Source organism: Affinirhizobium helianthi (assembly GCF_042680945.1).
GTDB lineage: Bacteria > Pseudomonadota > Alphaproteobacteria > Rhizobiales > Rhizobiaceae > Neorhizobium > Neorhizobium helianthi.
This window is the reverse complement of record NZ_JBHUEQ010000025.1, coordinates 57,672-110,460: the sequence shown is the minus strand read 5'-3', so window position 1 is coordinate 110,460 and position 52,789 is coordinate 57,672. Positions and strand designations below refer to the sequence as shown.

Here is a 52,789-nt window from a genome sequence, read left to right as displayed (position 1 = left end):
GCCAGATCAGATGGCGGGCATAGGCGGCGTGCGACAGAATGAGGCGGCCCGGCTCATGCGGCACCACATCCGTCCAGTTCTCCTTGCCCGGTGCATTCACCGGAGCCGATACGATCTTGAAATCCTTGGCCCCGCCGTCATTGGTGAGAATGTAGAAAATGTCGCCGCCCTCGGTCATCGAATATTCGATGCCTTCCTCACGGGCCGCCACCAGCATGGGTTCGGCGGTCAGATCCTGCGTGGAGAGAAGGCGATATTCCGAAGTCTCATGGTCGTGGATGTCGATATAGATGAAATCGTCGAGCAGCGACCCGCCGACACCCATGAAGAAGCCGGGGTCCTTCTCCTCGAAGACAAGCCGGTCGGAGGATTGCGGCTGGCCGATGATGTGGTGAAACACCTTTGAGGGGCGGTGGTTCTCATCCTGAAGCGTATAGAAAAAGCTCTTTCCATCGGGGGCCCAGACGCCGCCGCCGGAGGTGTTTTCAATCACGTCGTCAAGGTCCTGGCCGGTGGCCAGATTGCGCACCCGCAGCGTGAAATATTCGGAACCCTTGTCGTCATAGCCCCAGATGCCGTGGCTGTGGTCGCTGCAATGGTCGATCCCGGCCAGACGGAAGTAATCCTTGCCCTCCGCTTCCTTGTCGCCATCCAGCAGTTCCTGTCTGTCGCCGCCATCGCGCGGCGTGCGGAAGTAATGCGCCTGTTCGCCGCCTTTCACGAAAAAGGTGCCATAAGCAAACTGGCCATCCTTCATCGGCACGGAGGAATCGTCTTCCTTGATGCGGCCCTTCATCTCGGCAAACAGTGCCTTTTGCAGCTCTGCCGTATCGCCAAGCGCTGCCTCCATATAGGCATTTTCCGCCTCCAGATGGCTGCGGATCTGCGGGTCGAGGATGGAGGTGTCCTTGAACATGGCCTGCCAGTTATCCGCCCGCATCCAGGCGTAATCGTCGGTGCGGGTCTTGCCGTGGCGGGTGTCGGTCACCGGCTTTTTGGCGGCAACGGGGGCTGAGGGCAGGTTCTGGAAGGCGTTTCGCTTGTAGGCCAAGGGGTGCTCCGGCATCAGGTCATTCGGTGGGTTGGTTGAGAGATAAGACCGCCGGGGCGGAAGGGCAAGTTCCGCCTTCGCCCATTGCAAAGCTGATCACATTTCGTGTTTCGCTAAAGAAACGGGTAGCCAAGCCTGCCTCGCCCTCCTAGTTTCCGCTCCGTCCGAGTCACATTGGATGGAACATGACATGATAAAAAGACTGACCGCAGCACTGGTTCTCACGGGTGCCACGGCAATTTCCGCCCATGCTCTCGATAGCAACATCATCCGCCAGCTGGATCGCCTGACGCCCGACGAACGGCGTGAACAGCGTTGCGATATCGAGGCCATGAGCCGGATCGCCAAACAGGGCGATGGCTTCAAGCCTGACAAGGTGATTGCCTATACCTTCGGCGATACGGAAGAGAAGAACGGCCTCCTGCGGGCTCCGGGTGCCGTATTCCGCAGCGCCGGCGACTGGTATCGCCTGCGCTACAAATGCAAGACGGCGAAGGATGGCATCACGATCCAGTCCTTCGATTACAAGGTCGGCTCCAAGATCCCGCGGGAGGACTGGAGCAAGCATTACCTCTACGAGTAACGAGCGATGGACGGCGTATGACATCATGCGCCGTCCGCTCCTCGTCTTACCCCGGCAGCGATGGCGCGGTTTTCCGCTCCGGGAACAGCTCATGCATCATCGTCATCACGATCAGCGAAAGCGGCAGCGCCAGCATGGCACCCACAGCGCCCCACATCCAGGTCCAGAACAGGATGGCGACGAAAACCACGAAGGGGTTTATCTCCCATTGCCGCCCCATCACTGCCGGAAACAGCAGATTTTCCATAACGAGGTGGACCATGAAGAACACGAAGGCGGGCAGAAGGCCGATGATCAGCGTGTCATGGGTCAGGACGCCTGCCACCGCCACGGAAAAGGTCATCAGCGTAATGCCGAGATAGGGCACGAAGCTGGAAAGAAAGGCGAAAATGCCCCACAGAACCGGCATGGAAAGCCCGCCGAAATAGGCAATCGCCGTCATGACCACGCCAAGCCCCAGATAGATCAGGCTTGCGGTGGCGAAGTAATAGCCCAGCACTTCCTCCACGGCATTCAGAATGCGGATGGCCAGCAGGCGCTGCCGGCGGGAGGGAAAGGCCATGATGATGCTGCGGCGAAGTCTCAACCGGCCATAGAGAAAGAGCAGCAGCGCGGCAAAGAAGATGAGGGCCTGAATGATGGCGGGTGTGACGCTGGAGGAGAGCACGCCCAGAATATTGCTGCTGTTTTCCAGCAGTTTTTCCATCGACATCGGCCCGGTCTCGAAGGTTGCGGGCGTTATGTTCAGCCAGTGGTGCCGCTCCAGAAACGGCGTGATGCGGGCAAGCGCGTTCTCCACCACATCCGGCCCGTTTTGCACCAGTGTCGCAATCGGCTCTGCAAGCGCATTCATGATCAGGAAGACGGACGCCATCACCAGGCTTGAAAGAATGACGGCAATGCCGAAACGCGGAATGCCGAATTCGCCCATGCGCTCGGCCACAATGCCCAGGATCATGCCCACCACGACCGCAAGCGTCACAGGCTTGAGAATGAGGGAAAGGTGATGCACCACGGCAAAGCCGATGATGAGAAAAATCCCGATCACCGCCCAGGCCTTCGCCACCTCCAGCGCATCGCGCCCCAGCGGCATGAATTCGGTATGATCGCTGGAATAGACGGCCATTTCGTCCTGTCGCGCGGCTTCATGCTCCAGAACCTGGCGTTTATGCCGTGCACTTTGCCGGCTGTTTGAACCCGCTACTGTCGTTCCCATGGTCGAGGCCCCCTGATGACGGGCTACAACGCACGTGGGAAGCGACGGTTCCAAGCGTGATTTACGGGCTCAGGCCGCCAGTGTAAGGCCAATTCCCCAGGGGTCTTGCAGCGTCCAGCCGGTGCCGGTGCGGGTGGCGGCAATCTCCAGTGTGTCGAGGTTCTGCACCGCCTGATCAAGCGCTGCCTGATCGTTGAAGCGGATCGTGTAATCGGAGAGGCCGCTCATCGCGTCTTCGCGCGCCATGGCGCCGCGGCTGTTCCAGATATTGGCCGCGATGTGGTGGTGATAGCCCCCGGTGGCGAAGAAGCTGGCGCCGGGGTAGCGCGCCATGATTTTCAGGCCCAGCACATCGCGGTAGAAGGCATCGGCCTGCGGAATATCGCCCACCTGCAGGTGAATATGGCCGATGACCGTGCCCGGCTCCATGCCGTTGAACCGCTCCTGCGGCGCGCTGTTATACAGGGCTTGCAGGTTCAGCCGCTCGGTGGCCATCTCCACGGTGCCGTCGGCGTGATAGTTCCATTCCATCGGCGTCCGGTCGCGATAGATTTCGATGCCATTGCCTTCGGGGTCGGAAAGATAAAGCGCTTCGCTCACCAGATGGTCGGATGCCCCGTCCAGCTGTACCCCGCTTTCGGCTGCGTGAAAAAGCCATGCGGCCAGCGCCTTGCGATCCGGCACCAGAAAGGCGGTGTGGAAAAGCCCCGCTGCCTGCCGTGGCGCACGCCTCACATTGTTGCCCGTCGTCAGGCTCAGAAGCGGTATGCCATGCGCGCCCAGAACCTGGCCGCTGCCGCTCTCTTCCAGAACGCTGAGGCCAATGATGCGCTGGTAGAAGCTGCTGACGACATCGAGGTCCTGCACCACCAGATGAGCGCCATCCACATGGGCGGGCCGGGTCAGGGCAAAGGGGCGGGCAGGGCTGTGCGTCATAGCGGTCATCTCTCGGTTCGCGGCGTCAGGCAGACTATGAGTCACCGGCATTGTTCACGATAGACGGAAATTTGCGGATAATTCGTTCAATTTTATTGAGCGATAGCTTCCTTGGAAACTTTGATTTCCATCAACGCGGGAACCGCCTCAGTGTGGATGATAGGCTTATCAACCCTCGGGAGAAACGCCATGTATAGATCGATTATCGTCGCCGTTGATGTCGCACAGCTGGAAAAGGGCGAGCGCATTCTGCAAAAGGCGGTTGCACTTCTGGATCAGGGCGGTCGTATCACGCTGGTGAATGTGGTTGAGGAACTGCCTACCTATCTTGCCATCGATGTGCCGACCGATCTCATGGGCGCTGCCCGCAAGGATGCGAACGATAAATTGCAGGAATTGCGTGATCGCGCCGGCGTCAGCGCCACGGTGGATGTGCGCACCGGCGCTCCGGCGCATGAAATCCTCGGTGCGGCCCAGGCCTATGGCGCGGATCTGATCGTGCTTGCCTCCCACAAGCCGGATTTTTCCAATTATCTGATTGGCGCAACCGCCGATCGCGTGGTGCGCCACGCAAAGTGCTCGGTACTGGTGGACAGGTGACACATGGATACGCAGCATTACCGAGACATTCTCAAGGCGCGGCAGGCAGAGCTGGAGACACGCTTGGAGCGGATTGAAACCGACCTCGATCAACCGCGCAACCCCGATGATGACGACCGCGCCGTGGAGCGAAACAATGACGAAGTGCTGGAAGGACTGGGAGAAGCAGGACAAAGGGAGTTGGAAGCCATCACTGCCGCGCTGGGCCGGATCGAAGCCGGAAGCTTCGGGATCTGTGCGCAATGTGGCTCTCCTATTTCCGAAGCTCGGCTGAAGGCGGTGCCGCACGCGGCCCTTTGCAGCGATTGCATGGCGGGCCACGGATAGCCCGCGCGGCCCTACGTTGCGGCCCCATGTTGCGGCCCCATGTTGCGGCCATGCCCTGACATTTGTTGAAGGCGCATGACACATTGTGATGCGCCTGCATGCTGCAATGCGTTGCGCCGGAGCCTCGCATTTGGCATGCTTCCGGCATTGAACGGATCGCATTGCAGGGCAGCGAATGACCGAGTTTTTCGGCCTGGGAAGACATTACGATTTTCACGAGATCGTTGCGGATGGCGTCGTGCACGGCATTGGCATCGTGCTCGCCCTCATCGGTGTCACCGCGCTGATTTTCTATGCCACGCTCTGGTCAAGCTATGGCGAACTGGCCGCAGCCTATGTCTATGGCATCGGCCTGCTTTTGTGTCTGTCCGTGTCCTTCACCTATAATATCTGGCCGCATTCACGCACGAAGTGGATTTTGCGCCGCTTCGATCATTCGGCAATTTTCGTGCTGATTGCAGCCACGTACACGCCCTTTCTTCAGCGTGGTTCCGAAGATCCGATGGTGTTCGGAATGCTGATCTTCATCTGGGTCATCGCAGCCTTCGGCATCATGCTGAAATGCCTCTTCCCCGGCAGATACGATCGGCTCGCCATCCTGCTCTATCTCGGCATGGGCTGGAGCGGCGTGGTTGTCGTGCCGCCGCTTTCCCAGCTTCTGCCTTCGGTAACGCTCTGGCTGATCGTCATTGGCGGCATCATTTATTCGCTCGGGGTCATCTTCCATGTCTGGGAGCGTCTGCGCTTCCAGAATGCCATCTGGCACGCTTTCGTCATCGCCGCCGCCACCGTTCATTATTCGGCGGTCATGACCTGCTTCAGTCTGTCTCCGGCGGCGACCTGATATCCCGCCGCACCTTGCGGTCCATGAACTTGCCAATCGCGCCCAGCACCACGAAGCAGGTCGCGGCTGCCACGAAGCCGATGGCCCAGAAGCCGAAGCCCAGCGCCAGTCCTACCCCGCCAGACAGCCATAGCCCTGCGCCGGTGGTGAGACCGTGCACCTGCCCGCGGGAAAAGACGATGAGGCCCGCTGCCAGAAAGGCAACGCCCGCCGTCACCGCCTCGATCACGCGCAGCGGGTCAATCCGCGCCTGATCGGTATCGAGCACCGCCATGCGCGTACTTTCAATGGCAATGATGGCAAAAACCGAGGCTGAAAGGGAAACGAGAATATGGGTGCGCAGGCCCGCGGCATGATCGCGCCTTTCCCGCTCGAAACCCACCAGCGCGCCGCAGATCATCGCCCCGATCATCCGCAGAAAAATGATCGGATAGGGAAGATGATGGTCCGGCAGGAATTCGGCGATCAGCGTTTCCATGCGCCGGTAAATCCCCAGGCGCACAGGAAGTTCCAGAACAGGCCCCCGGCCGGATGCTTGCTCGACAGGTCAGAGTTTCGTCTGTTATGGAATGCTTCTTTTCGCTGAATGGAATGAAATCCCATGCCCGCCGCCCCCATCATTCGTGACGCCAGCCCTGAAGATCTGCCCGCCATCCTCGACATCTATAATGATGCCGTGGCCAATACGACCGCCATCTGGAACGATAATCTGGTGGATCTCGCCAATCGCAAGGAGTGGTATGCGGTGCGCAAGGCGCGCGGCTTTCCGGTTCTCGTGGCAGATGTCGAAGGAGCCGTGGCAGGCTATGCGGCCTATGGCGATTGGCGCGCTTTCGAAGGCTTTCGCCACACGGTCGAGCATTCCGTCTATGTCCATTCCGGTCATCGCGGTCTGGGGCTCGGGCGGTTGTTGATGCGTGAGCTGGTTCAGCGCGCCCGCCAAGGCGGCATTCATGTCATGGTCGGCTGCATCGAAGCAGAGAACACGGCTTCCATCCGACTGCATGAAAGTCTCGGCTTCCGCCATGTCGGCCGGTTCGAGCAGGTCGGCACCAAATTTGGCCGCTGGCTGGATTTGACCTGCATGGAGCTGCGCACTGGCGCGTAACTCTCGGTTCCTCCCCATGGGGAAGGGGAGGTCGAGAGAACCCCTGTGTCAGATCGGCTCGAACACCATGGCATGGCCGTTGATGCAGTAGCGAAGCCCGGTTGGCGGCGGACCGTCGGGAAAGACATGGCCGAGATGGCCGCCACAGCTGGCACAGCGGATTTCCGTCCGGATCATGCCGAAGGAGCTGTCGCGGTGCTCCGTGACGGCATCGGCTTTGACCGGCGCGAAATAACTCGGCCAACCGCAGCCGGAATCGAATTTCGTATCCGAGATAAACAGAGGCTCGTCGCAGCCCGCACACCGGTAGAGCCCTTTTTCCTTGCTGTTCCAGTAAGGGCCGGTGAACGCCCGCTCGGTGCCATGTTCACGCAGAATGCGGTATTGCTCGGGCGTCAGCTGCTCGCGCCATTCCGCATCGCTCTTGTGAACCTTGGTGGTTGTGTCGCTCATAGGTCTCTCCTCTCAAGCGTCCGGGCCAACAGTGCGTCAGCGGTTTTGCATTCGGACTGCATAAAAACAGATGTGGTTGAGGGATTTCCCCTCTATTGACACTCAATATAAGAAGTCACGGACAGATCACAAACACGTAGCGCACGGACGGAAGGACTGATTTTTGCCCAAATGCGTTGAGTCGCGGGAAGTGATAGCTTAAGCAAGTGTTGCGATTTGGCCCTCGGTTGGCTTCAAGCGCAATGCGGAATCTGTGAATGGAACAGGAGGAATATCGGACGGTGGTGACTCTGGTTTGTCTGCTCCTTCCTTTCCTGGCCGCGCTTCTTGCACCTTATGCAACGCGGCGTCTCGGTCATCATGCTGCATGGCTTCTGGCGCTGGCGCCGCTTTCTTCTTTCCTATACTTCACGGGTTATCTGCCCGAGATTGCGGCGGGGGAAGTGGTAACCGGCGGCTATATCTGGGTGCCAAGCTTCAATCTGTCCTTCTCCTGGTTCATCGATGGGCTGTCGCTTACCTTCGCCCTGCTGATTACCGGCATCGGCACGCTCATTGTGCTTTATGCTGGCGGCTATCTGAAAGGTCATCCGCATCAGGGGCGCTTCTTCGCCTTCATCCTGCTCTTCATGGGCTCCATGCTGGGCGTCGTGCTGTCGGATAGCTTCCTGATGCTGTTCGTCTACTGGGAGTTGACCTCCATCACCTCCTTCCTGCTGATCGGCTTCGATCACGAGCGGGAGGCGGCGCGCCGTTCGGCGCTGCAAGCCCTGGTCATCACCGGTGGCGGCGGTCTTCTGCTTCTGGCGGGGCTGGTCTTCCTCTGGAATATCAGCGGTGTCACGCAGCTCTCATTGCTGGTGCATGGCGGCGATGTGGTGCGCGAAAGCCCCTTCTATATGGCGGCGCTGCTTCTGGTGCTTGGCGGCTGCTTCACCAAGTCCGCCCAGTTTCCCTTCCATGCCTGGCTGCCCAATGCCATGGAAGCGCCCACGCCCGTTTCCGCCTATCTTCATTCGGCCACCATGGTGAAGGCGGGTGTCTATCTGCTCATGCGGTTGAACCCGGTTCTGGGGGAAACGCCCGCCTGGGAAATCCTGCTGCCCTTCTTCGGTGGCATCACGCTTCTGGTCGGAACATTCCTGTCGCTGCGCCAGACGGATCTGAAGCTGATGCTGGCCTATACCACCATGGCCTCGCTCGGCCTTCTGGTCATGCTGACGGGGTTCGATTCCGAACATGCCATTGCTGCCGCCGTGCTTTACCTGGTGGCCCATTCGCTGTTCAAGGGCGCGCTGTTCATGGTGGCGGGAATTGTCGATCATGAGGCCGGAACGCGCGATGTGACCAAGCTCGGCGGTCTTCGTTCGGCCATGCCCGTTACATTTGTCGCCGCCTTGCTGGCAGCGCTTTCCATGGGTGGTCTGCCGCTCTTCTTCGGCTTTCTGGCAAAGGAAGAAATCTATTATGCGCTGGCGGGCAGCCATCCGCGCGCCATCCTCTTCACGCTTGTTGCTGTTGTCGGCAACGGGCTGATGTTTGCTATGGCCTTTGCGGTGGCGCTGAAGCCTTTCCTTGGCCAGAAGGTCGAGACGCCCAAGCATGCGCATGAAGGGCCGGTTCTGCTCTGGCTGGGGCCGGTTGTGCTTGCCCTGCTGGGGCTTGCTGCCGGCATTTTCTCGCAGATCGCCCATGCCTATATTTCCTCGCCCATGGTCAGCGCCATCAAGGACAGGCCGGAGCAGGTGACGATCAGCACCATTCCGCATCTCGGCATGCCGCTGGTGCTGTCATTGATCACGGTTGCGCTTGGCATTCTGGTCTATCTGAACCTCGCCCGCGCCCGCAGCCTGATGGTGAGGTTCATCGATATGCTCGGGCCGGGGCCGGATCGCGCCTTCGATGGCTTCATCTCCGGTCTCGTGCGCCTGTCGGTTGCCGTTACCCGGTTCGTGCAGCCGGGGCGCATGGATGTCTATGTCACCATGACCTTCCTCATTCTGGCGGTCACGCTGCTTGTGCCGCCCTTCCTCTATGGGGAACTGCCCGCCATGCCCTCCTGGCCAAGAGATGCCATGCTGCATGAATGGGTCTTTGTCATCATCGCGCTTCTCGGCATTCTGGCCGTGCTGACGGCGAAGAACCGGCTCACCGCCATCGTGGCGCTTGGCATACAGGGCTTTGCCGTGGCTGTGCTCTTCCTGCTGTTCGGCGCGCCGGATCTTTCCTTCACGCAGTTCATGGTGGAAACGCTTTCGGTCGTCATTCTGGCGCTGGTCATGACACGGCTGAGGCTGATGCCCTCGGATCATCGCCCGCTCTGGCAAATTCTGTGCGATGGTGTTGTCGCCATTGCCTGCGGCATCGGCTTCATGCTGCTGCTGTTGAAGGTCACGCAGGGGAATTTCGATCCCAGCCTCTCCGAATTCTTCAACACCTATTCCAAGGTCATCGCCCACGGCGCCAATGTGGTGAACGTGATCATCGTCGATTTCCGCGGTACCGATACCCTGGGTGAAATTGCCGTGGTGATGATCACCGGCCTGTCCATTCTGGCGCTCATCCGCATTCGCTCCGGCGGCGGCCATGTTCGCCCGCGCGATAACGATCCCGATGCTGCGGATTACGAGGCAAGGGAAGGAGAACGCGCATGAACACGCTGATCTTTCGCACTGTTGCACCCGTGCTGACGGCGCTGATGATCCTGTTTTCGGTTTTCATCCTGCTGCGCGGGCATAACCAGCCGGGTGGCGGCTTCATCGGCGGGCTGATTGCCGCCTCCGCCTTTGCGATCTACGGTATTGCCTATGGAGTGGCCGCAGTGCGCCGCGCTCTGTGGTTCCACCCCATGTCGATTGCCGGGGCAGGGCTGCTGCTGGCGGTTGTCTCCGGCCTTCTGTCGGCTTTCACCGGCACACCCTTCATGACAGGTCTTTGGGTTTATCCGCATGTCTTCGGGGTGGAGGTGCCGCTCTCCACCGTGATGTCCTTCGATATTGGCGTCTATCTCGTCGTGGTCGGCGCCATCAGCTCCATTGCGCTGGCGCTGGAAGAAAGGGAGGGAGATTGATGGAAGCGGTATTTGCCTTTCTGGTCGGCGCGCTTTTCGCTGCCGCGATCTACCTGCTTCTCTCCAAGCATTCCGTGCGTATGATCCTTGGCGTGGCGCTTCTCGGCAATGCGGTCAATCTGCTGCTGTTCACCGCCGGGCGGCTGACGCGGGAAGTGCCTCCCATTATTGGCGATGGGCTGGATGTGCTGCCGGCAGGCACTGCCAATCCCTTGCCGCAGGCACTCATTCTCACGGCCATCGTCATTTCCTTTTCCTTCTTTGCCTTCCTGCTGGTGCTGACCTACCGCGCCTATCAGGAACTGGGCACGGACAATACGGATGAGATGCGGCTTGCCGAGCCGAAGGATGAACCCATGCCGCCGCTCGGCTACTGAAGAGAGAAGTGATGGCTGCTCCCACCTCTACGCCTGTCGATCTGTCTGCCGCGCTGGTGCTTGTGCCGCCCGGTGCTGCCGATTGGCTGGTCATTCTGCCGCCCGCGCTGATGATTACCGCTGGCGCTGTGCTGATGATGATGCGCTCTCGCACCCGATGGCATGGCTTTGTGGCCATTCCGGCGCTCATCCTGCTGGTTCTGATCCAGGCCCTGCTGCTCTGGCAGGTGACCATGCATGGCCCCGTGACCATGACCATGGGGCGCTGGCTGCCGCCCTTCGGCATTGCCTTTACGGTGGATGTGCTGGGCGCGCTGCTGGCGCTTGTCTCGGCTGTGGCGGCGCTCGCCGCAGGCATTGCAGCGCTCAGCGATATCAACGATAGCGGACGCCGTTACGGCTTCTTTCCGTTCCTGCTGCTGCTGATGGCAGGTGTCTCCGGCGCTTTCCTTACCGGCGATGTCTTCAACCTCTATGTCTGGTTCGAAGTGCTGCTGATTTCCTCCTTCGGCCTGCTGATCCTGGGGTCGCAGAAGGAGCAGATCGACGGTGCGCTGAAATATGCCATCCTGAACCTGCTCGGCACCACCTTCTTCCTCATTGCCATTGGCTATCTCTATGCCGTCTTCGGCACGCTCAACATGGCCGATATTGCCTTGAAGGCGAGGGATGTTTCCGGTGCGCCGCTGATGACGCTATCGGCGCTGTTCTTCATGGCCTTTGCCATGAAGGCGGCGGCCTTCCCGGTGAATTTCTGGCTGCCCGCTTCCTACCACACGCCGCGCATCACGGTGTCGGCCCTGTTTGGCGGGCTGCTCACCAAAGTCGGCATCTATGCGCTGCTGCGTGTTCTGGTCATGCTTTTTCCGGTGCAGCGGGAGGAGCTGAGCTTTGTCATCGCGCTGGTGGCGGTGGCCACCATGCTGCTGTCCGGGCTTGGCATGCTGGCGCAGAACGATCTGCGGCGTATGGCAGGCTTTGCCGTCATTCTCGGCATTGGCAATATGCTGGCAGGCATTGCCACCGGCACGGTCGCCGGGCTCTCGGGGGCGGTGTTCTATGCGGTGCATTCCATCATTGCCATGACAGCGCTTTATCTGGTTATCGGCCGTGCCGCGCGTCTCTCCGGTGGCTGGACGTTGTCGGCGACGGGTGGCATCTACAGGCTGTCGCCCGGCTTTGCACTGGTTTCGCTGGCGCTGTTCCTTGCTGTTGCCGGTCTTCCTCCCTTTTCCGGGCTCTGGCCCAAGATCATGCTGGTGAAGGCCTCGCTGGATATCGGTGCCTGGTGGCTTTCAGCCAGCATCCTCGTTTCCGGCTTCCTCTCCACCATTGCACTTGGCCGCGCCTTCCTGCTGGCCTATTGGAAGCCCGCGCGCGATGGGGCGCGAATGCCGGTCGCCACGAGCCGACGGCGTCCGTTGGTCGATACGCTCCCGCTTGCGCTTCTCATCGGTCTGGTCGTCATCTTCGGTCTTTTCCCCGAAGAGATCATCAAGCTCGCCCAGGCATCGGCAAGCGGTCTGGCAGATCCCAAGGCCTATATCGGTTCCGTCTTCGAAAGGGATGCCGCGCCATGATGGCCTTCACCCTCAACACGCTCTTCGCCATCGTCTGGGTGGCCATCAGCGGCAGTGCCACCTTCATCAATTTTCTGTTCGGCTTCGTGCTCTCGGCATTGGCGCTTGGCCTCATCCGCGAGCAGGCGCATGGGGTAAGCTATCTGCGCCGCCTGCGCCTCATCGCTTCCTTGACGCTGCTTTTCTTCAAGGAGCTTGCGCTGTCTGCCTGGAAGGTGGCGGTGCTGGTCACCCGCCCGAAGATGGAGCTGAAACCTGGAATTTTTGCCTATCCGCTGACGGTCCAGCGCGACTTCGAGATCACGCTGCTGGCCAACATGATTACGCTGACGCCGGGAACGCTTTCTGTTGATGTGTCCGAGGACCGCCGCTTCCTCTATGTGCATGCGCTGGATTGCGCCGATCCGGAAGCGGCGAAGCGGGATATCGCCACCGGCTTCGAGGCCAAAATCATGGAGGTCTTCCGGTAATGGCAGAGAATGAAATTCTTGTGGTCGCCATCTGGACGGGCCTTGCCCTCCTCAGCCTTGCCTTTCTGGCCACGGTCTATCGTGTCTTCGTCGGGCCCACGCTCGGAGATCGCGTTGTGGCGCTGGATATGCTGGTGGGCATTGCGATCGGCTTTATTGCCATCATCGCCATCAAGACCGGCTTCATGCTGTATATCGATATTGCCATCGCGCTTGGCCTGATCGGCTTTCTGGCCACCATCGCCTTTGCCCGTTTCATTCTCTCGCGCAAGACGGCAGACGAGGAGGGGCCTGTGGATCCCGGCATCACCTCGGCCGGACCGGCGAGACGCGCAAAAGCCAGCGGCAAGGGCCGCAGAGGACGTGGCAAATGAGCATGCTTGCAAACATCATCATCGCCCTTGTCATTCTCGCCGGCTCAAGCTTCAGCCTGATTGCCGCCATCGGCCTCAACCGCCTGCCGGATATGTTCACCCGCATGCATGCCGCCTCCAAGGCGGGGACTGTCGGTTCAGGCTTGCTGTTGCTTGCTGCGGGCCTGCACGCAAATGATCTTTCCGTTCTGTCCCGCGCACTTGCTGGTTTTCTGTTCTTTATTCTGACAGCGCCAATCTCTGCTCATCTGCTGGCTAAAGCAGCGCATCAAGTAGGTTACAGGTTGCATAGCTCCAGTCTCGATGATCTGCGTCGGGATAGACCGCTTGAATAATTCCGATTGAGGTCTAATTATTCCGCTCTGCCTGCGTTGCTCATGAAGCCGGAAATAGTTCCTCTGGTTCAAAGCGAGACAGAAGAATAAACACATGCAAATTGTATTTGGACTTTCAGCGGAACGGTGTTATTCGCTTTTCAGCAGAGCGTGAATATTGATACAAGCAGACTGCGACGCTAGAATTGTCTCATCATGATTTTCCTGCTGTGATGTGGTAACTCTTCGCAAGTCGCAATCAATCGTTAGTATCAATTCATTCGTTTTCGAGCATCGGTTGTTCCCGGTAGGATCTAGGGGTGGGTCCTTCTTTCTTTTGAGAGCGGGACAGCGCGAATCGGAAACGTTGTTCTGTGTGTGGCGGTCGGGTCCGACCCTGCTGTCAAACGAAGAAAAACAGGAGATCTGAAATGACAGAACTTGCAGCGGGCAGGGCCCCTGATCTTTTGGTAGAGCTTACTGCGGATATCGTCGCTGCCTATGTCAGCAATCACGTCGTGCCCGTTGGTGATCTTTCCAATCTGATTGCCGATGTTCACTCTGCGCTGAGCAACACCACATCGCCCGCACCGGCGCCGGCACTTGTTGAAAAGCCGAAGCCCCCGGTTCCGATTCGTAAGTCGATCGAAGACGATTACCTGATCTGCCTTGAGGACGGTCAGAAGTTCAAGTCTTTGAAGCGCCACTTGATGACGCACTACAACATGACGCCGGAAGAATATCGCGAAAAGTGGGGCCTGCCCGCCGATTATCCGATGGTCGCTCCGGCCTATGCCGAAGCGCGTTCGCGCCTTGCCAAGGAAATGGGTCTTGGCCAGCGCCGCAAGCGCTCCAAGTAAAGCGAAAAGCGGCATCTTGCGGTTCACCGCAAGCTGCTGGCCGTCACGCGTGATGTCCTGATCGAAATCTCCGAAGAGCCTGCGCTTCGGAGATTTTTTATGCGTGAGGGGGTGTTTGCTTCCGGTCCCTCACGCCGTCTGCCATGGCTCTTCCGCCCGTGCTTGCCCTTCAGTCACGCAATAAGCGCGGCAATCGCCTGCGCTGTTTCCATGCAACAGGTTTGGTGCATGGTTATAGGAAAATAATCCTATATCCACATTTTTCCTGCTTTGAAAATCAACCATATAGCGAAATGATGCCGCTGCGAACGCATTTTCTCATGCACCATTCCTGAGGCTGGTGTATGAATTAATTCCTATCTTGGGAGTTGTTCATGCCGTTTAAAACCGAAAAACATTTAGGCGCCTCTGCCGCCAACCCAGTCATTGGTCATCGATCCCCGGCAAAGGCGCGCCAGATGCGCCTGTGCCATCCAGCCTCGCTCTCTTCCCTGCAGCTCTGCGCCCTTGTCCGCGAGCTGGTGCGCGAAATGCTGCAAATGCAACAGGATGGCTGGTGCGCCGCGCGCGGCCGCAATGCCCTGCAGCGCCACACATGCCAGATCGCCATCTATGTCTGCGTGGTGGGGCTCAGCATTCGCACGGCGGATGTCGCAGCCGCCTTTGGCCGCAATCGCAGCACTGTTCGCCATGCCTGCATGCGGGTGGAGGATCAGCGCGATCAGCCCGCCTATGATCGGATGGTGGAGCGGATCGAGCGTGTGGTCGGCCTCCTCTTTTCCCGCCCGGAGGCCGGTCATGGCGAGTGATGGTCAGAAGCATCTGCGAAGGTTCCTCCAGCTGCTGTTCAAGGCTGGGGGGCACGCCCGCATGGAAGCGGATCGGGGCGAGAGCCTCGTCCTGTGGCTGGACAAGACCTCGACACGGCTGGAGGCATCGCTGTTGGATGAGGCATCCAGGCGCGGTTTCGTCACCTGCGAGGGATTGACGGTTCGGGCAAGGCCGGAGGCGCGCAGTTTCCTGCGGCGCAGTCTGGCAGAGGAGGAGGAGCGGCGGTTTGCAAGCCAGCACGGTATGGAACTGCGCGAAGAGCGAGAGGTGGAGGGCCATGTGCAGCCGGTCTTGCGCAATGCGCTGGATTCTCCGCTGTCACAACTGGCGCGCTTGAAGGATCGCAGCGGTCAGCCATTCCTGCCCGCCGAGGCGCTTGAGGCGGGAGAGCGACTGGCGGGTGATTTCCAGCGGGCGCATCTGCAACCTGCCATCACCATGCGCTGGGAGCCTCGCCTTTCCCAGCCGGTCAAGGGTGGCGGGCAGGGCGGCAAGGTGGATCTGACCGATAGCGCTCTGGCGGCGCGCGAAAGGGTCTCGCAGGCCGTGGATGCCATGGGACCGGAGCTGGCAGGCGTTGCGCTGGATGTTTGCTGCTTTGCCAAGGGGCTTGAAGTGGTGGAACGGGAGCGCGGCTGGCCCGCCCGTTCCGCCAAGCTGATGCTCAGAACGGCGCTTCTGGCGCTCGCGCGCCATTATGCCCCGCCGGCGCGGATGCGCCGCCGCCATCACTGGGGCGATGAGGGGTATCGCCCCGATTTAAGCTGAAACGCGCATGGCCTCTTCACGGATGCGCTTCACCATGGAGCGCAGCCCGTTGGCGCGCTGCGAGGAGAGGTTTTCCACCAGCCCCATGCGCTCGAAAATCGCGATAATATCCATGGAGGCGATTTCGGATGCCGGCTTGCCGGAGGAGGCCGCCAAAACAATAGCCACCAGTCCGCGCACGATATGCGCATCGGAATCGCCCTCGAACGTCATCACCGGATCCGGCCCTTCGCCCCGGTGCGATACGAGCCAGACCTGGCTGGCGCAGCCATTCACCTTGTTGTCGGGATTACGCTTTTCCTCTGGCAATTCGGGCAGCGCCTTGCCGAGTTCGATCACGTAACGGTAGCGATCTTCCCAATCGTCCAGAAAGGCAAAGTCGTCGATGATCTGGTCGATGCTGGTCATTCTCACTCCGATGGCCTGATGATCCCGTGCTTCATATAGGAATTGATCCGGATGGTGGAAACCAAAAAAAAGCGCCGCAAGAAGCTTGCGGCGTCAGCAGTTGCTGTAATCAGGGGCAGTCACAACCAGCACCGGATACCGGCACGGGATCTCGTCATTCACGTTCGCGAAAATTCGTCAGCGGTCCGGGCGCTTCATCGGCAGCGGCACGGTGCCTGTGGTCACCTCATCGGCCAGATGAGCGGCCTCCGGCCTGGGCGGCAGAGGCTGGGCATCGGGGGCGCGGCTCAGTGCATCGTTGGCGGCAAGCTTCGGCGTGTCCTTGCTTTCTCCAGCCAGTTGCTTGTCGAGGAATTCGTAAGCCACGCGGGCGCCTTCCTTGGCGCGAATGGTCAGCGCGGTAAAGGTCTCGCCGCCCTTCTCGCACACCTCGGGCTTTTCAGTGCAAAGCCTGGAGATATAGCCATAGGCCTCGCTCGCGGCGGAGAGGGCGTCCGTCAGTTGAATCTGGCTTTGCGCACCGTTCGGGCCTTCAGGCGTCTGGGTGCTGAAATAGGACAGCACCACCAACCCCATGCCGAAAACAAAGCTCGTCTTGATCAGGAACCACATCGACGTTGTCCGTCCGCCCGTTTTGCATCCACTCTGTCAGATCACGCTTCAGGAGGTGCGATCTGGTGTGGGGCTCACCCTAGAGCCGATGAAAAAACGTCGCGTTTCGCGAAAAGCTGCAAATTTTCTCAAATTTCACTCGAATTTTATCGATCGGCCTTTTTGCCCGCCGATCACTGCAATTCGGAAGCATTTTAACAAGCTCTGTTAAGCATGAATGTGGCAAAGGCTCACAAAACTGGGGATTCTGCGGGCAGTGCTTCGCCACATTCCTTAACGTAATTGGGAAAATACAAGCAAATCCGTCGCTTACCTCCCATTAACCACGTTTGATATTGCCCCGTTCCGGCACAGCCAGAATGGCTTTTTGGGGTGTTTGAGGGGCTTCCGGAGGCACCTTTTTATAGTTTCCTTAAGTCGCCGGAGCCTATGTTCGCACATCAAGATTCGCGGTTAGGTATCGGCGTGCGCGTAATGAACAAGATCAGTGGGAAAGCGGTCCAGGTCATGGATCGCCTGTCCCTGCGATGGCTCCAGATGGTGAGCGATCGCAATGACGTGCGCGGCACCCATGTGGTTGCGCTTCGGCTTCTCTGCGCCGTTTGCCTTGCCTGCCTGTTCCTGCTTCCCGTGCTGTTTGTCTCGGTGCTCAGCCCGGCGCTCGCCCTGCCTGTGTCTGCCGCCCTCATGCTGGCCACGCTGGTTTGCGTTACGGCTGCGGCCATCCTGCTCACGCGCGAAAACAAGAGCGAGCTGGCACACGAAGTCGTGGGCGGGGAGGCGGAAGGCTGCGTGCTGGATGCCGTTCCCGGTCTGGCGCTCGTTTGCGATCCGCAGGGCCGCGTGCTGCGCGCCGGTGGACGTGACCGTTATCTCCTGCCTTCCAGCCGGCTGGATCCGCGCGGCCTCACGCTTGCGGAACTGGTTCATGTTTCGGATCGGATTGCCGTTCAGCAGGCGCTCGATGTTCTGCGCCAGGGTGGCAGTTCCGCCCAGGTGGAGGCCCGCATCGAACATGGTCTCGATCAGGCGGGCGGGCGTCAGTTTCTGGCCACCGTTCTCGATATCAGCCCGGTCTGCGATGAGAATGGCGATCTGGCGCAGGTTTTCGTGCAGCTGCGCGAACAGACGGAAACCGTGCTTCTGCGCGAGGAAGTGGCGCGGCGCACGGCAGAAGCGCTCTCGGCCAATGAAACGAAATCCCGTTTTCTGGCCGCCGTCAGCCATGAGCTTCGCACGCCGCTGAACGCCATTCTCGGCTTTTCCGATGTGCTGGCGGGCGAATATTTCGGCAGGCTGGAGAATGATCGCCAGCGCGAATATGTCGGGTTGATCCGCCAGTCGGGCGCGCATCTTCTGGCCGTGGTCAACGCCATGCTGGATATGAGCCGCATCGAGGCTGGCCGTTATGAATTGCTGACGGAACCCTTCCCGCTGGGCGATGCGGTTGAAGCCTGCCGCGCCATGCTGGATCTGCAGGCGCGCAACAAGGGCGTTACGCTCACCACGCGCCTTGGCCGCAATCTGGGCGAACTGGTTGCCGATCCGCGCGCCGTGCAGCAGATCCTCATCAATCTGGCGGGCAATGCAATCAAGTTCACCGATGGCGGCGGCGTCGTCACCATCGATGCCGTGCGTGAAGGTCCGCGCATGAAGCTCATCGTCAGCGATACCGGCATCGGCATTGCGACAGAGAAGATGGCGCTGATCGGACAACCCTTCTGTCAGGTACAGGATGATTACAGCCGAGGCTTCGAAGGCTCGGGCCTTGGGCTCTCGCTGGTCAAGGGCCTGGTCGCCCTTCACGGTGGACAGTTTGCCATTGAAAGTCGCCTGGGCGAAGGAACTGTGGTAACGGTCACCCTGCCGGTGGATGGACCCGCCGGTGAGATCGCCGTTTCCGAAACGGGCGAGACCGTCGAATTTCCCCCGCGTTTGGCCGCTAAGGCAGATGCGGTTGTAACGAGTAGACAGGGATTAGCGCATGACCGCGCGCAAGCGAAGAGCGCCTGAGCGGAAGAAGCGACCGAGCAAGGAACCGGGCCTGTTATGGCAGATCCTGGCCGTTCCCGGTCGCGCTGTCGCCCGGTATCCGCGCAGTGTGGCCGGTCTTCTCTGTGTCTCCGTTGCCTTCAGCTTCGTTGCGGCCAATGCGCTGTGGTATCAGCCGGAAAATCATCCGGCTCCCTTTCTTCGCACGCGCGATCAGCATGATCCCAATGCCATTGCGGGCTTCCGTCCCTTGCCACGGCAGAACGACGACGTTGTCACCACCTTCCGCATCGAGCGGGCGAGGAGCGACGATGCCGTGCGCCAGCTGATCTCCGGCGATGAACCGGCTGAAAAGCTTGCCGCAGGCGCACCCGCTGCCGATCCGGTGCGGGAGCTGATCGCCCAACCGGCACAGACCGCCGCGCCATCTGCGCCCCATGCGCCCCAACCGGAAGTGGAGCAGGTGGAAGCGCCGCCAGCCGTGGCGCATGTGGCCGTGCCGATCCAGCGCCCCTCCGGCAATCTTGCAGGCGAGGATCCCGTGGCGGCCGCCATTCGCACCGCCCAGCATCAGCCGGCACCCAGACCGCCTGCCGATATTCCAGCCGTTTCCAAGGCCAACAAGGCGGCCCAGGCCACACCGCAGCCAACGCGCGTTTCTGCCCAGCCAGGCACCACCACGCCACAGGCCATCGGTGCTGCTGCTGGCAATGCCAATGTCTCGGACAGCATGAACCTCATCATGCAGATCCAGCGCGGGCTGGTGAATATCGCCTATACCGATGTTACGGTGGATGGCGTGGCGGGTAGCCAGACCAAGGCGGCCATCCGCCACTTCCAGAAACATTACCGCCTGCCGGAAAACGGCGAACCGTCAGAGCTTGTTCTGCGCAAGCTGAAATCGATTGGCGCGCTCTGAAACGGCTGCGGCAAGCGCTGGCGAGCTGTCCCGGTTCAGCGCGGATGTTCCTGCGCAAACACCAGCAGGGACCAGCTCACGGGCCCGAGAAGAAGATGCTCGTGATGGTTTGCAGGGATCGGCTGACCCTTGGCAACGGCAATCTCGTTCCCGCAGGTCCTGCAGCGGTATATGCCACTATTGGCAACCACCTGTCCTGGCTTGAAGGACTGATCGAATGCGCCGCCATCACTCTGGCTCACATGCTGAGGATATTTGTACTTCGCCATGTGCTGTTTGAACCCGATCAATGATTACTTGTGAATCAAAGCTTCAGGTTGAGGATAGAGTGCAATATCTTAAATAACTTAAAATGCTTCGAAAGAACTGCATCATAATAGTGCGTGCGGATTGCGCAAAAACAGAAGGGCAGAGCGTTTCGGAGGATTCCGTTTTCACCGGAAAGGCTCTACACGAGGCCCCATGCGTCTGAAATCCGAGATCTTCATTTCCGCCCTCACGCGCCGTGCCTTTGCGCAAGGCGGCTTTGCTGCGATTGAGCACCGGGGTGCGGATGAGGCGGGGGCCATCTTCATTCGCCAGCGGTTTCGTGATGGGTCGGAAACGCTCTATGCGCCTGCGCCTCAGACCTTGGTGGAGGAAACGGGCGAGCGACGGTTCGAGGTAAGGCTGCACAAGGTGTCAGCCGAAGAGGTGGAAGCGGCCCTGGCAAGAGAGCGGCGTTTCGATAGCGACCTCTGGGTGGTGGAGCTGGAGGTGGATGAGATCGGCGATCTCATCCCGCTTGTTGGCTGAAGGAGTCGGCTGAAGGAGGGAGGCTGTGTTTCACGGAAACACAAAGCCGCTCTCACACGGTGTTTCACGCATTTCTGAACGCAAAACCGCGGCGCACTTTTCCTGAAATGCGTTACCGGCCCGCTATGCGGCGCAGCGTGTCACCTGGCTGCTCCGCTTCATCCTGCGATCTGGCGGGCACGGGGTTTGTATCCGCATAGGTATAGCGGTCTGCGCGGCACCATGCCTCCAGGCGGCGGTAGCATTCATCCGGTTCCAGCGAGGACCAGAGAATTTCGCTGCGCGGCACGTCCCCCACGGTTTCCTTCAGGTGGCTGTAGAGCCGCTCCAGAATGAAGAAGGCCTCTTCCCGGTCCATGCCCAGCGCTTTGAGCGTCGTGGCCAGCTGATGCCCGGAAATGTCCATCATGATGCGTTCGGCCAGCCAGCGGCTGGAGGTCAACGTATCTGCCAGGCAGGTGGCGAAGCAATCTGCATCTCTGGCGCGGGCAAAGCGCACCAGGAGCGCCTCCTGCACATCGGTGGCGGTGCGAAGACCAAGACGGTCGCTGGCGGGGCGTTGCTGTAGATTGGCCAGATGTTTGATTGTCTGGCGCAGCGCTTCATCGCGCGCTGCTGCCGCCTCGGCATCCGCCCGGGCATCCGCCCGGGCGTCTGGCTGGGCGTTCGTGTGAGCCTCCGTCTGGGCATCGGAAGCCGCGGCTGGCGGCTGAACCTGCGCTAGAGGGGCAACCGGCTGGGCGTGCGGCTGCGGGCTGGGCGCTGCGCGTCCGGTGTCTGCACGTCTGCCCGTGGAGCCGGTGCGCGCATGGCGAAGCCCGACCAGCGCATCGATGACCGCCGTGGAAAGCTTGGGCCGCCGCACGATGGCGCGGGCGTGATCGGCGCCTTGCATGCGGGCAATGGTAATCAGCGCCTCGTCATCGAGGCATGGGGAGGACGCGATGAAGGGAGCCGCAATCGAAATTGGTTGGCTTGCAATGAAGAAGGCGACACTTGCCGGAATATTCTCGTTCTGCGAAAGGGCAGCCACTGCCTGACGTCGCGCCTCTTCGGTGGAGGCGTTGTAAAGAGGGCTGAACAACTCGGCGAACTGGCGGAGTTCCGATTTGGTGGGATGCTTCAGATCTTCAAAGCTGGTGACGGTTGCCATCAGCACAACATCCTTCTTGCGCATTGCCTGCGGCCTCTCAAGTTCCCGATAGCGGTCCACGCTCATATCCACCGACGCATTACAAAAGACAGACATACAAAGCTCGCCACCGCGCCTCATGCGCAGGGTGTACCAACCGTCCGGCCAAGAGAGGCGGCGGACCGAGACCGGGAGGTCACGGCTCCGGCATAGTTAAATTAGTCTGCTCAGAATGGGGTTAATGCGGAGTGAACGCCAGCCGGATTATGCTCAAATTTAATCAAATCCGTGCCATTTCAATAAGATTTACCGTGAAAGACTGTCCATTCATGCATCTCCTCTGATATAATGGGGATGTCACAGGTCTCCCTCAAGTTGAAACTAATATAGAGAGATCGGAAGAAGTTAGCGTCTTGTTAAGCAATTCCTGTCTGAAATGGTATCAGGCCGCAGGAGTAATCCCTCGGTAAGAGGGGGGCATGCAGGGACTGGCCGGTTGGAACCCGGCCCTACCGATGTCGAAAAGGTGAAGAAACCACCGGACCGTTTCCTGCGTTGAAAGCCTTGCCGGAAGGAGGACCTCCGGTGTTGAGGAGAAAGGCGCAGATGCCTCTTTGGAGGATGCGTCGGCCCCGAAAGGGGCAGGGTGAAATCGACCATCTTCATCCGTCTCATCCTGTTATGGAGACGAGAATGGCAGAGATCGTAGTATTGAAGACATGGCGTGAGACCCATCCCGGGCGGGCACCCGTTCGGCTGAAATCACCCATGCCTGCTGAACTGGTGTTTTTCATGGGTGTCCGCTACGAGCGGCTGGAAGATCTCACGCATCGGCAGATGGATGAGATCTCGCTTCGTCGCGATACGCACTGAAAAACCGCTGCGCCGGTATTGCTGGGCGTGCTCTAATCCCATTCCATCGTGCTGCACTCGGCAGCGCCGAGAAAGGCTGCGGTGGCTGGCTTGAAGCTTGTCTGCGGCGCCAGCGCGCGCAAAACCGCGTAGCCCTGTTCTTGCGTGGTCTCCACGATGATGGGCTGAAGCGCGGATGAGGGCAGGGCCTTTCTCAGCGCCGTGGCCTGCACGGGCGTCGCCACGATCAGATCCAGCTTGCGGTCCGCCGCCGTGCGGTCATTGATGCTGAAGGTCTCGTTCGATGCGCTGTCGAATGTGGCGAAAGACCAGAAAGGCACCGGCTCGGTGGCCTTCATGCGCACCGGCTGGTCGGAAATATCGAAAGCACAGACCGCCACGTCCAGAAAGGGATCGTCTTTCACAAGGCCCGCCGCATCCGGCTTGCTGCCAATGGTGTGAAAGCGAAAGGGTGCCCCTTCTTTTTCCACGCGGCTATAGGCGTCGCGCTCGCTGAAGGAGGGCAGCGACAGAATAATCACCAGATGCAGCAGCCCCGCGCCCACAATGCCGGTCAGAACGGTCAGGATCACCCTAAGCATTGCCGCATCCGATCTTTTCCAGTTTCGGCATGGTCAGGTCCAGAAGGCCGGAGCTTCCGGCCGTCGGCGTGTCCAGCAAGGTCAGGACCAGCCGGAAGGGGCGGTTTTCCGGCAGCGAAAGCCAGTTGCCGGGCCGTGCGCCCGCCGAAAGCGTAATGTCGAAGCTGCCATCGGCCTTGCGCAGAACGATGCGGGAATTCAGCGCCACCGGCCGCTCTGCCTGCGCTTGCGGGGGCGCAAGGCCGCCGCTTGTCACAAACAGCGTCCACAGGCGCGCCTGCGGCGTTTGCCCGGTCAAAAGATAGGTGCAGTTGCCGGTCAGCGGAGCACCATCGTCATCCACGGCAGCGGTAAAGCTCAGGCCTTCGGCACTGCCCAGCAGCAGGCGTCCCGCATTGGCGCGGTGGGCCTTGGCGTAAGGGTCTGCATCGATGGTCTGCGCCTGCGGAAAGGCTTCCCAGGGCCCAAGCTTGATGGCTCCGAAGCCGGTCGTTGCATCGAGCGCGACAAGGGTGGACCAGATGCCGCCGCCAAAGGCGACGATCAGACCGAGCGCAACGAGAAGGGGAAGACGGAACAAGCGGAGGCTAACCTTTTCAAATCACGACAGAGACCTACCATTGTTTACCGCGCGGGTGAATGGTGTGCTGAAATGGAACGGTCGGTTTCTGTCGTGCTTGCGGTGGTTGTCGTATCCACTTGCGCTGCGGCCACCTTCTGGCCGGGGGCGAGCGGCGGGGCGGATGCAAGGCTCTGGCCAATCCTGCGCAAGAGGCGGGTGGTTTCTGCGGAAAGTGAGCGCGGGCGAGAAATGGCCGCCATGCCGCCGGAGGTTTCCTTTGCCGCCACCGAAAGGCCGGGGGCGTGGTTGCCGGTGGGCAGCGGGTTCTCGATGCCGGGAATGGGCTTCAGCTCAATTCCCTGATGGGCGTAATCCATCAGCTTCTTGAAGGTCATGGCGGGCAGCGAACCGCCGGTCATGTTGTTCATGGAGGTGAAGTCATCGTTTCCGAACCACACGGCGGTGGTGTAATTGCCGGTAAAGCCGATGAACCAGGCATCGCGATAGCTCTGCGAGGTGCCTGTCTTGCCGCCGGTCACGATGCCGCCATCCAGCGCCGCGCGCCGTGCCGTGCCGATCACCGGGATCTGGGTCAGAATGCGGTTCATCGAAGCGGTGGCCTGCTCTGAAACCACGCGTTGAGGCGGCGGCTCGTCGCGCTGGAAATCGTAGAGCACGTCGCCCTCGTAATCCAGAACCTGCGCAATGCCGTGGCGGCGCGATTGCAGGCCGCCGGCGGGCATCACCGCATAGGCGGTGGCCTGATCCATCACGGTCACTTCCGTGGTGCCAAGCGGTACGGTCTTGTCGCTGCGAAGCGGCGTTGCCACGCCCATGGCCTTGGCCATTTCCACAATGGGCTTGATGCCGAGGCTTTCCTTGGCCAGCCGCACCGGCACGGTGTTGAGCGATTGCACCATGGCCGTCAGCAGGTTCACGCGCCCCTTGTAGGAGCGGGCATAGTTCTGCGGCGACCAGTTGCCCCAGGAAATTGGCGCATCGGAAATCATGCTTTCCGGCGTAAAGCCATGCTCCATGGCCACGGTGTAGGTATAGAGCTTGAAGGAAGAACCCGGCTGGCGCAGGGCCTTGGTGGCGCGGTTGAACTGGCTTTCGCCATAGTCGCGCCCGCCCACCATGGCGCGCACATCGCCGCCGTTCTCAATCATCACCAGCGCGCCCTGCTTCACCTTGTAGCTATCGCCATATTCGCGAAGCGAGCTTTCCACCGCATCTTCCGCCGCCTGTTGCAGGCCCATGTCAATGGTGGTGCGCACCACCAGAGAGCGTTTGCGGATCTTGCCTTCCTCCGCCAGCTTTTGCACCTCATCAAAGGCCCAGTCCAGAAAATAATCCGGTGCGGGAGATTGCGCCCGGTCAATCACGGTTGCCGGGTTGCGGCGGGCGGCAATCACCTGTCCCTCGGTCATCAAGCCGCCCTGCACAAGGTTGGTCAAAACCTCGTTGGCGCGGGCACGCGCAGCGGGCAGGTTCACGTGCGGGGCATATTTTGCAGGCGCCTTGAACAGACCGGCCAGCATGGCGCTTTCCGCCAGGGTTACATCGGTAATGTTCTTGCCAAAGTAAAACTGTGCCGCAGCCGCCGCACCAAAGGTGCCGCCGCCCATATAGGCGCGGTCGAGATAAAGCCTCAGGATTTCCTTCTTGGAAAGATTTGCCTCCAGCCAAAGGGCCAGAAAGGCTTCCTTGATCTTGCGTTCCAGCGAGCGTTCATTGGTGAGGAAGAGGTTCTTCGCCAGCTGCTGCGTGAGTGTAGAGCCGCCCTGCACGACACTGCCCGCCTTGGCGTTTTCGTTCATGGCGCGGATGAGGCCGAGAAAATCAATGCCGAAATGGCTGAAGAAGCGGCGGTCTTCCGTTGCCAGAACCGCTTTGACCAGATGATCGGGCAATTGATCGACCGGCACGGAATCTTCGTGAATAATGCCGCGATGGCCAATCACATTGCCGTAGCGGTCGAGGAAGGTCACGGCAAAATCGCCGCGTGAGCGCCAGTCTTCCTTGGTTTCCTCAAAGGCGGGCAGCGCCAGCGCCAGAAGCAGCACAAAACCGGCTGTGCCAAAGGTCATGGCCTCATCGGCAATTTCCACCACCCAGCGCTTCCAGCCGCGCACGCGGAACCTGCGGGAAAAGATGGTGATCTCTTCCCAGATTTCGCCAAGCTTGAAGCCTAGGTTCCAGATTGTGGAATCGATCCAGCTGTCGATGCGCAAGAGCAGGTGGCGCTTGCGGCGACGCTTTTTATCCGGCGGATTGGAATCGTCCTGCACCCTGGATTTTCCTCATCACGACCATGACGCTTGACGCCTTCCTCATGAAGGACGAAAAGCCAAGGCTAACTCAATTACCTGCCAATGGCTGATAAATGGTTGATGAGCGCTTAATGCGTGTCTCAATCTTGCCCTTCGCTCAACTATGCCTACTGGCATTAAGAAAATACAAGATGGAAAATCCTTTCTGGAAAACCAAACCACTGGATCAGTTAACGCAAGCGGAGTGGGAAAGCCTCTGCGATGGCTGTGGTCTCTGTTGTCTCAACAAGCTGGAGGATTGGGAGACGGGAGAGGTTGCCTTCACCTCCGTTGCCTGCCGCCTGCTGGATGGGGAAAGCTGTCGCTGCAAGGACTATGAAAACCGCCAGGCCACCGTGCCGGATTGCATCCAGCTGACACCAAAGGCCGTGCACGAGATCTCCTGGCTGCCGCCCACCTGCGGCTATCGCCTCGTGCGCGATGGCGAAGACCTCTACTGGTGGCACCCGCTCATCTCCGGCGATCCGGAAACGGTGCACCAGGCGGGCATTTCCGCCAAAGGCCGCACCATTTCCGAGGAAGAGGTGGATGTGGAGGATTTCGAGGATTACCTCGTGGACTGGCCGTTGAAGGTGGGCGAGGGGTAAAATTCCCCGTGCAGAATAGCTTTCATATTTTCATAACTTTTAGCGAACCGGTTTGCTAGTTGCTGCATATAAGACCCTAGTCGTTCCAGCCTGTTTGGTAAACATTGTGGCCCCGCACACACCTTCCCATCTGCCTCCTATCCTCTAACTCTGCCCTGAAACAGTGATGCGGAGGATAGCATGGGCATTTTCACGCCGGGAAACCCCTTGAAGAATGAGCGCACCCGCCACCTCTATGCGCTTTACGAACTGATCTATACTGCTGTCGATCTGGCGGCGGCGGTGCTGTTCGTCATCGGCTCGTTTCTGTTCTTCAGCGAAGAAACCAAGACTGCTGGTACCTGGTGCTTTGTTGTCGGTTCGATCTTCTTTGCCGCCAAGCCGCTTTTGCGCATTGCTCGTGAGTTGCATTATTGGCGCCTTGGCAATCTGGATAAGCTGGCCAAACGCGCCGAGGGCTGAGGCGGGCCGCAAATCCTCATGCGAAATATCGGATAGGCACTTTTCCCTGTGATCCCCATCCCCTATCTCTGCCCCCTCACAACACACATGCGGAGGGCATAATGGGCAAGCGGATCATTTTCACTGGCGGCAGCGGCAAGGCGGGGCGGGAGGCCATTCCTTACCTGCTGGATCAGGGGCACACGGTTCTGAACCTCGATCTGAAGCCCTTTCCCGGCGGCAGAGTGCCGACGCTGATCACCGATCTCACCAATTCCGGCGAGGTGTTCAACGCGCTTTCGCAGCATTTCGGCTTTGAGGGGCTGGAAACGGGTGAAGGCGTGCCGAAGGTGGATGCGGTGGTGCATTTTGCCGCCGTGCCGCGCATTCTCATCCAGCCGGATAACACCACGTTTTCCGCCAATGCGGTCTCCACCTATAATGTCATTGAAGCGGCCATGAAGCTTGGCATTCGCAAGGTGGTGATTGCGTCGAGCGAAACCACCTATGGCGTCTGCTTCGCGGAAGGCGATAAGGATTATCACGAATTTCCGCTGACCGAGGACTATGATGTGGACCCGATGGATAGCTACGGGCTTTCCAAGGTGGTGAATGAGAAGACGGCGCGCGCCTTTGCCATGCGCTTCAAGGCAGATATTTATGCGCTGCGCATCGGCAATGTGGTTTCGCCGGAAGATTATGCGAATTTCCCGGACTATCTGGCCAATCCGCCCATGCGCAAACGCAATGCCTGGAGCTATATCGATGCGCGTGATCTCGGCCAGATCGTGCATCGCTGCATCGAGACGGATGGCCTCGGCTTTCAGGTGTTCAACGCCGTCAACGATACGATCACGGCCAACGAAGACACCCGCGAATTTCTGGCGAAATGGGCACCCGGCACGCCGATCAAGGGTGAGCTTTCCGGTCAGGATGCGCCCATCAGCAACAAGAAGATCCGCGACATGCTGGGCTTCAAGGAAGAGCATAACTGGCGCAATTATGTGAAGGCTTAAGAGGTCACGCGGGTGCCGCGATAATTTTCGGCACTCGCCCTTGACCTTCCCATCATGGGAAGCCCTACATGGGAATGGAGCAAAAGGAACTCCCTTCCCATGAACCAGATTGTCAAACCCGATCATTCCACCGAGCCGCTGATCATACCGGTCGAGGGCATGAGTTGCGCCTCCTGCGTGAAGCGGGTGGAAAATGCGGCCGCCAAGGTGCCGGGCGTTGCGGCCAGCTCCGTCAATTTCGCAACCGAAAGTCTCAGCGTCGAGCCGGGGCAGGGCTTTTCCGCCTCCGCTCTGGCTGAGGCCATCCGCAAGGTGGGCTATGAGCCGAAGGCCGAGCAAATCGCGCTGACGCTGGAGAAGCCTTTGACGCCGGATGCGCTGGAGCATCTGCGCACCGCGTTCAGCCGCCTGCCGGGTTTTGTGTCCGCAAGTCTTGAAGCCGGGCAGACGCAGATTGCCGTGGAAGCCTTCGGGCGCGATCTTCGCCGTCAGCTCGCAAGCGCGGTGAAGGTTGCCGGGCTTTCGCTGGCAAGGCCCAAGCCCCATGCAGGGCACGATCACTCAGCAGATGACGCCGGCCACAACCATCATGAGGAGGATGCAGGTGTTCTGCGGCGCGATCTCGCCATTGCAGCCCTTCTCACCCTGCCGCTTTTCCTGGCTGAAATGGGCGGCCATCTCTATCCGCCCTTCCATCACTGGCTGATGGGCGCTGTCGATAGGCAATGGCTTTACTACGCCTATTTCGCACTGGCGACGGCAGTGATCTTCGGCCCCGGCTTCCGCTTTTTGAAAACGGGCATTCCAGCGCTTTTGCGCGGCCACCCGGAAATGAACGCGCTGGTGGCGCTTGGCGTGCTGGCCGCCTATTCCTATTCCAGCGTCACAACCTTTGCGCCGCAGCTTTTGCCGGAACAGGCCCGCTATGTGTATTTTGAGGCGGCAACCGTCATTGTCACCCTCATTCTGCTCGGCCGCCTGCTGGAAGCCAGAGCCCGGGGCCGCACTGGCGCTGCCATCCGCCGCCTGCTGAACCTGCAGGCCAGGACGGCGCGGGTGGAGCGTCATGGGGAGACCGTCGATCTGCCGACCGATGAGGTGGAGGTGGGCGATGTGCTGCAGGTGCGCCCCGGCGAACGCATTGCCGTGGACGGGATTGTGCTGGATGGCACATCGCATGTGGATGAGAGCATGATTTCCGGCGAGCCTTTGGCCGTGGAAAAATCCGCGGGCGCAACCGTCATCGGCGGCACCATCAATGGCAGCGGCAGTTTCCGCTTCCGGGCGGAAAAGGTCGGTTCCGATACCATGCTGGCGCAGATCATCCGGCTGGTGGAAGAGGCGCAGGGCGCGAAACTGCCCATTCAGGCCATGGTGGATCGCGTCACCGCCTGGTTCGTGCCCGCTGTCATGGCCGTGGCAGCACTCACTTTCGTGGTCTGGCTGCTGGTCGGTCCAGCGCCTGTGCTTCCGCATGCGCTGGTGGCGGCGGTGGCGGTGCTCATTATTGCCTGCCCCTGCGCCATGGGGCTTGCCACGCCCACATCCATCATGGTCGGCACGGGCCGCGCGGCAGATCTGGGCGTTCTGTTTCGCAAGGGCGATGCCCTGCAGGCGCTGCGGGATGTGAAGGCTGTGGTGCTGGATAAGACCGGAACCGTCACCAGGGGGCAGCCGGAGATGACGGACCTGGCGGTTGCGGAAGGCTTTCGCGAGGAAGAGGTTTTGGCGCTGGTGGCAGCGCTGGAAGCGCGTTCCGAACATCCGGTGGCAGAAGCCATCGTGAAGGCGGCGAAGGCACGCGGCCTGTCGCTTGCCGCCATCGAAACTCTTCGCGCCACCGCCGGTTTCGGCATTGAAGGCAGCGTCGAAGGTCGCAGCGTCATGGTGGGCGCGGACCGGTTGATGGCCCGAAACGGCCTCGATGTGTCTATCTTCGCTGAGGAGGCGGCGCGTCTGGCGGATGAGGCAAAATCCCCGCTTTATGCGGCGGTGGATGGCAGGCTCGCCGCCATTCTGGCTGTTGCTGATCCCCTGAAGGAAACAAGCCGCGCAGCCATTGCGCAACTGAGGGAGATGGGGCTCGCGGTGACCATGGTGACCGGCGATAATGCCCGCACTGCCCGCGCCATTGCCGCGCAGGTGGGCATTGATGATGTGGTGGCCGAAGTGCTGCCGGAGGGCAAGGTGCTGGCGCTGCACTCCCTTCGTGCCCGCCACGGGCCGCTGGCTTTCGTGGGCGATGGCATCAATGATGCACCGGCACTGGCCGCCGCCGATGTGGGCATTGCCATCGGCACGGGAACGGATGTGGCCATAGAAAGCGCCGATGTGGTTCTCTCCTCCGGCGCCTTGACCGGGGTGGCCCATGCCATCGCCGTCAGCCATGCCACAATGAACAATATCCGCCAGAACCTGTTCTGGGCCTTTGGATATAATGTGGCGTTGATCCCGGTGGCGGCGGGCGCTCTTTACCCCGCTTTCGGCATCCAGCTTTCCCCCATGATCGGGGCAGGTGCCATGGCGCTTTCCAGCGTCTTCGTGCTGACCAATGCGCTGAGGTTAAGACAGATGGATTTGAAGGGAGTGGCACGATGAATATCGGTGAAGCGTCCCGGGCATCCGGCGTTTCCGCCAAGATGATTCGCTATTACGAGCAGATTGGCCTCATCCGCCCATCGGGCCGCAGCGAGAATAATTATCGCGTCTATGGGCAGAGCGATGTGCATGTGCTGCGCTTTATTCGCCGCGCCCGCTCGCTTGGCTTCTCATTGGAAGAAACCGAAAAGCTGCTGGCGCTCTGGCAGGACCGTGCGCGTGAAAGTGCGGCGGTGAAAGAGGTTGCCGTTGCCCATATTGCCGATCTGGAGCGGCGTATCGCGGAGATGCAGGGCATGGTTCAGACGCTGAAACATCTGGCCCATTGCTGCTCTGGCGACGGGCGACCCGATTGCCCGATCCTGGAGGATCTGGCCGAGCACACACCGCCACCCGCTGCGCCGCAGCGTGGTTCCCATTGATTTGACGAGAGAAAGGATGAAACCATGACTGTTTTCAACGTGCCGGACATGACCTGTGGCCATTGCGAAAAGGCCGTGACCGCTGCGCTTGCAAAGGCGCTGCCCGGTGTGCCTGTGGCGGTGGATCTGGCAAATCACCGGGTGACGCTGGATGGCGGCGATGCCGACAAGGCGCAAGAGGCAATCCGCGATGCAGGCTATTCGCCGGAAAAAATCGGGCTTGCATAAAAAAAGCCCCTCCCGGTGGAGCGGGAGGGGCTTCTGCCGGTAAGCCTGTGGCTGTGGGGGCGTGTTTCCCCCACCGCAATCAGAACTTTACGCCGACGCCAACATTGACCACGTGCTGATCGAAGCTGATCTTGCCGCCGTCGAATGTCTTATCGCCGAAGTCGTTGTAGCGATATTCAGCGCGTGCGAACATCTTGTCCGTGATGGCGTAGTCTACGCCAGCGCCAATGGTCCAACCATTGAACGTTTCGGAAATCTTGACGCCGGTTGCTTCGAGATTGACATTGGTGCCGGTCCAGCCGCCTGCCGCATAGACGAGGGCGCGATCGAAGCCGTAGCCAACGCGAGCACGGGCAGAACCGGTAAGCCCGGTGCCGAGATCAACATTAGTTCCAAGCACGGAATAGGTGTTCTTGTTCCAGTCGTAACCCAGGTCGCCTTCCAGACCAGCAACGAAACCGCCGGAAACAACCCAGTTGTAACCGATGAAGCCGCCGAGGCGGGCGCCGTCGAAATTATCCTTGCCGTTCAGGCCAGTCGCGCTTCCCTTGCCTTCGCCCCAGCCATAGCCGCCAAAGGCACCGGCATAGGGACCAGCCCAGGTGAAGGCAGATGCAGCTTCTGCAGCAGCAGGCGCTTCCGGAACCTGGGTGACGGCGTCAGCGGCGAAAACGGCCGTGGAACTGGCGAGGAAAATGGATGCAGCAAATGCGAATGAATACTTCATAGCGTCTTTCCTAAAGGTTGTAGGCGCTATTCGGTAACTCTAAAGGGTAGAGTATGTCTGTAGTAAAAAAGTAACATCAAATCAGTTTCGCATCCCTTTATATTACGATTTACTTTATGGTAATAATGTCTTCACTGCCGCACATGAGAAAGGCCCGGAAACCTTGCGGCTTCCGGGCCTTTGAAACCGGGATACGGTCTGTCGATCAGAACTTGACGGCGAGGCCGACATTCACAACGTGCTGGTCGAAGCTTGTGTCGATGCCGGCAATGTTCTTGTCGCCGTAATCGTTGTAGCGATATTCCAGACGGCCAAACATGTTGTCGGTGAAGGCGTAGTCAAGACCGGCGCCAAGGGTCCAGCCGTTGTAGGTTTCGCTTTGATCAACACCGGGGCCTTCGATGTAGCCGTTGGTTGCTGTCCAGCCGCCTGCTGCGAAGAGCAATGCGCGATCCCAGGCATAACCGACGCGACCGCGAACGGAGCCGCCCCAATCCGTGCCGACATCCGTGCTGGCATAGGTGTTTTCGTTCCAGTCGTAGTGTACGTCGCCTTCAAGGCCGACGACAAAGCCGCTGGCCATGGCCCAGTTGTAGCCTACGAAGCCGCCAAGACGGCCGCCATCGAAATCGTCGCTGGCGGAAAGGCCCGGCACGGAAGCGTCACCATTACCCCAGCCATAGCCACCGAGGATACCGACATAGCCGCCATTCCAGGTGAAGGTCGGAACAACGGTCTCGACAGCCATTGGTGCTTCCGGAATCTGTTCCACCGCATCTGCGGCCAGCGCTGCGGAGGAGCCGGAGAAAGCCACTGCGGCGGCGAGAAGAAGAACTTTTTTCATGGATGCACTCCCTTTTATTACGAGATGCTAACAAACTAGGGCATGTGCGCGGAAATGCTGTAGCAGAAGTGCAACAGCAAGCCCTCAGTTGTGATTAATAGTCAGAAACTATCCGGGCGGGATCGCGGTTCTTCCCTTGCGTCTGGCGTTTAAAACCCCAATTTCATGCTATGAAACGCGGCGCCAGTTCCTCTCGTTTCCCGCGTGCCATTCAGGAGCATCACATTGTTTCCATTCGATAATTCCTATGCCAGACTCCCGGAGCGCTTTTTTGCTTCGGTCTATCCGGAGCATGTGGGCGGGCCGGTGCTGATCAAGTTCAATGCGGCGCTGGCAAAAAAACTTCAGCTGGACCTTGATCCGGCGGATTCCCTGCGTTTGGCGGCTATTTTTTCCGGAAATGTGCTGCCGCCGGGGGCAGAGCCGCTGGCCATGGCCTATGCCGGGCATCAGTTCGGCAATTTCGTCCCGCAATTGGGCGATGGACGCGCCATTCTTTTAGGTGAAGTGGTGGATGCCGAGGGTGTGCGGCGCGATATTCAGCTGAAGGGATCTGGCCCAACACCCTTCTCGCGGCGTGGCGATGGCCGTGCGGCCCTTGGCCCGGTGCTGCGCGAATATATCATATCGGAAGCCTTCGCGGCATTGGGCATTCCCGCCACGCGGGCGCTGGCCGCTGTCTTGACCGGCGAGCCGGTCTATCGCGAACAGGCCGTGCCGGGTGCGGTTTTCACCCGTGTTGCTGCCAGCCATGTGCGGGTTGGCACCTTCCAGTATTTTGCGGCACGGGAAGATGGCGATGCCATTCGCCTGCTGGCCGATTACGTGATCGACCGCCATTATCCTGAACTGAAGGGGCGCGAGGATGCGTATCTCGCCTTGCTGCAGGCGGTTGCCGAACGGCAGGCAAAGCTGATTGCCCGCTGGCTGGGTATCGGCTTCATCCATGGCGTGATGAATACGGATAATATGACCATTTCGGGCGAGAGCATCGACTTTGGCCCCTGCGCATTTCTGGATGAATATGATCCGATGAAGGTGTTCTCCTCCATCGATCGGCAGGGCCGCTATGCCTATCGAAACCAGCCCGGCATCGGCCAATGGAATATTGCGAGGCTGGCGGAATGCATTCTGCCGCTTCTGGATGCGAATGAGGAAACGGCAGTCGACAAGGCCAATGGCGTGCTGAAATCCTTCGGCGAAATCTTTCAGGCGGAATGGATTGCCGTTTTTCGCCGCAAGATCGGCCTTGCCAGCGAGGAGCCGGACGATGCGCAACTGGTGCAGGATCTGCTCTCCGCGATGGAGGAGGGGCGTGCGGATTTCACGCTGACCTTTCGGCGGCTGACGGATCTGGCCGCAGCAGAGGAAGGGCAGGCGGCGCTTGATGCGGAGGCACGCTTTCTGGAAGGCTTCGTGCCCTGGGAAAAGGCGGAAAGCTTTTTGCCGCGCTGGCGGGCTCGCCTTGCGCGCGAGCCGCAGACAAGCGATCCGGCGAGCCTGATGCGAACCGTCAATCCTGCCATCATCCCGCGCAATCACCGCATCGAAGAAGCCATTCGCGCCGCCATGGACGGGGATTTGAAACCCTTCCACCGCCTGCTGGAGGCCCTTTCAGACCCTTATGCCGACCACGCGGACTTTGATGAGTATCGGGAAGCGCCGCTGGACGAGCAGAAGGTGAAAATGACGTTCTGCGGCACGTGAGGGAGAGGGCGACTGCGGATTTACGCGGATGCCGCCTTTCGCGGGCGGCCTCCCTTCTTCCCGTTCATGCGAGCAGAAGCGGCTTTCGCTGCGCTCGTGGTGCTGCCGCCAGCGGCGCCGAGTTGCGATGCCATCCATTTGCGTGAACCGAACACGCCTTCCAGCAGGGCAGGCAGGTAGAGATCCACATCGAGATCCGGCCAGTGCAAGCCAAGCCCCGGCGGCTCCACAACCACATTGGCGACCTTGACGGGATCGGCATCCGCCAAGCCTTCCAGTTGTCCTATGGGAAAGCCGACATAGGCGCCTGATGCGAGGGTAATGCGCAGAGCATTATTTTCCTTGTCATAGGCCGCAGCAATAGCGCGAGGCCCTCGCATGGTTTCAGCACCACGCAGGTTTGCGGCATGGATCTCCGCCTCAGAAGGCCCCGTGTAGTCTGGTCCATTCATCACAGGCTGTCTTGCGCGCATCATGGAGGCTCCTTGCAATACTGGCCAATTCCCGGGCTTTGAAACCCATGTTTTCCCGCAAGGTCGGCGGTCCATCCGGGCAATTCATGATGAAGATTGCCTGGCAGCCATTTCCCAAGACGTGAACATGTGCCGGGCGATGATCATTCAGATAAATAACGACCCGCAACCCGTTAAAGGTGAAAACAGTAGGCATAAAATACCAAAACCCAAGCGCTTAGGAAAGACAAAAAACCAAAATCGTTCTGGCTCAACTTATGCTCTTTCCATGCGCGGATAAATTGAAAAATGCCTCCTGTTTTTGATCTTTCATCATCTGAAGTAGAAGCCGAGCATCCCATGCCCAGCCTCCACCCACGCCGCGTTCACGGAAAGACGCGCGCCTGCGTTTCCTCCACCACGCTTGCAGGCGCATGGTGGAAGGGGCAGCTGCGCGGTTCGGTAACGGGTGTCCGGTTGCGCTCGGACCGGAAGGCGGCGGAACGTTCATAGGCAAGCTTGCGCATGCGCATGATCTGGCCGAGCGGCTGATGGTCTGTGATGCCGTTCCAGGGCGAGAATTTCATGCCGTCATCGACGATTTCGGAACGCTCCTGCGACCAGCTTGTCTGCGGGCGGGCCGTGACGGTGGCAACGGTGATATAGGGGCTCTTTTCCTCATCCCACAGGGCCATGGGGTCTTCGATCGGCATTTCCGAGACATCGGTGCAGAGCTGAACCTGCAAATGCCAGACGGCGGTTTCGTGCCTGAAAAATTCCTCGATCAGGTGGCGGTGAACATCCTCATCGCCATTGACGCTGACAGGCTTGTCGATGAGTGCTTTCAGGTTTTCGGAAGCCGGGACAAGGCCGAGCTTGGCGACATGGTGGCCGAAGCGCACCGGCACCTGGGTATAGACACTTTCACCCAGCATATGGGTCATAGGCTGGCCACCCATGACCTTTACCGGGGTCAATTCCTTGCCGACTGTCTCTGCCACGCTTTCCACGCCCCGCAGAAGCTTCGAGAAAATCTTCTTGGCACCTTCTGCCCGGTCGGTCGTCGCGGCCAGGAGTTTCAGATTGCCGAGGAAGGCCTTGCCGCTGGGGGAATTGAAGACCTTGCCATTGACCATGACGAAATCCTGAGAGGTGGAGTGTTCCGAACCGGGCAGGCGGTCGCCCTCCACATCGAGGATTTTCAACGACATGCCCCGCGGTGCCGACACGCTGTCATGCAAGAGGTCGCCGGGGGTGGTGGACAGGCGCAGCACGGCATCGAAAGTGCCGGGATGAGCAAAAATGCCCTGTGCGAGCGGTGAGGGAAGATGATCCAGTATCTCCACCTCAGCCTCCAGCAGGCCATGGCTCTTGGCATGGACGCAGCGAATGGCATGGGCGCTATCGGCATAGGTTTTATAGGCGATGGACAGCATGGTCTCGGTCAAGGCCTCCGTCACCTGTGGCTCATCCGGATCGATCTGCTCAAGGGAAGGATCGAAGCGTTGAAGGCGTGCGGGGATCGTTCCGTTCATTCTGCGGCCTCCTTGGCGTAGAACACTTTGTCGATGGTCATCGGCAGATGGCGCACGCGATTGCCGGTGGCGTGGTAGATGGCGTTGGCAACGGCGGCTGCCATGCCGACAATGCCGATTTCGCCCAATCCCTTGACGCCGAGCGGGCTGGTCTTGTCATCGTGCTCTTCCACGAAAATGACCTCGATATCCTGCACATCCGCGTGCGATGGCACATGATATTCCGCCAGATTATGGTTCATGATCCGACCCGTGCGGTGATCGAACATGCCTTCCTCATAGAGCGCCATGCCAAGCCCCATGACCACGCCGCCAAGGATCTGGCTGCGTGCGGTCTTGGGGTTGAGAATGCGGCCTGCGGCAACGGCGACGACCACCCTCGTGACACGGATGACACCCAGTTCCTCATCCACATGCACTTCCACGAAGTTTGCCGAATGGGTGTAGCTGGAAAAGGTTTTCTGGGTGGCCTGATCGGGGGCGGCCTTGCCTTCCTCCTCGATGAAGGAGAGCCCCACATGGGCAAAGATATCCTCGACCGAAACGCCGACCTGATCGTTCACATCCAGCACCAGACGGCCCTCGCGAATGGCCGTCTGCTCCACGCTTGCCTTGGCGAGCGGCGAGTTTTCCATCGTCTGTGCGTGCTTCAGCAAGGTGGCGCGAACCGCAATGCTGGCGGACTGGACGGCAGCGCCGGAGGAGGCGGCAGTCCATGAGCCGCCTTCCACCGAGGTGGTTGGCAGGGCGGAATCGCCAATATCGACAATCACTTGATCGGTTGTGATGCCGAAACCCTCCGCGCCGATCTGCGCCAGAATGGTATAGGTGCCGGTGCCGATATCGGAGGCGGCGGCGGAGACGAGGAGGCTCATATCCGCATTCAGCCGCACACGGGCCGCAGCATTCGTGACCTGCGCTTCCCAGATGCCGGTGGAAACGCCATAGCCGACGAGATCCTGCCCATCGCGCATGGAGCGCGGCGCGTGGTTGCGATCGTCCCAGCCGAAGGCTTCCGAGCCCTGACGATAACAGCCATGCAGAGCCTTGGAGGTGAACTGCTTGTCCTCGTTCTGATCCATGTGAACGAAGTTGCGGATGCGCATCTCCAGCGGATCGATGCCGACCTTGTAGGAGAGTTCATCAATGGCGCATTCCAGCGCGAAGACCCCGGTGGCCGCACCCGGCGCACGCATGTCGCCCGGGGTGGAAACGTTCATGGAAGCAAGCTCATAGGTGAGCTTTACGTTTTCGCACTTGTAGGCAAGGCCCGACCAGTTGACGACGACCTCCTGATAATCCTCATAACGCGACGTTGCTTCCACCGCATGGTGCAGGATGGCGCTGAGGTGGCCATTCTGGTCCGCTGCCATGGAAACGCGCTGGACGGTGGCCGGACGCCAGGTGAGGTAGAACATTTCCCGACGGCTGAGTTCCAGCTTGACGGAGCGCTGCAAATCCAGCGCCGCCATGACCGACAGGAAGAGCTGGTGCTTGGGGCGAAGGCCGGAGCCAAACGCGCCGCCGACATAGCGGTTGAAAACGCGCACCTTCTCCTTCGGCAGTTCAAACACGCCGCAGACATAGCCCTGGCTGTTTTGCGAGCCCTGGGTTTTATCGTGGATGGTGAGTGATCCATCCTCTTCCCAGATGACCGTGGAGGCGAACAATTCCATGGGGTTATGGTGTTCGCCTTCCAGCACATATTCAGCGGAGATCTTGAAGGGAGACGCCTCGAACGCGCCTTGCGCATCGCCGCGTGGCGGCGGTGGCGGGGCGATGCCGCTGCGCTTTTCCTTCGGCTCATAGGAATTGCGTTCTTCCACGAGAATATTGGTGGCGGGTTCCTCTTCCACGTAAGAGACGCGGATGAGGGCTGCGGCATCGCGGGCGGCTTCGAAGCTTTCTGCCACCACAAGGGCAACAGGCTGTCCATCGAACAGGATGCGATCATTCTGCAAGGGGCGGAAGGGGTGGCCGGGAAGGGCTACATCATCCTTCCAGGCGCTATCCCACCAGGCGGCGCGCGGGCGGTTTTCGTGGGTGTAGATCTTCACGACGCCCGGATAATTGGCGGCATCGGCAAGATCGATCCGCTCGATGCGGCCACTGGCGATGGTGGCGACATGCACGAATGCATGCAGCATATCGGCGGGGAAATGTTCTGCCGCGTAAGGTGCGCGGCCTGTGACCTTGAGCGGGCCGTCAATGCGGGAGATCGGAAAGCCGATCACGCGGGATGTGCTATCTGGCATGGGTTGCTCCTCCCTTAGACAATGCGCTTTTCCGCCTGAACCTGCGGACGGCCTTCTGCCGCCTGACGCATGGCCCGGACGATGGCGCGGTGTGCCATGGGGATTTTGAAATCGTTCTGGCCCTGGCCCTTTGCCCCGGCGAGAAGCCGAGCCGCCATGGCCTCGAAGGTTTGCGGCGTGGCAGGCTGGCCTGCCAGTTCCGCTTCTGCCAGAGGATCGCGCCAGGGCTTATGGGCAACCCCGCCCAGCGCCACGCGGGCATCGAGGATTTTGCCATCTTCGATATCGAGTGCTGCGGCGACCGAGACCAGCGCGAAGGCGTAAGACAGGCGATCGCGGATTTTCAGATAGCTGTAATGCCTGTTGAAGCGGCTGGCATCCACGCGAATCCCTGTGACGATTTCCCCGTGCTGGAGGGTGTTATCCCGCTCCGGGTGATCGCCGGGCAGGCGGTGAAATTCCAGGAAGGGAATATCGCGGTCGCCTTCCGGCCCGGTGACTTCCACCATGGCATCAAGCGCGGCCAGCGCCACGCACATATCGGAGGGATGGGTGGCGATGCACTGATCGCTGGCGCCCAGGATCGCGTGAATGCGGTTGACGCCGCCAATGGCCGAACAGCCACTGCCGGGATTGCGCTTGTTGCAGGGGGTGGACGGATCGTAGAAATAATAGCAGCGCGTGCGCTGAAGCAGATTGCCGCCGCTGGTGGCCGCATTGCGAAGCTGCGCCGAAGCACCGGCCAGAATGGCAGAGGACAAAAGCGGCACATCCGACTGGATGCGCGGATCATAGGCCACCTGGGCATTGGTGGTGAGCGCGCCGATGCAGAGCGCGCCGCTTTCCAAGACCTTGATTTCCTTCAGGGGAAGATCGTTGATATCGATGACCGCCGTTGGATGGGTGACATCGTATTTCATCAGATCGACAAGATTGGTGCCGCCCGCCAGAAGCTGGGCGCTGGGCTGGGCGAGAAGGGCGGTAACCGCGTCCGCGACGGCGGAGGGGCGAATATATTCGAACGGTCTCATTCTGCGGCCTCCTTCCACACCTTGGCGGCATCAGTCCCCATGACCTGCTCAATGGCATCGGCAATGTTGGTATAGGCCCCGCAACGACAGAGATTGCCGCTCATCAATTCGCGGATGTCCTCGCGGCTGTGGGCATGCCCTTCCATGAGCATGCCCACGGCAGAACAGATTTGCCCCGGCGTGCAATAGCCGCACTGATAGGCATCATGTTCCACGAAAGCCTTCTGCATGGGGTGCATGTTTTCCGGCGTGCCGAGGCCCTCGATCGTGGTGATTTCCGCATTCTGAACGCTGACGGCGAGCTTCAGGCAGGAATTCATGCGAACGCCATCGATCAGAACCGTGCAGGCCCCGCACTGGCCGTGATCGCAGCCCTTCTTGGTGCCTGAAAGCTTCAGATGATTGCGCAGCAAATCCAGCAGTGTGACGAAGGGCGGAAGATCGAATTCATGGCTTTCGCCATTGATGGTGAGCTTGATCGGAACACTGACGGACCGGGGAGATGGCGCAATACGCCCGGATTCATGCTGCATCGGAAATCCTCTTGTGCCGGGGTCTCGGAGAAAATGTTCCGGGCACAACGAGGGTTTGCGCGGTTTGTTCCGAAGCTCAAACGGGTGAGGCGGGATTGCGCGATGTCTTGCATTGTCTTACATTGCCTTGCAATCAAGGAGGCTCGTATGCCCAAGACGCAAAGCAGCGACTCTGTAACATTAAGAGTACCAGCCGAAATTCTGGCCCAAGTAGAAGCCATTGCTGAGGCGACAGACCGCTCGCGCAGCTACATTATCGTGCGGGCACTACGGACTTATTTGATGAATGAAGGCGGTGATATACTGTCTGCGATCAAAGGAAAGCAGCAGATTGATGCGGGCGAGACCGAAGATATGGATGCTGTCATTGCTGAAATGGACCGCATAATTGCTGGTAAGGTAGCGTGATTAAAGTTCGTCTGTCAAAAGCGGCAGCGAATTACCTCAGAAGCGAAGCGCATTATCTGCGTCAACGCAGTCCCGTTGCTGCTCGCAACTTTGCCTCTGCCATGAAAGACGCACAGCAGATGCTGCAAGCCTTTCCGAAAGCGGGCAAACGCGGTTATGGCTTGCAACTGAAAGATAGTTTGACGCTGGTGGTGGGTGATTATCTGCTCGATTACCTGTTTGACGGACAACATGTTTATATCATTCTTATACGCCATGGCCGGATGATGACTGCGGTGCCGGATGTTGAAGAGGATGAAGAATAAATAGGAAAATAGTCCTTGACGGCGTCACGCTGGTTTGATAGGGTTTGGGCATAGTCGAAGAAGTGTGAGCGGCGGGGAGGACCTGCTGGCAAACAGGATGGCTTTGGACATGCGGCCTCTGGTTCAGGAATGGATCGGGGCCTTTTTTGTTTCCGGGGTAAAGGAATATTTGCCTATCCGGCGATGGGCTGGGTTCTGGTTAAGGGCTGATCAAGGATGGATGCGTGGCGGGATGTGGACCTTGCGCTGTTTGGCGGCGCGGGAACGGAGGAGCCTGTGCTGGGGCAACAGGCGAAGCGTGCGGCGGACGGGGTTCTGCTTGAGCTGAAAAGTGCCGATGCGGCGGCAAGTGCCGAGGAGCAGCGGCAGCTTCTGGCCGAGATGATGCGCGAGATGCGGGCGCAATTCATTGCGTTTCGCGACCTGCGCGCCAAGGCGGAGGCGCTGTGCGAAGTGGGGGACGAGGCGGCGCAGAAGCTTGCCCGTGCCGATTTGAAGGCCGCAGGCGATGCCATGAGCCTGATTGTGCGAACGCTGGAAAAGGTGGACGGCCTGCAAAGGCAGCTTCTGCGTGACCGCGAGATGGAGGAGGAGCGGCAGGCCAACGAAAGCGGTTACCCGGAGGCGGTGCATGAGGTGGAACGGCTTATCGAGGCCCGCGCACAGGAGCTTTTCGAGCAGTGGAAGCGCGATTTCAGCGCTGGCACAGGCGGATGCCGTGCGGCTGGGGCCGACCCGCCTGAGGGAGGAAATGGATGCTCTGCTGGCGGAGAAAGACCGCCGGATGCGTGAGATTGTGCGCGAACGGGATACCACATGGGGTTTGGCCGACAGGCTGGAAGAGAGCCTTGCTGCTCAGGACAAGGCGCGCATTCGGGATGTTCGCGAGGCGGCTCCGCCGGAAGGCTGGCAGGCGCATAGCCACCGCATTCGCCAGCTCTGGGCGCTGACGGGGCGGCTGGAGCAGAAGCCGCCGCCGGGTGACTGGCGCACCTGGCTGGTGATGGGCGGCAGAGGCTCCGGCAAGACGCGGGCCGGGGCCGAATGGGTTCATGCGCTGGCATCCAGTAGCCGTAAAAGTGAGCTTCGCATTGCACTGGTGGCGGAAACGCTGGGCGATGCCCGCGAGGTGATGATTGACGGTGCCTCCGGCATCTGCCGGATTGCACGGCAGAACCGGCCGGATTTCGAGCCATCGCGGCGCAGGCTGGTATGGCCGAATGGCGCGATGGCACAGATCTTCTCCTCCGAAGATCCGGAAAGCCTTCGTGGCCCGCAGTTTCATTTTGCCTGGTGCGATGAGCTGGCGAAATGGAAATATGCGGAAGCGACCTTCGACATGCTGCAATTCGGTCTGCGGCTGGGGGACGACCCCCGCCAACTGGTGACGACGACGCCAAGGCCTGTGCCAATCCTCAAACGGCTGATGACTGATGAGGGAACACGGCTGGTGCGGATTTCAACGCGGGACAATGCGGCGAACCTTTCCCCCAGTTTCGTGAAGGGGCTGGAGGCGCGCTATGGCGGCAGTCGCCTGGGGCGTCAGGAACTGGAGGGCGAGCTGATCGAAGACAGGGCGGATGCTCTGTGGAAACGGGCAGACCTCGACGCGCTGCGCATTCGCTTTACGGGCTCTCTTCGGCGGGTTGTAGTGGCGGTCGATCCACCTTCCGGGGCGGGGGAAAACTCCTGCTGCGGCATTGTGGTGGCAGGCGTTGAGCCGACGGGCAGGGCGGTGGTTCTGGCCGATTGTTCTGCGCAAGGCTTGAGCCCCGCCGGGTGGGCGCAGGAGGTGGTGAAGGCCTATCGCCGCTTTTCTGCCGACCGGGTGGTGGCCGAGGTGAACCAGGGCGGCGAGATGGTGGCGGCCATGCTGCGCAGCATCGACGAGACTTTGCCGCTGACACAGGTGCGGGCAACGCGGGGCAAGTTTTTGCGGGCGGAGCCGGTGGCCGCGCTTTATGAGCAGGGCCGCGTGGCGCATTCAGGCCGCTTTACAGCGCTTGAGGACCAGATGTGTGACTTCGGGCCGGATGGGCTTTCCGGCGGGCGCTCTCCCGACCGGCTGGATGCACTGGTCTGGGCGCTGACGGCGCTGATGCTGGAAGGGCAGAGCGAGCCGCGGGTGCGCGGATTGTAAAAGGGGGCGTTGCCGGGATGCCTAAGGATTGCTATATTGAAGCTGGAGTGGAGACAGGGGTGCAACCCTGCCTCCGTTTCTCTTAGTTAAAGACACTAACCCGCACCTCAGCCTGCCAGCTTGTGCGGGTTTTTCTTATTCTAAGAGTGATGCTAAAGGGCAGAAACCACATTAGCTCACCTCCAGTCGATGACGAGGCCTTCGCCTTGGCTCGGGTGACCTATTCTCCCAAGTGCGCATGGCAGTGCGCGTCTGCTTTCGTCATCAAATCTCAGCTTTCATGCATCGCATAAAGAAGCCGCTGCCCCTTGGGCAAAGGGCAGCGGCTTGGACTGGAGACATTTAGATTCAGAGTAACTGGCAAATCCAGTTCAACATGCAGCCGGCTTCAAAGGACGCGATGAAGCCGGCGGCAGAAGATATCAGCGCTTGATGGGGCTGGCTGCGCTTTCGCGCATCTGACGCCATTCAGACTCAAGACGGTCGACCAAATGCTGCGGGATAGGCTGCTTCGGCGCCGTGGCAGCGGTCGGGACAGAGGCTGGCTGCTGCATCTTCATGATCTCCTTCTAAACGAAATGCCGGGCAGATAACTGCCTTGCCCGCCGTTGGTTCCATACAGTTATTGGAAAGTAAATAGGGCGCTAAACACCTAAACCGATTAGCATTTTTCAAATCGATTGAAACATTTGCACAAGGTTGCGTCGCTAGGCTGCTGCCCACAGGAAACGCTGTGTTGCAGCCTTGGCGCGTGCCACTATTCCAGGAGATTCGCATGAAGGTTGAGCGCAAGCGCTATTTCGATCAGGTCCGCGCACGGCTTTACGAGGGGCGGATGACGCAAGGCCAAGTGGACGGCCACAATGCGCTTCTGGCCGCATGGGAGGCGAATTACGCCGCAAACGATCCGCGCTTTCTGGCCTATTGCCTGGCCACCGCCTATCACGAAACCGGGCGGCGCATGCAGCCGGTGGAGGAGAATCTGAATTATTCCGCCGAGGGGCTGGTGAAGAACTTTCACCGCTATTTCCTGCCCGCCGATGCTGAACGCTTTGCCGGACAGCCGGAGCGGATCGCCAACCGCATCTATGCCCACCGCATGGGCAATGGCAGCGCTGCCAGTGGCGATGGCTGGCGCTTTCGCGGCCGGGGCCTGGTGCAGATTACCGGGCGCGACAATTACCGCACCTATCGGCTGGAAGACGCGCCGGAAAAGGCGATGGAGCCGGAGACGGCGGTGCGCATTCTCTTCGATGGCATGATTGCCGGACGCTTCACCGGCTATGCGCTGAACGACTTCTTCAACGCCACGAAAAGCGACTGGGTGAATGCGCGGCGTGTGGTGAACGGCTTGAACCGCGCCGAGGAGATCGGTCTTTTCGGCGTGATTTTCGCGACCGCCATCGGGCTTAGCCTGGGCTGAATTTCAGGATCATCACGATGAGATTTCCCAAATGGCCGTGGGCGACCACGGACAAAGGCAAAGCCGTGCCTGAGCGCAAGGCAGCCGGGACTTTTTCCGGCGCGGGCTTTTCCATTCTGGCGGGAGAGGGAGGCGTGCAGTGGACGGGCCGCTCCTACGCCTCTCTTTCCCGCACGGGGCTGATGCGAAACCCCGTGGCCTACCGTGCCATTCGCATGGTGGCGGAGGCGGCGGCCTGCGTGCCCTGGCTTGCCTATGACGGCGACCGCGAGATGGCGGAGCACTCGGCACTTGCCCTTCTGGCACGGCCCAATGCGCGGCAGGTGGGGGCGGATTTTCTTGAAAGCCTGTTTGGCCATCTTCTGCTTTCCGGCAATGCCTATGTGGAGGCTTTGCTTGTGGGGGGCGTGCTTCGCGAACTGCATGTGTTGCGGCCCGACCGGGTGAGCGTGGTGGTGGGGGCGGATGGCTGGCCCATGGCCTATGATTACCGCGTGAATGGCGGTGCAAGGCGGCGGATTGCGGCGCACAGCCCGGATGCAAACGGGCTGCTGCATCTTCGGCTTTTCCACCCGCTCGACGATCACGGCGGCTTCTCGCCGCTTTCCGCAGCCGGGGCGGCGCTTGATCTGCACAATGCCGCCAGCCAGTGGAACAAGGCGCTGCTGGACAATTCGGCAAGACCTTCCGGCGCGCTGGTCTATCAACCCAAGGATGGCGGCAATCTTTCCCCCGATGCCTATGACCGGCTGAAGGCGGAACTGGAAGCGGGCTATCAGGGCGCGGTGAATGCGGGACGGCCGCTGCTTTTGGAAGGCGGGCTGGACTGGAAGGCCATGGGGCTTTCGCCCAAGGACATGGACTTCATGGAGGCAAGAAACGGTGCGGCCCGCGACATTGCGCTGGCGCTGGGCGTGCCGCCCATGCTGATGGGGATTCCCGGCGACAATACCTATGCCAATTATCAGGAGGCGAACCGAGCCTTCTTCCGCCTGACCGTGGTGCCGCTTCTGACCCGCACGGCGCAGAATTTTTCCGCATGGTTCTCAGACCTTTATGGGCAGAGCCTGAGGCTGGAACCGGACCTCGACCAGGTGGCGGGACTTTCCGCCGAGCGCGACGCGCTGTGGAGCCGGATTGGTTCTGCAAGCTTCCTCACCGACGAGGAGAAGCGGCAGGCCGTGGGCTACTGCATAATTCCTTAGATCGTACCCGATCTAAGGTGAAAATTATGCAGCGGTTCAAAGCGTGACAGCGTCCTTAGTGCGCACACGGCGCACGGCGCTGTCATGAATCAGTTTCTGAACAGGCTGAATCAGGCTGTGAGGGATGGGGCTCAAGCGGTTGATTTCAAACATTCAAATGAGGTGAACACGATGGCCGATCTTGGTCAGGATGGCGGCTTGTTTGCCGCAAGGGTGGTGGGGGCCACGGCAGGCGCCTGGGTCTCGCTCGTTTATCTTTTGCCCGACAGCTGGAAGGAGGCGGTGAGCCGCTTCCTGACCGGGGCCTGCTGCGGCGTGATGTTTGGCGCACCAGCGGGGATCTGGCTTTCCGAAAAACTGGGACTGGCGGGGCAATTGACCGCTTTGGAAACGGCGCTTTCCGGCTCTGCTGCTGCAAGCCTGACCGCCTGGTGGGTGCTGGGGGCCCTGGTGCGCGTGGTGGGGCGGCTCGGGACAAGGCCGGAAAGCGGCCAGTAGACGCCTGAACTTTTCAAACAATCGGGAGATTTTCATGCACGTGTATCGCGGGCCACGGCCCAACGCGCGCAAATTTGCCAGTCTGGAGATTTCCGAACTGGGCGGCGACGGCACCTTCAGCGGCTATGCCAGCCTTTTCGGCGAGGTGGATCTGGGCAAGGACGTGATTGAGCGCGGCGCGTTTCAGGCCTCGCTGGTGGAGCGCGGTGCCAATGGTGTGCGCATGCTCTATCAGCACGATCCGGCCGAGCCGATCGGCGCCTGGACGACGATCCGCGAGGACAGTCGTGGCCTTTATGTGGAGGGCCAGCTTGCAAAGGGCGTGGCCCGCGCCCGCGAGGTGCATGCGCTCATGAAGAGCGGCGCGCTGGACGGGCTTTCCATCGGCTTTCGCACCGTGCGCGCCCGCAACGAGGCCAAGACGGGCATCAGGCGCATTCTGGAAGCCGATCTCTGGGAGATTTCCGTTGTGACCTTTCCGATGCTGCCATCGGCGAGGATTTCCAACGTGAAGCAGGCGCGGTTTTTCCGCGACCGTGAAACCGAGCTCGTGCGCACCATGCGCCGGGCCGCAAAATCCATGCTGACAAACACTTTCAAAGGAAAAGCCTTATGAGCGAGACGCAAATGCAGGTGGCACCGGAGCACAAGATGTCGCCCGAGGTGAAGGCCGTGCCCGACACGATGACGGCGGCCTTCGACGACTTCATGGAGGCTTTCGAGAGCTTCAAGGAGGTGAACGACCGCCGCCTCAACGAGATCGAGCAGAAGCTGACCGCCGACGTGGTGACCCGCGACAAGCTGGAGCGGATAAACCGCAGCATGGACGAGCAGAAGCGGGTTCTGGACCAGCTGGCGCTGAAGAAGGCAAGGCCCGCCCTTGGCCGTGGCCCGGAGACGGGACCGGAGGCGGCCGAGCACAAGGCAGCATTTGAGGCCTATATGCGCCGGGGCGATGAGGGGGCCTTGCGCGAGCTGGAAGCCAAGGCGATGAGCGCCGGATCGAGCAGCGATGGCGGCTATCTGGTGCCGGACCCGGTGGATAGCGAAATTGGTCGCCGCTTGAGCGTGGTGTCTCCCATGCGCGCCCTTTCCACCGTGCGCACCGTTTCCACCGCCGTGCTGAAAAAGCCCTTTGCGCTGACGGGACCGGCGACCGGCTGGGTGACCGAAACGGCGGCACGACCGCAGACCGCCTCTCCGCAGCTTTCGGAGCTGACCTTCCCGACCATGGAGCTTTACGCCATGCCAGCGGCAAGCCAGACGCTGCTGGACGATGCGGCGGTGGACATTGAAGCCTGGCTGGCAAGCGAAGTGGACACGGTGTTTGCCGAGCAGGAGGGGGACGCCTTCATTCGCGGCGACGGGGTGAACAAGCCGAAGGGCTTTCTTTCCTATGACACGGTGGCGGACGGTAGCTGGAGCTGGGGCAAGCTTGGCTATGTGGCAACCGGGGCGGCGGGTGCCTTTGCCACATCTGGTGCATCGGATGTGCTGGTGAGTGCGATCTATTCGCTGAAAGCCGGACACCGCCAGAACGCGACTTTCCTGATGAACCGGCGCACCCAAGGGGAAATTCGCAAGCTGAAGGATGCCGATGGCAATTACCTGTGGCGTCCGCCAGCAACGGCGGGGCAGGCCGCGACGCTGATGGGCTTTCCCGTGGCGGAAGGCGAGGAGATGCCGGATATTGGTGCAAACGCTCTGCCGATTGCCATTGGTGACTTCCGCGCCGGATATCTGGTGGTGGACCGCACCGGCGTTCGCATTCTGCGCGATCCTTACTCCGCCAAGCCTTACGTGCTGTTTTACACCACCAAGCGTGTGGGCGGCGGGGTGCAGAATTTCGAGGCGATCAAGCTGGTGAAATTCGCCGCGAACTAAGGGGGTGCGATCATCCCGCCCCTTGGTGGGGTGATCGATCTGACTTCGACTGTCAAAAGGAATTTTCATGACCTATGCCCTGATTGAACCGCCGCAGGCGGAGGTGCTGACGCTTGGGCAGGTGAAGGCGCATTTGCGGATCGACACTTCCGCTGAAGACGACCTGTTGCAGCAGTTGATCGCCACTGCCCGCGAGCATCTGGAGCGTGAGACGGGCCTTTGCCTATTGCGGCAAAAGCTTCGGCTCTATCTGGACCGCTGGCCGAAGGACGGCGTGGTTCAGATTATCAGGGGGCCGGTGCAAGCCATTGATGCGGCGACGATTTATGAGGCCGATGGCAAGCCGGTGAATGTTTCGCTTGATGATCACCTGCTGGATGGGCAGGCGCGACCGGCACGGCTCTGGCTTCGCTCCCCGCCTTTACCGGGACAGGCGGTGAACGGCATCGAGATCGATTTCACCGCAGGCTTTGGCGAAAGCGGCGCGGAGGTGCCGGACCCGTTGAAACGGGCCATGCTGATGCACATTGCGCTGATGTATGCCTATCGCGGTGTGCTGGCCCCCGAGCAGCAGCCGGGCGGCGTGCCGGAGGGCTATGAGCGGCTGTTGGCGGCCTACCGGATGCGGAGGCTGTAGATGGTGCCGCTTCCTCTCGATCCCGGCCAGCTGAACACGCGGCTTCTGCTGGAAGTGCCACAGGAAACCAGTGACGGACAGGGCGGCACGCTGACCCAATGGGTGGCGGTGACGGAGGTTTGGGCGCGGATTGAGCCTTTGGTGCAGGGGGCGGTGTGGCACCGTCAGGTGGAGCTGGCGGGAGCCGAGCGGGCCGTGCTTTCCCATCGCGTGACACTGCGCCAGAGGCCGGACTTGCGGGCTGGGCAACGCTTTCGCCGGGGTGAGCGGGTGCTGACCATCCGCAGCCTGCGCGACCCGGATGAGAGCGGGCGGTTTTTTCTCTGCGACTGCGAGGAGGTGCTTTTATGAGCGCGGCTTCAAGCTTGATGAAGGCCATTCATACGCGGCTTGTCGGCGATGCGGGGCTGGTTTCCGAGGTGGGGCAAGCGGGGTTCATTGACCGGAATGCCGTTCGTCTAGGGTTGCCCTGCATCGTGTATGGCGAGTTGGAAAGCCGCGATTATTCCACCGCGACCGAAAAGGGGGAGGAGCATTTTCTGACCCTTGAACTGTGGTGCGAGGGGGCGAGCAGGCAGCAGGCGCAACGTTTGAGTGCGCGGGTGCAGGCGCTGCTGGGCCAGGGCAGGCCGACTTTGGGGCAAGGCTCACATCTGGTGAACCTCGTTGTTTTGTCCACCCGTGAGCGGCTGGACGGCAAGACACGGGCGCTGGTGACGGAGATTCGCCTGCGGGCAGTGACCGAGACGATTTGAAGACATTTTTGAGAACCAACTCATTGAATGACGGGAGCAGGTGCGATGGTGGCGCAGGCGGGACGAGACCTTCTGTTGAAGGTGGAAAACGGGGCAAGCTGGCTGACGGTGGCGGGTTTGCGCAGCAAGCGGCTGGCCTTCAACACCGAGACAGTGGACATTACCGATGCCGAAAGTGCAGGGCGCTGGCGCGAGCTTTTGGGCGGTGCTGGCATTCAACGGGCATCGTTGAACGGTGGCGGCTTGTTCAAGGATCAGGCATCCGATGCGCTGATCCGAGCCACCTTCTTTGCCGGTGCAATCTTGAACTGGCAGGTGCTGATACCCTCCTTCGGCACAATCAGCGGACCGTTTCAGATCACGGCACTGGAATATTCCGGCGAGCACAATGGCGAAGTGCGCTTTGAACTGGCGCTGGAATCTGCCGGTGCCTTGAGCTTCGGGGCGCTGTGATGGCGGCGCGTGAGGGATTTTCCGGGCGGCGGGCGAACCGCCATCGCGGCGAAGTGGAGGCCATGATCGATGGCGAGCGGCGCATTCTGTGCCTGACACTGGGGGCGCTGGCGGAGCTTGAGACGGCCTTTGGCGTGGAGGATCTGTCGGGCCTTGCCGCCTATTTCTCGAAGGGAAAGCTGAAGGCGGGCGATCTGGTGAAGGTAATCGGTGCCGGTCTTCGCGGTGGCGGCAACCTGTTTCCCGATGAGGAAGTGGCGGGCATGAACATAGAGGGCGGCATTGCCGCTTCGGCCCGGATTGCCAGTGAGTTGCTGGAAAGCGCCTTTAGCGATGCCCAAGGAGACATGCGCCCAAACCCTTGAGAGCCGCAGCACCGCAGCCACAAGACGCAACCCAGCCCGGATGGCCGGAGGTGATGCATATGGGCCTGTGCGTGCTGCGGCTTTCTCCTGAAACATTCTGGCGCTTGAGCCCCCGCGAATTCATGGCCATGGCAGGAGGCTGTCGCCCCCGCCGGGACGCCATGGATCGCGCCGAGATGGAGGCGCTGATGCGGCTTTTCCCCGATGAGGCTGAAAGATCATGACCACGGACAATTCGCCAGTAAGACAAACCCTTTCCGACGCGGAAGCACTATCGCGCACCATGAACGACCTTGAGGCACGCTCGAAGAGCTTTGGCGATGCCTTGAGCGGAGCCTTGCAAGGGGCGGTGCTGCAAGGAAAGGGGCTGGACGACGTGCTGCGGGGGCTCGGTCGGCGCATGAGCGACATGGCCCTTTCCGCCGCATTGAAGCCTTTGCAAAATGCCGTGGCCGGGGCAGCCGGAAACCTGCTTGGCTCGATGGGCAAGGTGACGCCCTTTGCCGATGGCGGCGTGGTGCGCAGCCCAAGCTTCTTTTCCATGGCAGGCGGCAATATGGGGCTGATGGGCGAGGCAGGGGCGGAAGCCATTCTGCCGCTACAGCGCGGGCCGGACGGTGCGCTGGGCGTTGCCATGACGGGCGGAGGTGGCAGTGCCGCACCCATTGTATTCAACGTGAATGCCACCGATGCCGCGAGCTTCCGCAAAAGCGAGGGGCAGATTTCCGCCATGCTGGCGCGCAGCGTGGCGCGTGGCCGGCGTGGTGTGTGAGGGGTTTCATGAGTGCCGGCTTTGTGACACCCTCTCCGCAGAGAATGAGCGGCGCAAAAGGCCAATGAATATTGACTTTTCACGCCGGGACAGTATCGTCATGAACAGATCGTTGGATTTCGGGCGTGAGATAGCCAACACCGCCAGATGAATAATCTGGTTCTCGCGTGAGGCGAGGATAGGGAAACCGAAGAGTTTTGCCCCCAAACCAATTATGGTTGCTGCGGCCCCGAAAGGGGCCGTTTGTTTTTCTACTATTCCTCTGTTGGGTCACTGCTTTGCGAGGCTGCCGTTTTCGGCGTTTTTCGGTGTGGCGAATAATTTCGCGGTGGGTGTTTCCCCCTTTCCCGAACCATCAGAAGATGGCTGAAGCGCACATCGCCAAACGTATCTGGCGGCGGACCGTCGCAAGGATAGGCAGTTCGGACCCTGATCCAGAAATCATAAGCAATATTCCGTTTGACGGGCTCTATGCTGAAGACAATGGAATAGAGGATAGTCTCGCCGTTCTCCGCGACAACAGGGACATGGGCATATCTGTCGTCCTTGCGAAGGTTCCAGATGCGTTGCTCTGGTAGAAGCGCGATGATCTGCGGTAGCCTCAACGACCAGCGGTAACGCACCGGACAAAAGACACCGAATGGGTCTCTGTTTGCACCGGGAAATGCGTCTTTCAGAGTTTCGCCCTCCACGGCATCTCGGGTGAAAACATGATCCTGATAGGTCACGATGATCTGCTTCTCATGGCCAAGTGAATCATGCGCGGTGAAATACGCTTCTGCCAAATGCGTAAAAGAAAAAGTAGCGCCGTTTAATATATAATCAGGCCAAACCTTCTTGGCGATGTAGGGAGATGGCATGATCTTCTTTCAACGAAAAGATGTTCTGAGCGCTATGCCATAGACGGTGCGCAAGGTGAAGCATCTCCATAGAAGCCATGCTGCCAGTGCTCTGATCGCCTTAAGGCATTCTCACAAAAGGCAACATTCATGAGTGGATTTCACGAGGTGCGCTTTCCCCTGCGGCTGGCGCTGGGGGTGAGTGGCGGGCCGGTGCGGCGCACCGATATTGTCAACCTGTCCAACGGGCGAGAGAACCGCAATGCACGATGGCGCAATGCCAGACGCGCTTACGATGCGGGAAGCGGCATCAAATCGCTTGCCGATCTTTATGAAGTGCTTGCCTTTTTCGAGGCGCGCATGGGCCAGCTTTACGGCTTTCGCTTTCGCGACCCGCTGGACTGGAAATCCTGCCCGCCCCATGCGGCCTTGAGTGCCACCGATCAGGTGATCGGCACGGGTGACGGCGTGCAACGCAGCTTTCAATTGGTGAAGATCTATGGCGATGCGGGCGGGGCAAGCCGCCGCACCATTGCAAAGCCGATAGGTCCAAGCGTGGTGGTGAGTGTCAACGGGCAGGCAGTGGCGGGCGACCGCTTTACCTGCGATGCGACAACCGGGCTTGTGACCTTCGCAGCCCATGCGGTGCCACCGGCGGGGGCGGTTATTCGTGCCGGCTTCGAGTTCGATGTGCCGGTGCGTTTCGACACCGACCGGATCGACATCAACCTGACCGCCTTCAATGCCGGACGCATTCCGG

General features: G+C 60.1%; 65 protein-coding genes (2 of these 65 only partly in view). 43 read left to right on the top strand and 22 right to left on the bottom strand.

Going from position 1 to position 52,789, the window contains the following annotated elements:
• A protein-coding gene (locus tag ACFSE1_RS14085) for a S9 family peptidase (protein ID WP_377402557.1) crosses the window boundary here: on the bottom strand, positions 1-1,051 show its 5' portion. Its footprint begins 1,055 nt before the window's first position; only the first 1,051 of its 2,106 coding nucleotides appear in the window; the start codon lies at positions 1,049-1,051; the stop codon falls past the left edge of the window.
• Positions 1,052-1,241: 190 nt separating this feature from the next.
• Here ACFSE1_RS14085 and ACFSE1_RS14080 point away from each other — a divergent pair, with 190 nt between their 5' ends.
• Entirely contained in the window at positions 1,242-1,634 is a 393-nt protein-coding gene (locus tag ACFSE1_RS14080; protein ID WP_377402554.1) for a DUF930 domain-containing protein, read from the top strand.
• A 46-nt stretch (positions 1,635-1,680) separates the two neighbouring features.
• On the opposite strand, the gene ACFSE1_RS14075 is transcribed toward ACFSE1_RS14080, so the two are convergent.
• Positions 1,681-2,850 (bottom strand): AI-2E family transporter, encoded by a 1,170-nt coding sequence (locus tag ACFSE1_RS14075; RefSeq protein WP_377402551.1) that lies wholly within the window; start codon positions 2,848-2,850, stop codon positions 1,681-1,683.
• 69 nt (positions 2,851-2,919) lie between these two features.
• Positions 2,920-3,786, bottom strand: coding sequence for a VOC family protein (locus ACFSE1_RS14070; protein ID WP_377402548.1), 867 nt, complete (start codon positions 3,784-3,786; stop codon positions 2,920-2,922).
• A gap of 189 nt (positions 3,787-3,975) precedes the next feature.
• Between ACFSE1_RS14070 and ACFSE1_RS14065 the strand changes: the two genes are divergently transcribed.
• From ACFSE1_RS14065 to trhA, 3 genes are all read left to right on the top strand, one after another.
• Entirely contained in the window at positions 3,976-4,386 is a 411-nt protein-coding gene (locus ACFSE1_RS14065) for a universal stress protein (RefSeq protein WP_377402545.1), read from the top strand.
• Between the two features lie 3 nt (positions 4,387-4,389).
• Positions 4,390-4,713 (top strand): TraR/DksA family transcriptional regulator, encoded by a 324-nt coding sequence (locus ACFSE1_RS14060; protein ID WP_377402542.1) that lies wholly within the window; start codon positions 4,390-4,392, stop codon positions 4,711-4,713.
• 175 nt (positions 4,714-4,888) lie between these two features.
• Positions 4,889-5,557: a PAQR family membrane homeostasis protein TrhA gene (gene trhA, locus ACFSE1_RS14055; RefSeq protein ID WP_377402539.1), complete on the top strand. Its 669-nt coding sequence runs from the start codon at positions 4,889-4,891 to the stop codon at positions 5,555-5,557.
• On the opposite strand, the gene ACFSE1_RS14050 is transcribed toward trhA, so the two are convergent.
• Complete coding sequence (locus ACFSE1_RS14050) at positions 5,532-6,035, bottom strand: MgtC/SapB family protein (protein WP_377402536.1); 504 nt, start codon at positions 6,033-6,035, stop codon at positions 5,532-5,534. The genes trhA and ACFSE1_RS14050 overlap by 26 nt on opposite strands.
• Positions 6,036-6,158: 123 nt before the next feature.
• Between ACFSE1_RS14050 and ACFSE1_RS14045 the strand changes: the two genes are divergently transcribed.
• Positions 6,159-6,665, top strand: coding sequence for a GNAT family N-acetyltransferase (locus tag ACFSE1_RS14045; protein ID WP_377402533.1), 507 nt, complete (start codon positions 6,159-6,161; stop codon positions 6,663-6,665).
• A gap of 48 nt (positions 6,666-6,713) precedes the next feature.
• On the opposite strand, the gene msrB is transcribed toward ACFSE1_RS14045, so the two are convergent.
• Positions 6,714-7,118 (bottom strand): peptide-methionine (R)-S-oxide reductase MsrB, encoded by a 405-nt coding sequence (msrB, locus tag ACFSE1_RS14040; RefSeq protein ID WP_377402530.1) that lies wholly within the window; start codon positions 7,116-7,118, stop codon positions 6,714-6,716.
• A gap of 257 nt (positions 7,119-7,375) precedes the next feature.
• On the opposite strand from msrB, the gene ACFSE1_RS14035 reads away from it, so the two are divergent.
• The 10 genes from ACFSE1_RS14035 to ACFSE1_RS13990 all read left to right on the top strand — a co-directional run bounded on the left by ACFSE1_RS14035 (position 7,376) and on the right by ACFSE1_RS13990 (position 15,762).
• Positions 7,376-9,772 (top strand): putative monovalent cation/H+ antiporter subunit A, encoded by a 2,397-nt coding sequence (locus ACFSE1_RS14035; RefSeq protein WP_377402527.1) that lies wholly within the window; start codon positions 7,376-7,378, stop codon positions 9,770-9,772.
• Complete coding sequence (locus tag ACFSE1_RS14030) at positions 9,769-10,188, top strand: Na+/H+ antiporter subunit B (protein ID WP_377402524.1); 420 nt, start codon at positions 9,769-9,771, stop codon at positions 10,186-10,188. The genes ACFSE1_RS14035 and ACFSE1_RS14030 overlap by 4 nt, the downstream gene beginning before the upstream one ends.
• Complete coding sequence (locus tag ACFSE1_RS14025) at positions 10,188-10,565, top strand: Na+/H+ antiporter subunit C (RefSeq protein ID WP_377402521.1); 378 nt, start codon at positions 10,188-10,190, stop codon at positions 10,563-10,565. The genes ACFSE1_RS14030 and ACFSE1_RS14025 overlap by 1 nt, the downstream gene beginning before the upstream one ends.
• Positions 10,566-10,576: 11 nt before the next feature.
• Positions 10,577-12,145, top strand: coding sequence for a Na+/H+ antiporter subunit D (locus ACFSE1_RS14020; protein WP_377402518.1), 1,569 nt, complete (start codon positions 10,577-10,579; stop codon positions 12,143-12,145).
• On the top strand, positions 12,142-12,615 hold the full coding sequence (locus ACFSE1_RS14015) for a Na+/H+ antiporter subunit E (RefSeq protein WP_377402515.1): 474 nt from the start codon (positions 12,142-12,144) through the stop codon (positions 12,613-12,615). Before ACFSE1_RS14020 ends, ACFSE1_RS14015 begins: the two co-directional genes overlap by 4 nt.
• Complete coding sequence (locus ACFSE1_RS14010) at positions 12,615-12,989, top strand: cation:proton antiporter (RefSeq protein WP_377402512.1); 375 nt, start codon at positions 12,615-12,617, stop codon at positions 12,987-12,989. Before ACFSE1_RS14015 ends, ACFSE1_RS14010 begins: the two co-directional genes overlap by 1 nt.
• Positions 12,986-13,324: a monovalent cation/H(+) antiporter subunit G gene (gene mnhG, locus ACFSE1_RS14005; protein ID WP_377402509.1), complete on the top strand. Its 339-nt coding sequence runs from the start codon at positions 12,986-12,988 to the stop codon at positions 13,322-13,324. Before ACFSE1_RS14010 ends, mnhG begins: the two co-directional genes overlap by 4 nt.
• A 410-nt stretch (positions 13,325-13,734) precedes the next feature.
• A complete protein-coding gene (locus tag ACFSE1_RS14000) occupies positions 13,735-14,163 on the top strand; it encodes a Ros/MucR family transcriptional regulator (RefSeq protein ID WP_377402506.1) in 429 nt (142 codons plus the stop codon).
• A gap of 374 nt (positions 14,164-14,537) precedes the next feature.
• A complete protein-coding gene (locus tag ACFSE1_RS13995; protein WP_377402503.1) occupies positions 14,538-14,972 on the top strand; it encodes a DNA replication protein in 435 nt (144 codons plus the stop codon).
• Positions 14,962-15,762 carry a DUF6456 domain-containing protein gene (locus ACFSE1_RS13990; RefSeq protein ID WP_377402500.1) on the top strand — a complete coding sequence of 267 codons (801 nt, stop codon included), beginning with the start codon at positions 14,962-14,964 and terminating at the stop codon, positions 15,760-15,762. Before ACFSE1_RS13995 ends, ACFSE1_RS13990 begins: the two co-directional genes overlap by 11 nt.
• Here ACFSE1_RS13990 and ACFSE1_RS13985 read toward each other — a convergent pair.
• Positions 15,754-16,170, bottom strand: a complete 417-nt coding sequence (locus ACFSE1_RS13985; protein WP_377402497.1) for a SufE family protein — start codon at positions 16,168-16,170, stop codon at positions 15,754-15,756. The two genes, ACFSE1_RS13990 and ACFSE1_RS13985, sit on opposite strands and share 9 nt — an antisense overlap.
• Positions 16,171-16,347: 177 nt before the next feature.
• Positions 16,348-16,782 (bottom strand): DUF5330 domain-containing protein, encoded by a 435-nt coding sequence (locus tag ACFSE1_RS13980; RefSeq protein WP_377402494.1) that lies wholly within the window; start codon positions 16,780-16,782, stop codon positions 16,348-16,350.
• Between the two features lie 474 nt (positions 16,783-17,256).
• On the opposite strand from ACFSE1_RS13980, the gene ACFSE1_RS13975 reads away from it, so the two are divergent.
• On the top strand, positions 17,257-18,795 hold the full coding sequence (locus ACFSE1_RS13975) for a sensor histidine kinase (RefSeq protein WP_377402491.1): 1,539 nt from the start codon (positions 17,257-17,259) through the stop codon (positions 18,793-18,795).
• Positions 18,767-19,693 carry a peptidoglycan-binding domain-containing protein gene (locus ACFSE1_RS13970; protein WP_377402488.1) on the top strand — a complete coding sequence of 309 codons (927 nt, stop codon included), beginning with the start codon at positions 18,767-18,769 and terminating at the stop codon, positions 19,691-19,693. The genes ACFSE1_RS13975 and ACFSE1_RS13970 overlap by 29 nt, the downstream gene beginning before the upstream one ends.
• 35 nt (positions 19,694-19,728) lie before the next feature.
• Here ACFSE1_RS13970 and ACFSE1_RS13965 read toward each other — a convergent pair whose 3' ends face one another.
• Entirely contained in the window at positions 19,729-19,962 is a 234-nt protein-coding gene (locus ACFSE1_RS13965; protein WP_377402485.1) for a hypothetical protein, read from the bottom strand.
• A gap of 193 nt (positions 19,963-20,155) precedes the next feature.
• Between ACFSE1_RS13965 and ACFSE1_RS13960 the strand changes: the two genes are divergently transcribed.
• Positions 20,156-20,488 (top strand): DUF1491 family protein, encoded by a 333-nt coding sequence (locus tag ACFSE1_RS13960; protein WP_377402482.1) that lies wholly within the window; start codon positions 20,156-20,158, stop codon positions 20,486-20,488.
• Between the two features lie 112 nt (positions 20,489-20,600).
• Here ACFSE1_RS13960 and ACFSE1_RS13955 read toward each other — a convergent pair whose 3' ends face one another.
• Positions 20,601-21,737 (bottom strand): DUF2336 domain-containing protein, encoded by a 1,137-nt coding sequence (locus ACFSE1_RS13955; RefSeq protein ID WP_377402479.1) that lies wholly within the window; start codon positions 21,735-21,737, stop codon positions 20,601-20,603.
• A gap of 576 nt (positions 21,738-22,313) precedes the next feature.
• Here ACFSE1_RS13955 and ACFSE1_RS13950 point away from each other — a divergent pair.
• Complete coding sequence (locus ACFSE1_RS13950; RefSeq protein WP_377402476.1) at positions 22,314-22,493, top strand: hypothetical protein; 180 nt, start codon at positions 22,314-22,316, stop codon at positions 22,491-22,493.
• Between the two features lie 32 nt (positions 22,494-22,525).
• Here ACFSE1_RS13950 and ACFSE1_RS13945 read toward each other — a convergent pair whose 3' ends face one another.
• From ACFSE1_RS13945 to ACFSE1_RS13935, 3 genes are read right to left on the bottom strand one after another with little or no spacing between them, the layout of a single operon-like run.
• Complete coding sequence (locus tag ACFSE1_RS13945; RefSeq protein WP_377402473.1) at positions 22,526-23,074, bottom strand: DUF1254 domain-containing protein; 549 nt, start codon at positions 23,072-23,074, stop codon at positions 22,526-22,528.
• Positions 23,067-23,654: a DUF1214 domain-containing protein gene (locus tag ACFSE1_RS13940; RefSeq protein ID WP_377402470.1), complete on the bottom strand. Its 588-nt coding sequence runs from the start codon at positions 23,652-23,654 to the stop codon at positions 23,067-23,069. The genes ACFSE1_RS13945 and ACFSE1_RS13940 overlap by 8 nt, the downstream gene beginning before the upstream one ends.
• A 44-nt stretch (positions 23,655-23,698) precedes the next feature.
• Positions 23,699-25,927: a transglycosylase domain-containing protein gene (locus ACFSE1_RS13935; protein ID WP_377402467.1), complete on the bottom strand. Its 2,229-nt coding sequence runs from the start codon at positions 25,925-25,927 to the stop codon at positions 23,699-23,701.
• Positions 25,928-26,100: 173 nt separating this feature from the next.
• Between ACFSE1_RS13935 and ACFSE1_RS13930 the strand changes: the two genes are divergently transcribed.
• The 6 genes from ACFSE1_RS13930 to ACFSE1_RS13905 all read left to right on the top strand — a co-directional run bounded on the left by ACFSE1_RS13930 (position 26,101) and on the right by ACFSE1_RS13905 (position 31,261).
• Positions 26,101-26,556, top strand: coding sequence for a YcgN family cysteine cluster protein (locus tag ACFSE1_RS13930; protein WP_377402464.1), 456 nt, complete (start codon positions 26,101-26,103; stop codon positions 26,554-26,556).
• A gap of 180 nt (positions 26,557-26,736) precedes the next feature.
• A complete protein-coding gene (locus tag ACFSE1_RS13925; protein WP_377402461.1) occupies positions 26,737-27,018 on the top strand; it encodes a YrhK family protein in 282 nt (93 codons plus the stop codon).
• A 101-nt stretch (positions 27,019-27,119) separates the two neighbouring features.
• Entirely contained in the window at positions 27,120-28,013 is an 894-nt protein-coding gene (locus ACFSE1_RS13920) for an NAD-dependent epimerase/dehydratase family protein (RefSeq protein WP_377402458.1), read from the top strand.
• 99 nt (positions 28,014-28,112) lie between these two features.
• Positions 28,113-30,611 (top strand): heavy metal translocating P-type ATPase, encoded by a 2,499-nt coding sequence (locus tag ACFSE1_RS13915; protein WP_377402455.1) that lies wholly within the window; start codon positions 28,113-28,115, stop codon positions 30,609-30,611.
• On the top strand, positions 30,608-31,033 hold the full coding sequence (gene cueR, locus ACFSE1_RS13910; RefSeq protein WP_377402452.1) for a Cu(I)-responsive transcriptional regulator: 426 nt from the start codon (positions 30,608-30,610) through the stop codon (positions 31,031-31,033). The genes ACFSE1_RS13915 and cueR overlap by 4 nt, the downstream gene beginning before the upstream one ends.
• A 24-nt stretch (positions 31,034-31,057) precedes the next feature.
• Positions 31,058-31,261 carry a heavy-metal-associated domain-containing protein gene (locus ACFSE1_RS13905; protein WP_377402449.1) on the top strand — a complete coding sequence of 68 codons (204 nt, stop codon included), beginning with the start codon at positions 31,058-31,060 and terminating at the stop codon, positions 31,259-31,261.
• 79 nt (positions 31,262-31,340) lie between these two features.
• Here ACFSE1_RS13905 and ACFSE1_RS13900 read toward each other — a convergent pair whose 3' ends face one another.
• A complete protein-coding gene (locus ACFSE1_RS13900) occupies positions 31,341-31,988 on the bottom strand; it encodes an outer membrane protein (RefSeq protein WP_377402446.1) in 648 nt (215 codons plus the stop codon).
• 205 nt (positions 31,989-32,193) lie between these two features.
• Positions 32,194-32,832, bottom strand: a complete 639-nt coding sequence (locus ACFSE1_RS13895) for an outer membrane protein (protein ID WP_377402443.1) — start codon at positions 32,830-32,832, stop codon at positions 32,194-32,196.
• Between the two features lie 225 nt (positions 32,833-33,057).
• On the opposite strand from ACFSE1_RS13895, the gene ACFSE1_RS13890 reads away from it, so the two are divergent.
• A complete protein-coding gene (locus tag ACFSE1_RS13890; RefSeq protein WP_377402440.1) occupies positions 33,058-34,539 on the top strand; it encodes a protein adenylyltransferase SelO in 1,482 nt (493 codons plus the stop codon).
• Between the two features lie 20 nt (positions 34,540-34,559).
• On the opposite strand, the gene ACFSE1_RS13885 is transcribed toward ACFSE1_RS13890, so the two are convergent.
• The 6 genes from ACFSE1_RS13885 to ACFSE1_RS13860 form a co-directional block, all read right to left on the bottom strand.
• A complete protein-coding gene (locus tag ACFSE1_RS13885) occupies positions 34,560-35,015 on the bottom strand; it encodes a DUF2442 domain-containing protein (RefSeq protein ID WP_377402437.1) in 456 nt (151 codons plus the stop codon).
• Positions 34,960-35,208, bottom strand: a complete 249-nt coding sequence (locus tag ACFSE1_RS13880; protein WP_377402434.1) for a DUF4160 domain-containing protein — start codon at positions 35,206-35,208, stop codon at positions 34,960-34,962. Before ACFSE1_RS13880 ends, ACFSE1_RS13885 begins: the two co-directional genes overlap by 56 nt.
• A gap of 169 nt (positions 35,209-35,377) precedes the next feature.
• On the bottom strand, positions 35,378-36,526 hold the full coding sequence (locus ACFSE1_RS13875; RefSeq protein WP_377402431.1) for a catalase family protein: 1,149 nt from the start codon (positions 36,524-36,526) through the stop codon (positions 35,378-35,380).
• Positions 36,523-38,781, bottom strand: coding sequence for a xanthine dehydrogenase family protein molybdopterin-binding subunit (locus tag ACFSE1_RS13870; RefSeq protein WP_377402428.1), 2,259 nt, complete (start codon positions 38,779-38,781; stop codon positions 36,523-36,525). The genes ACFSE1_RS13875 and ACFSE1_RS13870 overlap by 4 nt, the downstream gene beginning before the upstream one ends.
• 14 nt (positions 38,782-38,795) lie before the next feature.
• Positions 38,796-39,812: an FAD binding domain-containing protein gene (locus ACFSE1_RS13865; protein WP_377402425.1), complete on the bottom strand. Its 1,017-nt coding sequence runs from the start codon at positions 39,810-39,812 to the stop codon at positions 38,796-38,798.
• On the bottom strand, positions 39,809-40,345 hold the full coding sequence (locus ACFSE1_RS13860; protein ID WP_377402422.1) for a (2Fe-2S)-binding protein: 537 nt from the start codon (positions 40,343-40,345) through the stop codon (positions 39,809-39,811). Before ACFSE1_RS13860 ends, ACFSE1_RS13865 begins: the two co-directional genes overlap by 4 nt.
• A 147-nt stretch (positions 40,346-40,492) precedes the next feature.
• On the opposite strand from ACFSE1_RS13860, the gene ACFSE1_RS13855 reads away from it, so the two are divergent.
• The 4 genes from ACFSE1_RS13855 (at position 40,493) to ACFSE1_RS13840 (ending at position 43,198) form a co-directional block, all read left to right on the top strand.
• Positions 40,493-40,753, top strand: coding sequence for a CopG family ribbon-helix-helix protein (locus ACFSE1_RS13855; RefSeq protein ID WP_377402419.1), 261 nt, complete (start codon positions 40,493-40,495; stop codon positions 40,751-40,753).
• On the top strand, positions 40,750-41,058 hold the full coding sequence (locus tag ACFSE1_RS13850) for a type II toxin-antitoxin system RelE/ParE family toxin (RefSeq protein ID WP_346149386.1): 309 nt from the start codon (positions 40,750-40,752) through the stop codon (positions 41,056-41,058). The genes ACFSE1_RS13855 and ACFSE1_RS13850 overlap by 4 nt, the downstream gene beginning before the upstream one ends.
• 216 nt (positions 41,059-41,274) lie before the next feature.
• Positions 41,275-41,850: a hypothetical protein gene (locus ACFSE1_RS13845; RefSeq protein WP_377402417.1), complete on the top strand. Its 576-nt coding sequence runs from the start codon at positions 41,275-41,277 to the stop codon at positions 41,848-41,850.
• Positions 41,810-43,198 (top strand): DNA-packaging protein, encoded by a 1,389-nt coding sequence (locus ACFSE1_RS13840; protein WP_377402414.1) that lies wholly within the window; start codon positions 41,810-41,812, stop codon positions 43,196-43,198. Before ACFSE1_RS13845 ends, ACFSE1_RS13840 begins: the two co-directional genes overlap by 41 nt.
• Positions 43,199-43,620: 422 nt before the next feature.
• Here the strand turns inward: ACFSE1_RS13840 and ACFSE1_RS13835 are convergent, their stop codons facing one another.
• Complete coding sequence (locus tag ACFSE1_RS13835; RefSeq protein ID WP_377402411.1) at positions 43,621-43,758, bottom strand: hypothetical protein; 138 nt, start codon at positions 43,756-43,758, stop codon at positions 43,621-43,623.
• A gap of 215 nt (positions 43,759-43,973) precedes the next feature.
• Between ACFSE1_RS13835 and ACFSE1_RS13830 the strand changes: the two genes are divergently transcribed.
• The 12 genes from ACFSE1_RS13830 to ACFSE1_RS13775 all read left to right on the top strand — a co-directional run bounded on the left by ACFSE1_RS13830 (position 43,974) and on the right by ACFSE1_RS13775 (position 51,190).
• Positions 43,974-44,621 (top strand): hypothetical protein, encoded by a 648-nt coding sequence (locus tag ACFSE1_RS13830; RefSeq protein ID WP_377402408.1) that lies wholly within the window; start codon positions 43,974-43,976, stop codon positions 44,619-44,621.
• A 17-nt stretch (positions 44,622-44,638) separates the two neighbouring features.
• Positions 44,639-45,826: a phage portal protein gene (locus ACFSE1_RS13825; protein ID WP_377402405.1), complete on the top strand. Its 1,188-nt coding sequence runs from the start codon at positions 44,639-44,641 to the stop codon at positions 45,824-45,826.
• Positions 45,827-45,997: 171 nt separating this feature from the next.
• Complete coding sequence (locus ACFSE1_RS13820) at positions 45,998-46,324, top strand: DUF6107 family protein (protein ID WP_377402402.1); 327 nt, start codon at positions 45,998-46,000, stop codon at positions 46,322-46,324.
• 34 nt (positions 46,325-46,358) lie between these two features.
• Positions 46,359-46,940, top strand: a complete 582-nt coding sequence (locus tag ACFSE1_RS13815) for an HK97 family phage prohead protease (RefSeq protein ID WP_377402399.1) — start codon at positions 46,359-46,361, stop codon at positions 46,938-46,940.
• Entirely contained in the window at positions 46,937-48,208 is a 1,272-nt protein-coding gene (locus ACFSE1_RS13810) for a phage major capsid protein (protein ID WP_377402396.1), read from the top strand. The genes ACFSE1_RS13815 and ACFSE1_RS13810 overlap by 4 nt, the downstream gene beginning before the upstream one ends.
• A gap of 67 nt (positions 48,209-48,275) precedes the next feature.
• Entirely contained in the window at positions 48,276-48,845 is a 570-nt protein-coding gene (locus tag ACFSE1_RS13805; protein WP_377402394.1) for a head-tail connector protein, read from the top strand.
• On the top strand, positions 48,846-49,196 hold the full coding sequence (locus ACFSE1_RS13800) for a phage head closure protein (RefSeq protein WP_377402391.1): 351 nt from the start codon (positions 48,846-48,848) through the stop codon (positions 49,194-49,196).
• On the top strand, positions 49,193-49,600 hold the full coding sequence (locus tag ACFSE1_RS13795) for a DUF3168 domain-containing protein (protein WP_377402388.1): 408 nt from the start codon (positions 49,193-49,195) through the stop codon (positions 49,598-49,600). The genes ACFSE1_RS13800 and ACFSE1_RS13795 overlap by 4 nt, the downstream gene beginning before the upstream one ends.
• A gap of 45 nt (positions 49,601-49,645) precedes the next feature.
• Entirely contained in the window at positions 49,646-50,053 is a 408-nt protein-coding gene (locus ACFSE1_RS13790; protein ID WP_377402782.1) for a phage major tail protein, TP901-1 family, read from the top strand.
• Positions 50,053-50,418: a gene transfer agent family protein gene (locus tag ACFSE1_RS13785; RefSeq protein WP_377402385.1), complete on the top strand. Its 366-nt coding sequence runs from the start codon at positions 50,053-50,055 to the stop codon at positions 50,416-50,418. The genes ACFSE1_RS13790 and ACFSE1_RS13785 overlap by 1 nt, the downstream gene beginning before the upstream one ends.
• A gap of 53 nt (positions 50,419-50,471) precedes the next feature.
• Positions 50,472-50,642: a rcc01693 family protein gene (locus ACFSE1_RS13780; protein ID WP_377402382.1), complete on the top strand. Its 171-nt coding sequence runs from the start codon at positions 50,472-50,474 to the stop codon at positions 50,640-50,642.
• On the top strand, positions 50,639-51,190 hold the full coding sequence (locus tag ACFSE1_RS13775; protein ID WP_377402379.1) for a phage tail tape measure protein: 552 nt from the start codon (positions 50,639-50,641) through the stop codon (positions 51,188-51,190). The genes ACFSE1_RS13780 and ACFSE1_RS13775 overlap by 4 nt, the downstream gene beginning before the upstream one ends.
• A 254-nt stretch (positions 51,191-51,444) precedes the next feature.
• On the opposite strand, the gene ACFSE1_RS13770 is transcribed toward ACFSE1_RS13775, so the two are convergent.
• Positions 51,445-52,050, bottom strand: a complete 606-nt coding sequence (locus ACFSE1_RS13770) for a hypothetical protein (protein WP_377402376.1) — start codon at positions 52,048-52,050, stop codon at positions 51,445-51,447.
• A gap of 129 nt (positions 52,051-52,179) precedes the next feature.
• Between ACFSE1_RS13770 and ACFSE1_RS13765 the strand changes: the two genes are divergently transcribed.
• Positions 52,180-52,789, top strand: partial view of a phage distal tail protein, Rcc01695 family gene (locus tag ACFSE1_RS13765; RefSeq protein WP_377402373.1) — the 5' portion only. It continues 29 nt past the right edge of the window; 610 of the gene's 639 nt are visible here — the first part of the coding sequence; it begins with the start codon at positions 52,180-52,182; its stop codon lies beyond the right edge, outside the window.

Bases quoted from the DNA above. Each gene is read 5' to 3' on its own strand.
- ACFSE1_RS14080 (WP_377402554.1), top strand. From the start codon at position 1,242: ATGATAAAAAGACTGACCGCAGCACTGGTTCTCACGGGTGCCACGGCA.
- ACFSE1_RS14075 (WP_377402551.1), bottom strand. From the start codon at position 2,850: ATGGGAACGACAGTAGCGGGTTCAAACAGCCGGCAAAGTGCACGGCAT.
- ACFSE1_RS14070 (WP_377402548.1), bottom strand. From the start codon at position 3,786: ATGACGCACAGCCCTGCCCGCCCCTTTGCCCTGACCCGGCCCGCCCAT.
- ACFSE1_RS14065 (WP_377402545.1), top strand. From the start codon at position 3,976: ATGTATAGATCGATTATCGTCGCCGTTGATGTCGCACAGCTGGAAAAG.
- ACFSE1_RS14060 (WP_377402542.1), top strand. From the start codon at position 4,390: ATGGATACGCAGCATTACCGAGACATTCTCAAGGCGCGGCAGGCAGAG.
- trhA (WP_377402539.1), top strand. From the start codon at position 4,889: ATGACCGAGTTTTTCGGCCTGGGAAGACATTACGATTTTCACGAGATC.
- ACFSE1_RS14050 (WP_377402536.1), bottom strand. From the start codon at position 6,035: ATGGAAACGCTGATCGCCGAATTCCTGCCGGACCATCATCTTCCCTAT.
- ACFSE1_RS14045 (WP_377402533.1), top strand. From the start codon at position 6,159: ATGCCCGCCGCCCCCATCATTCGTGACGCCAGCCCTGAAGATCTGCCC.
- msrB (WP_377402530.1), bottom strand. From the start codon at position 7,118: ATGAGCGACACAACCACCAAGGTTCACAAGAGCGATGCGGAATGGCGC.
- ACFSE1_RS14035 (WP_377402527.1), top strand. From the start codon at position 7,376: ATGGAACAGGAGGAATATCGGACGGTGGTGACTCTGGTTTGTCTGCTC.
- ACFSE1_RS14030 (WP_377402524.1), top strand. From the start codon at position 9,769: ATGAACACGCTGATCTTTCGCACTGTTGCACCCGTGCTGACGGCGCTG.
- ACFSE1_RS14025 (WP_377402521.1), top strand. From the start codon at position 10,188: ATGGAAGCGGTATTTGCCTTTCTGGTCGGCGCGCTTTTCGCTGCCGCG.
- ACFSE1_RS14020 (WP_377402518.1), top strand. From the start codon at position 10,577: ATGGCTGCTCCCACCTCTACGCCTGTCGATCTGTCTGCCGCGCTGGTG.
- ACFSE1_RS14015 (WP_377402515.1), top strand. From the start codon at position 12,142: ATGATGGCCTTCACCCTCAACACGCTCTTCGCCATCGTCTGGGTGGCC.
- ACFSE1_RS14010 (WP_377402512.1), top strand. From the start codon at position 12,615: ATGGCAGAGAATGAAATTCTTGTGGTCGCCATCTGGACGGGCCTTGCC.
- mnhG (WP_377402509.1), top strand. From the start codon at position 12,986: ATGAGCATGCTTGCAAACATCATCATCGCCCTTGTCATTCTCGCCGGC.
- ACFSE1_RS14000 (WP_377402506.1), top strand. From the start codon at position 13,735: ATGACAGAACTTGCAGCGGGCAGGGCCCCTGATCTTTTGGTAGAGCTT.
- ACFSE1_RS13995 (WP_377402503.1), top strand. From the start codon at position 14,538: ATGCCGTTTAAAACCGAAAAACATTTAGGCGCCTCTGCCGCCAACCCA.
- ACFSE1_RS13990 (WP_377402500.1), top strand. From the start codon at position 14,962: ATGGCGAGTGATGGTCAGAAGCATCTGCGAAGGTTCCTCCAGCTGCTG.
- ACFSE1_RS13985 (WP_377402497.1), bottom strand. From the start codon at position 16,170: ATGACCAGCATCGACCAGATCATCGACGACTTTGCCTTTCTGGACGAT.
- ACFSE1_RS13980 (WP_377402494.1), bottom strand. From the start codon at position 16,782: ATGTGGTTCCTGATCAAGACGAGCTTTGTTTTCGGCATGGGGTTGGTG.
- ACFSE1_RS13975 (WP_377402491.1), top strand. From the start codon at position 17,257: ATGAACAAGATCAGTGGGAAAGCGGTCCAGGTCATGGATCGCCTGTCC.
- ACFSE1_RS13970 (WP_377402488.1), top strand. From the start codon at position 18,767: ATGACCGCGCGCAAGCGAAGAGCGCCTGAGCGGAAGAAGCGACCGAGC.
- ACFSE1_RS13965 (WP_377402485.1), bottom strand. From the start codon at position 19,962: ATGGCGAAGTACAAATATCCTCAGCATGTGAGCCAGAGTGATGGCGGC.
- ACFSE1_RS13960 (WP_377402482.1), top strand. From the start codon at position 20,156: ATGCGTCTGAAATCCGAGATCTTCATTTCCGCCCTCACGCGCCGTGCC.
- ACFSE1_RS13955 (WP_377402479.1), bottom strand. From the start codon at position 21,737: ATGTCTGTCTTTTGTAATGCGTCGGTGGATATGAGCGTGGACCGCTAT.
- ACFSE1_RS13950 (WP_377402476.1), top strand. From the start codon at position 22,314: ATGGCAGAGATCGTAGTATTGAAGACATGGCGTGAGACCCATCCCGGG.
- ACFSE1_RS13945 (WP_377402473.1), bottom strand. From the start codon at position 23,074: ATGCTTAGGGTGATCCTGACCGTTCTGACCGGCATTGTGGGCGCGGGG.
- ACFSE1_RS13930 (WP_377402464.1), top strand. From the start codon at position 26,101: ATGGAAAATCCTTTCTGGAAAACCAAACCACTGGATCAGTTAACGCAA.
- ACFSE1_RS13925 (WP_377402461.1), top strand. From the start codon at position 26,737: ATGGGCATTTTCACGCCGGGAAACCCCTTGAAGAATGAGCGCACCCGC.
- ACFSE1_RS13920 (WP_377402458.1), top strand. From the start codon at position 27,120: ATGGGCAAGCGGATCATTTTCACTGGCGGCAGCGGCAAGGCGGGGCGG.
- ACFSE1_RS13915 (WP_377402455.1), top strand. From the start codon at position 28,113: ATGAACCAGATTGTCAAACCCGATCATTCCACCGAGCCGCTGATCATA.
- cueR (WP_377402452.1), top strand. From the start codon at position 30,608: ATGAATATCGGTGAAGCGTCCCGGGCATCCGGCGTTTCCGCCAAGATG.
- ACFSE1_RS13905 (WP_377402449.1), top strand. From the start codon at position 31,058: ATGACTGTTTTCAACGTGCCGGACATGACCTGTGGCCATTGCGAAAAG.
- ACFSE1_RS13900 (WP_377402446.1), bottom strand. From the start codon at position 31,988: ATGAAGTATTCATTCGCATTTGCTGCATCCATTTTCCTCGCCAGTTCC.
- ACFSE1_RS13895 (WP_377402443.1), bottom strand. From the start codon at position 32,832: ATGAAAAAAGTTCTTCTTCTCGCCGCCGCAGTGGCTTTCTCCGGCTCC.
- ACFSE1_RS13885 (WP_377402437.1), bottom strand. From the start codon at position 35,015: ATGATGCGCGCAAGACAGCCTGTGATGAATGGACCAGACTACACGGGG.
- ACFSE1_RS13880 (WP_377402434.1), bottom strand. From the start codon at position 35,208: ATGCCTACTGTTTTCACCTTTAACGGGTTGCGGGTCGTTATTTATCTG.
- ACFSE1_RS13875 (WP_377402431.1), bottom strand. From the start codon at position 36,526: ATGAACGGAACGATCCCCGCACGCCTTCAACGCTTCGATCCTTCCCTT.
- ACFSE1_RS13870 (WP_377402428.1), bottom strand. From the start codon at position 38,781: ATGCCAGATAGCACATCCCGCGTGATCGGCTTTCCGATCTCCCGCATT.
- ACFSE1_RS13865 (WP_377402425.1), bottom strand. From the start codon at position 39,812: ATGAGACCGTTCGAATATATTCGCCCCTCCGCCGTCGCGGACGCGGTT.
- ACFSE1_RS13860 (WP_377402422.1), bottom strand. From the start codon at position 40,345: ATGCAGCATGAATCCGGGCGTATTGCGCCATCTCCCCGGTCCGTCAGT.
- ACFSE1_RS13855 (WP_377402419.1), top strand. From the start codon at position 40,493: ATGCCCAAGACGCAAAGCAGCGACTCTGTAACATTAAGAGTACCAGCC.
- ACFSE1_RS13845 (WP_377402417.1), top strand. From the start codon at position 41,275: ATGGATGCGTGGCGGGATGTGGACCTTGCGCTGTTTGGCGGCGCGGGA.
- ACFSE1_RS13840 (WP_377402414.1), top strand. From the start codon at position 41,810: ATGGATGCTCTGCTGGCGGAGAAAGACCGCCGGATGCGTGAGATTGTG.
- ACFSE1_RS13835 (WP_377402411.1), bottom strand. From the start codon at position 43,758: ATGAAGATGCAGCAGCCAGCCTCTGTCCCGACCGCTGCCACGGCGCCG.
- ACFSE1_RS13830 (WP_377402408.1), top strand. From the start codon at position 43,974: ATGAAGGTTGAGCGCAAGCGCTATTTCGATCAGGTCCGCGCACGGCTT.
- ACFSE1_RS13825 (WP_377402405.1), top strand. From the start codon at position 44,639: ATGAGATTTCCCAAATGGCCGTGGGCGACCACGGACAAAGGCAAAGCC.
- ACFSE1_RS13820 (WP_377402402.1), top strand. From the start codon at position 45,998: ATGGCCGATCTTGGTCAGGATGGCGGCTTGTTTGCCGCAAGGGTGGTG.
- ACFSE1_RS13815 (WP_377402399.1), top strand. From the start codon at position 46,359: ATGCACGTGTATCGCGGGCCACGGCCCAACGCGCGCAAATTTGCCAGT.
- ACFSE1_RS13810 (WP_377402396.1), top strand. From the start codon at position 46,937: ATGAGCGAGACGCAAATGCAGGTGGCACCGGAGCACAAGATGTCGCCC.
- ACFSE1_RS13805 (WP_377402394.1), top strand. From the start codon at position 48,276: ATGACCTATGCCCTGATTGAACCGCCGCAGGCGGAGGTGCTGACGCTT.
- ACFSE1_RS13800 (WP_377402391.1), top strand. From the start codon at position 48,846: ATGGTGCCGCTTCCTCTCGATCCCGGCCAGCTGAACACGCGGCTTCTG.
- ACFSE1_RS13795 (WP_377402388.1), top strand. From the start codon at position 49,193: ATGAGCGCGGCTTCAAGCTTGATGAAGGCCATTCATACGCGGCTTGTC.
- ACFSE1_RS13790 (WP_377402782.1), top strand. From the start codon at position 49,646: ATGGTGGCGCAGGCGGGACGAGACCTTCTGTTGAAGGTGGAAAACGGG.
- ACFSE1_RS13785 (WP_377402385.1), top strand. From the start codon at position 50,053: ATGGCGGCGCGTGAGGGATTTTCCGGGCGGCGGGCGAACCGCCATCGC.
- ACFSE1_RS13780 (WP_377402382.1), top strand. From the start codon at position 50,472: ATGCATATGGGCCTGTGCGTGCTGCGGCTTTCTCCTGAAACATTCTGG.
- ACFSE1_RS13775 (WP_377402379.1), top strand. From the start codon at position 50,639: ATGACCACGGACAATTCGCCAGTAAGACAAACCCTTTCCGACGCGGAA.
- ACFSE1_RS13770 (WP_377402376.1), bottom strand. From the start codon at position 52,050: ATGCCATCTCCCTACATCGCCAAGAAGGTTTGGCCTGATTATATATTA.